Consider the following 57,671-nt stretch of genomic DNA (forward strand, 5'->3'; position numbering starts at 1 on the left):
CTCGGAACGGGTAAAATTCAAGAGCTGAAGGCGCTGCTCGCAGGACACGAGACAGATATGGCGATTTTCAACGACGAGCTCTCCCCTTCCCAGATCCGCAACCTGGAGGCTGAACTGGAATGCGTCGTCATGGATCGCACGATGCTGATTTTGGATATTTTCGCAGAGCGCGCCAAGACGCGCGAGGCTCAGCTTCAAGTAGAAGTGGCCCGTCTGCAATATTCCCTGCCACGACTGGTTGGCCTTCGCGCCTCGCTGGGCAGACAGGGCGGCGGCGGCGGTGCTGGCCTGAGGAACAGAGGCGCCGGCGAGACGAAGCTGGAGCTTGACCGCCGCCGGATTGAAGAGCGCATCACCGCATTGCAGGATGAGCTGGAGAAGCTCGTCGCTACTCGCCAGCAGCAGCGGAAGAAGCGGAAGAAGAATGATATGCCGGTCGTCTGTCTTGTCGGCTATACGAATACGGGCAAATCCAGCTTAATGAACGCATTGCTGGAGACGTACGATCCCGAGACAACAAAGCAGGTTTTTGCCAAGGATATGCTGTTCGCCACCCTCGAGACTTCCGTTCGGAACATCGAGCTGCCGGACAACAAGTCCTTCCTGCTGACCGACACGGTCGGGTTCGTGAGCCAGCTCCCCCATCATTTGATCAAAGCATTCCGCTCCACGCTTGAAGAAGTGACCGAGGCAGACTTGCTCGTGCATGTGGTGGACTACTCCCATGAGGACTTTGAGCAGCTCGTCAATGTGACGAACGAGACGCTGGATGCGCTGGGAGCGGGAGAAATTCCGACGGTCTACGCTTACAACAAGTGCGATCTGACCGACCATGCTTACCCGGTTGCATACGAACGCAACGTGTATATGTCCGTGAAGGAGCGCGCAGGCATCGCCGAGCTTGTAGAAGTTGTGAAGGGACATATCTTCGGAGATTACGTGAAGAAGGAAATTTTGATTCCGTACGAACAAGGCCGTCTGGTCTCGTACTTTAACGAGCGTGCCAACGTCCTCGAGACCAGCTATGAGGAAAATGGCACCCGTATGAAGCTCGAATGCAGCTTGGCCGACTACGACCGCCACCGCTCGGACTTCACCGAGCTGGAATAGTAAGAGCAGGCTGCTCGCGACGCGGCGGCGCACGCTCTTAGCCGAGTTTCTCGGATTGCAGCTGCTCGCGACGCGGCGGCGTATGCTTTAAGCCGAGCTTCTCGGCTTGCAGCTGCTCGCAGCGCGGCGGCGCACGCTCTAAGCCGAGTTTCTCGGATTGCAGCTGCTCGCAGCACGGCGGCGCACGCTCTAAGCCGAGTTTCTCGGATTGCAGCTGCTCGCGACGCGGCGGCGCACGCTCTTAGCCGAGTTTCTCGGATTGCAGCTGCTCCCGGCGCGACGGCGCACGCTCTTAGCCGAGTTTCTCGGATTGCAGCTGCTCGCGACGCGGCGGCGCACGCTCTAAGCCGAGTTTCTCGGATTGCAGCTGCTCGCAGCACGGCGGCGCACGCTCTAAGCCGACATTCTCGGCTTACAGAGCGCCGCAACGACGCACAAACAGCGCACTACCCAAAAAGCCCCTCCATGCAAACTTCACATGGAGGGGCTTTTCTTATATATGCGCGGTCGAGCAACGCTAATGCTTCCGCTTATAGTAAGTAATCGCTAGCGCTAGCGCGAGAACGGAGCCTTTGACGATATCCATCGAGTAGTATGGCACCGACATCATGATGAGGCCGTTCGAGAGGATTCCGATTAATACGGCGCCGACGAAGGTGCCGAATGCATTCGGCTTGCCTGCGCCCAGCACGGAGTAGCCGATGAAGGCGGCCGCTACCGCATCCATAAGATACGGTCCGCCGGCGTTCACTTCCGCCGTCATGACACGCGCTGCCAAAATAATGCCGCCAATGCTCGCAAAAAACGCGGATATGAGGTAAGCCAGAAGCCGATACTTGCTAACCGCAATACCGGACAGCTTGGCCGCCTCCACGTTGCCGCCGATCATATACATATACCGGCCGTGCTTCGTATATGTCAGGAAGATATGAACCACCAGAACAACAACGATCATAATAATAATGATCCACGGCACTTTGCCGAGGTCTCCGAACGCCTTCGGGATAACGCCTGTTGCAAAATCGCCGCTTGGCATAATCATATTTTGCGAGATGGTCGCGCCCCTGGTATACGTTAGCGCCACCCCTTGGAAAATAAACATCGTCGCCAGCGTCATAAGCATATCCTGTATCTTGAAATTAATGACCAGGAACGCATTCACCAAGCCTACGACCAGACAGAAAAAGATCGTAATAGCCAGACTCACGCCGACGCTCTGTCCATGCCAGACAAACAACGACATGACAAGCGCGTTCGCCACGGAGGCGGTAGAGCCGACCGATAAGTCAAAGCCCCCGACCGCCAGCGATACCGTTAAGCCGATCGCAATAATTGTTACAATCGAAATAGAACGAAGGATGCTGATAATATTCGTGTAGTTCAAAAAACTGTCCGTCATCGCGCCGAAAAATACAATCAGCAGCAATATCGTAATCAGCGTCCCGTATTTGTAGAGGAACTGGAATGCCCCGCCGCCTCGGCTGGACCGGATTGCATTAGCCTTATTCATGTGTGATTAAGCCCCCCGTGCTGTACAGCATAATTTCTTCCTCATTCGTGCGAGCCGTATCCAGCTCCTTTAGAATCGCCCCGTCATACATCACATAGATGCGGTCGGTAATGCCCATAATCTCCGCGATTTCGCTGGACGCATACAGGATGCTCTTCCCCTTGCCCGCAAGCTCCGCGATAAGATTATATATATCCCGCTTCGCGCCCACGTCAACGCCCTTGGTAGGCTCGTCGAATATATAAACATCCGCGTCCGTAAGCAGCCACTTGCCGATCGCAATCTTCTGCTGGTTGCCGCCGGACAAGTTGCGGACCTTGGCCTGCTGGCTCGGTGTCTTCACGCCGAGGCTATGAATAATCCCTTGCGCCGCGATCCGCTCCTTCCGGCTGCTCACCCAGGATGCGCCGCTCGTATATTTGGAGAGACTGGCAGCCGTCACGTTCAGAACGACTGATTCCTCAACGAAGATGCCCTCGCGCCGTCGCTCCTCCGGCACCAAAGCCAGTCCGCTGCGGACTGCCTCATGCGGACTGCGCACGTTCAGCTTCTTCCCGTTCAGGAACATATCCCCCTTAGCCGTCTCCGATGCGCCGAACAACGCACGGCACAGCTCCGTCTTGCCGGCTCCAACCAAACCCGCAAGACCTACAATCTCGCCCTTCCGGACGCCGAGCGATACCCCGTTCACTTTGCCGCTGTCATAGATCTCTTTCGCTTCAAAAGCAACCTCGCCAATCCGGCTTTCCCGCACAGGGAACTGGCCGTCCAGCTTGGCTCCCAGCATATGCTCCACGATCTCCTGCTGCTCCAGCTTTGCGATCTCATCGCGCGTCACCAAGCGGCCGTCCCGCATAATTGTAATATCATCGCAAATCTCGTATAGCTCAGGAAGCCGGTGCGAGATAAAGATAATGCCGACACCCTCCGACTTCAGCAGCCTGACAAGAGAGAAAAGCGCCTCTGTCTCACTGATGCTAAGCGGCGCAGTAGGCTCGTCCAGCACTAGAAACTTGCACTCCAGCGAGACAGAGCGGGCAATAAGCACCATCTGCTTCTCCGCGAGCGTCAATTCCTGAACCAGCTTCCGCGTCGGCACCCTCACCTTCAGCCGGTCCAACACCGCCTGCGCCGACCGGTGCAGCTGCTTCCAATTGACCATATGCTTGCCGCGCATACCATGCACCGTATGCTCCATCATAATATTTTCGCCGACGGACAGATTCGGGATCAGCGCGGTGTCCACTTCCTGGTATACAATCTGAATGCCGCAGCTCTTCGCATCCTTCGGGCTTCGAATATTCGCATGCTGACCGTTCAGCAGAATCTCGCCTGTGTAATGGCTGTAAGCGCCAGACAGCACCTTCATCAGCGTCGACTTGCCCGCTCCATTGGCGCCGATCAGCGCATGGGATCTTCCGCTCTCCGTATGGAAATCCACTTCGGTCAGTGCCTGTACTCCGGGGAAGGCAATCGAGATGCCTTTCATCTCCAGTCGCGTTCTATTGTGATCCGCCAAGAGGCGCACCTCCCTCTCCAAACAGGATTGAGCGCCCCCATCCATCGGATAAGGGCGCCTGTATGTTGGTCCTATTATTGCATCAAGCGGCTTACTTGGCGTTAGCTTCCTTGAGTGCTTTCATCCAATCCGTCTCAAAAGCGTCCGTCGTGCCCCAGCCCGGAATAATGTCCGCGAGTGTTGCTACGTTAACCGCTTCGCTCGACTTCTTCAGATTCTCTTGCGTGATCAATGCCGCATCCAGGTCGAAGGTCGCAGGCGTCTCTTCGCCAGCCAGCTTCTTCGCTGCGATGCGCACGTTCACCGCGCCGATCATCTTCGCGTCTACAGCAGCCGTAGCTACCCACGGGCTGTTCTCTTCTTGCATCGCTTGCAGGTCGGCATTGGATACGTCGATGCCGTAGATTTTGATCTCGGTGCGTCCCGCTTCTACCAGAGCGCGGGTAGCGCCGATTGCGAATGCGTCCCAAGTTGCGAAGATCGCGTCGATTTCGCCTTTTGGATATTGAGTTAGCATAGCAGCAACCGCGTTTTGCGTTTCTACCGTTGTGTTGTCGTTGGCAACGCCGAAACGGGCTACTTCCTTAATGCCGGAGTGCTTCGCCAATACATCCTGATACACATGGTTGCGGCGAACCATTGGCGGGAAGCCGTCTACCCACAGGTATACGATCTTCGCTTCTTCGCCGTGCTGCTTCACTAGCTCGTCCAATGCGTATTGCGCCAAAGCTTCATCCTTCTGGGATGTCAGCGTTACGCCTTCCACCGTGCTCAGGTCGCCGATGGAGTCGAAGGCTACTACTTCAATGCCCTTGTCTCTTAGCTTCTGCGCCAGCTCAACAACCGCAGCATCCTCCGCGTGGGACAGGACTACCGCATCCACATCGCTGTTAGCCGCTTGTTCGATCGCGTCCAGATACTTCGCCGTGTCGCCGTTCGCCGAGAACGTGTCGACCTTGAAGCCAAGCGCCTCGCCCTCTTGCTTCGCGCCCGCCAGGAATTGCGCTGTATGATCGTCTCCGCCGATTTTGCGGATAACTTTAATTTTAATATCGCCCTTTTCTTTCAATGCTGCAGGCAGGTTCTCAACTTCTTTCACGGAACCTCCGGAAGACTTGCCGTTATCCGCTCCGCAACCCGTTGCTGCGATTACAATCGCCAGCATCAGCACCAGAACGACGCTTAATTTATTTCTCTTAAACATGCTGAACTCTCTCCTTCTGACTGATTAATTCACCACTTTAATACAAGTAATCCTATCGGATATACCCAGGTACGTCAATAGGTTATCCCGATTTTTTTGAAAAAATTTTCATAGATTTACTCTTCTTCCATAGAACCTCTTTATCCAGAGTCCTTCTATCCCATCGTCACCGGCTTATGCCGCGGAAAAGCAAGCGTAAATCTCGTTCCTTTGCCAACCTCGCTTCTCACATCGATCTTGCCGTTCATTTTTTTGATAATGCTGAAGGAAATCATCATGCCAAGCCCCGTCCCTTTCTCTTTGGTCGAATAATAAGGCGTCCCCAGACGCTTCAGCTGATCGCCTGTCATGCCGCTGCCCGTATCGCGGATCGTGACCGTCGCGATATCGTTGCGGCATTCCGTCGCAAGCTCCAGCATACCGCCGTTCGGCATAGCTTCAATCGCGTGCTTCCCAATATTGATCAGCGCTTGCCGGAATTTATACCGGTCGCCCATCGTCAGCGGAGCGTCCCCCTTCGCCAGCTGCACCGACAGGTTAACATTATTGAAATTTGCGTAGGTGAGCAAAATGTTAGACAAATATTCGACCTCGACATTCACATTTATCGCTTCCATCAGCTCGGGGTCGGTTCTGGCGAGCGACAAATAATCTGCAATAATATGCTCGGCCCGGTCGAGCTCTGAGAAGCAGATATTTTTATAGAATTCTTTTTTGTCCGCTTGAATGCCGGGAGAGCCTAACAAATGAATAAAGCCCCGAACAGCTGTGAGCGGATTGCGGATTTCATGGGCTACAGATGCCGCCATGTCGCTGACAAGGCGCATTTTCTCGCTTTTCACCACTTCTTCCTGCATATGATAGTGCCTGTTCAAAAACTCAATCGCATAGACCGTCACACCAACGATTAGAGCTTGCATGGCATAAGTGGTCAACAATTGCAGCGGCTGATTCAGCAAATATGAATACTGATTGGTTATAGTGAGAAACAGAATGAGAGTAATTAGCTTAATGAGGATGCTGAGGATGACCGCCCACGCAAGCTTCCAGACGAGCGAGGCTTGCTGGAATTTCCGAATGGCGATGTAGACGATCAGGTAGGTGGGCAATATGGAGAGGGCGTAGAGCAAGTTATCGGGGCTGTCCAGCAAATAACGGGTCATAATTAGCGTGCCATAGAGCAACAGTGCGATGGCGCCCCCTCCGTACAAGGAGCCGATCGTTAGCGGTATGGATCGGAAGTCGTAGTTGAAGCCAATGATTTTGACAGGGAAACACATCGTTACAATCAGAGCCAGCGCAAAAATAAAGAACATCAGAGAGCGGTAATAGATCAGTCGGTGTCTCAGCCTGTACAGGAAAGGGTATAGCGCGAGCGGGGATGAAATAATTAGCACATTCAATAGAAAGTCTTTGAGAAAGTGTTCCATAGGGGCCCCCTTGACGACTATTCTGCAAAACATTCGTTATAACGGTACGACAACCCAAATATAGCATAATTTCTCGGCCGCTACTGTAAAAAAAATATCGAAAAGGGACCGGTGCAAAAAGACGCCTATCGCTAGGCGCCTTCCCTAAGAAGCATGTTCGGTTATGGCAAAAGTCAGCTTGTTTTTTCCTTTGCTTTTGGAAGCGTACAACGCTTGGTCGGCCAGCTTCAGCAGCTGCAGCGGATCCGTCCCGTTATGCGGCCACATCGCCCCTCCGATGCTGCAGCTCACCTTGGCCATGCCGGCCTCCAACTCGAACGGCTCGCGCAGGCTTTCCAGGATGCCGGTCGCAACCTCGCTTGCCTCCAGCAGCGCTCCTTGCAAGGGAAGCGCCAGCACCACTACAAATTCGTCTCCTCCCATGCGGAACACATGGCCCTGCACAGTAATGCTATCTTTGATGCGCGCTGCAGCCTGGCGAAGAAGCTCATCCCCCGCATCGTGCCCGAGGGAATCGTTGACTCCCTTGAACCCGTCCAGGTCCAAATAGAGAAAAGCAAGTGCGCCCAGCCTTTCTTCCGCCTGCCTGATCGCGCCCCCGACAATGGCCTCCAGCGAGGAGCGGTTCAGCAAGCCGGTCAGCTTGTCCCGATGAGCCTGATCCTCCATCTTGACCAGCTCAGACTCCGTAGCCGTCAGCTCTGCAATAAGCCCGCGCAGCGAGCTGGACAGCACCTCGATATCCTTAATTCCCCGCGCATGCGGAATTTCCGTCTTTTCCCCCCAGCGCAAACGATCCGCAGCTTCGGCGATGCGGGATAACGGCTTCGAGATTTTTCCCGCGAATACCCAGGCTAATACGGTAAACAACGCGATCAGCACAATCCCGAGCACGACAACATCCCAGATTAAAGCGTGTATCGGAGCAAAAGCAACGTCGGCAGGCTGGCGCACAACGATTTTCCAGCCCAGTCCGGGATAGTTATTGTAGCCGGATCCTTGCGCAAAGCCCGTCAAATACTCGCGTCCGTCCGGCCATTGCAGAACCGCCCATTCGTTGGCCCCGTTATACTCATCGAAGTCCTCAAGCGATAGCTTCTTGCCCGGCCAGGATTCCGGACCGAGCAGCACCGTATCGTCTATAGCGCTTAAAATAAATACGTCGATCTCCTTCTTGCTGTCGCCTTGCAGCGACTTCAGCACGGAGCTTTTAATTTCTTTTGACCATTCCCAGCTCAGATGGGCTGCCAATACGCCAGTCAGCTTCCCGTTATCATCGAACAACGGCGTACTGATATCGACGAACTTTAACGGCTCGCCTGTAGGATTAGGCAGCAGCTCCGATAGAAGCACAGCATCGTGCACATCGCCAATGAACGGCTTCTCCAGCGCCTTCTTGTAGACCGGACGCTCGGCAATGCTGCTTCCTACCAGAATGCCCCCTGTAGAGGAAAGGATATTTCCGTCAGGATCGGACAAGCCAACCCATGAAAATGAAGGTATATTATGATTCAGCTCATGCAGCAGCCCGCTCACCTCTTCCAGATCGGAAGGAAATCGCAGCGCTTTCAAATGGCTTAACAGCAATACCTCGTTATAACGCGACCACATATAATAATCCAGCTTGTCGGACATTTGATAGGCAAGAGCGGCAAGCGAACCGCCTATCTCCTCCCTGACCTCGCGGCTGGTTCTCTGGCTGATGACTACACTCATGGAGACAATGACTACGATGATTAGAAAAGCAAACGATAACGAGAAGTACGTCCTCAGCCTCATCGTCGCGACCCCCTCCCGCGTTCTGTGTCGATACGTGTCGGATTCAGCAAGTATTATAGTCTATTTATTGAGTTAAAGGAAGGTATAAAAAAAGCCGTTCTCCTTCCCATCACCCTTGTCATTCATATGACTTCATTCCCCCATTTGCAGTCTCGTCCATTCGGTTGCCCACAACGGTTGGATCGTTTCAGAAATCAAAAAAACGCCTTCGCCGCCACATGAACTATGGCATTGAAGACGTCTTAACCTTATTGCCTGCTATGTCGTTCGAGCCGGGCGGCAGGGCTGCCGCTGCAACCCTAATCCCATTGCTTACTTTCCAGCAGCGTCCTGCGGATGAGGCTCCGTCAGCAGCTCCGCCGCCCGCGCATTGGATTCAACCTGAGCGGGATCCTTGCAGCCCGGTATTACCGTTGTGACTGCAGGGTGCTTCAAGCACCATGCCAGCGCCCAGCTTGCCATATCGACGCCTGCCGGCACCTCCTCGCGGGCGATGCGCTCCACTTCCTCCAGCTTCTGCCGCGTTGCTTCGGCATCATGACGATGGCGCACATCATTGTTCGCAAAAACAGCCCCCGGCTTGTATTTGCCGCTCAGATAGCCGCTTGCCAGCGGTACGCGGGCGAGCACGCCCAGATCCTGGCGCTCGCAGGACGGGAAGACTTGCTCTTCCGGCTTGCGGTCCAAGCGGTTATATACGACCTGAATCGTGCGGGAATTCACGCTTGTCGATGCATCCGTCTGATGCAGATTGTCATTTTTGCCGATCGATGTGCCAAGGAAGCGGATCTTGCCCGCTTGCACCTGCTTGTCCAGCGTTGTCCACAGCTCATCGTTGTCGAACGCGGAATCCGGTCCGGAATGGAATTGATACAGATCAATGTAATCCAGCTTCAGCGCCTTCAGCGACGCGTCGAGCTGAGCGGTCACGCCTGCGGCATCATATACATCCGTACGCGTGAACAGGTTATGGAAGTGATGGCCGAACTTTGTCGCGACGATCCAGTCCTCGCGGTTTCTCCGGCTCAAATAATCGCCAATCAAGCTCTCCGACAGGTGGTCGCCGTAGCATTCAGCCGTATCGATCAGATTGATGCCTAGCTCATGCCCTTTATCCAGAATCGCGTCCGCTTCCGCTTGCGTATATTCGCGGCCCCACTCTCCGCCGAACTGCCATGTCCCGATGCCGATCACCGACACATTCAGGTTCGTACTGCCCAAACGTCTATACTTCATAACGATTCTCCTCCCAGCTATACGATTTCTACACCATTATACCTTTTGAAGAGCGCGAATAAAAACAGCTCTAATTATGAAGTCTATGAAAATCCATTCAAGCCTCGGATACAGGAAACAGGATGCTCCATCTTTTGAAGAATACGCTGCTGTATGAACCGCTTATATGAACGTTCGTGCTCGTAAGGGCGGAGAAATTCGCGGTCAGCTTCGTTAATGATGCCGTCATCCTTGCCAATCAACAGCTATTCACCTCAACCTAGCGGATCTATCGACATGCGCTAACCGCTTTGCAGCTCAAAAAAATGATGTGCCGGCGCATGCAGTCCGGCGCATTATTTTCTTGTCTCATGACATGCTCTGCGTCATTCGTCGCTGTCATGACTTTCCTTGCGGGCAAGCCATTGCCTTAGCTTCGTTTCTGTAGAGGAGCCCGGCGCCGGGGTGTAGATGCTGCATCGCAGCTCTGATCCTCCCTGTGCCTGCATCGAAGTCAGGCGGAACAGCATCTTGCCAGCCTGGGCATGGCGGAATTCGAGCGATACCTCCGGCGCGTAGCTCACCCCGCCCTGCTCCCATAGACGGGTGAAGTCGGGATAGCTCTCCTTCATCTCGTTAATGAATTGCTCATACCATTCGTCCTTCACATACTGGCCGTAATATGCCCGGAACATCGCAAGGAAACCGCCAGCGAAATGCTCCCAGTTGGCAGCAAGCCGGCGAAGCTCTTTTCTTGCGAACAGCAGCTTCACCATGTTGCGCTCCAACGCCGGAATCTCGGCAAAATCAAGAAATACATATGCGGCTGCGTCATTCCACCCAACGATGCCGCACCGTCGGTCAGACACAATAACAGGGCAATGTCTAAGCTCATCGATAATATACTTGAGCGAAGCCGGGACAGCGGGCGAAGCATGATCCGACTCTCCCTGCTCGGCATCGGGATCCATGGCCAGCGTCAGCATATATTTGCGTTCGTCCTCATTAAGCTGAAGCGCTTTGGCTACACTGTTCAAGACAGAGGGCGATACCCGAATATCTCGTCCCTGCTCCAGCCACGTATACCAGGTCAAGCTGACGCCCGCGAGCTGGGCAACCTCTTCTCGCCGCAGCCCCGGCGTTCTTCTCCGGGAGCCCGACGGCATGCCGACTGACTCCGGCCTTAGCATGGACCGCTTTGTTTTCAAAAACTCGGATAAAGCATGCAACCTGCCCTCTGAATTCATCTTGTATTCCTCCAAGCTATTATCCTGGTGCTGCTTATACTAGTATAAACGAAAACTGGTAACAGGATAAATTCTATGACAAACTAGGTTCAATTCAGCAACAAGCCAAGGAGGATGAGATAGATGGAAAGAGTCGTCATTACAGGAATGGGCGTGCTGTCGCCGCTCGGCAACGACACAGCGACCTTTTGGCAGCGGATGGTTCGGGGCGAGTCGGGCATTGGCGTTATTGATGCTTTTGATACGTCCAGACATAAAACGAAAATTGCCGGAGTGGTAAAAGATTTCGACGCGGAAGGGAGATTCGGCCGCAAGGAAGCCCGGCGTATGGATCGCTTTACGCAATTCGCGCTTGCCGCTGCGGAGGATGCGCTGCTGGATTCAGGCCTTGATCTTCAGGCCGCCGACAAGGAACGGATCGGCGTCTATGTGGGCTCCGGCATCGGCGGCATCGGTACTCTGCTTGAGCAGGCCAAGCTGCTGGCGGAGCGTGGGCCTGAGCGGGTCAGCCCCACGCTGGTGCCCATGATGATCTCCAATATGGCCGCGGCTTCGATCAGCATTCACTACGGCTTTACTGGACCTACGCTGTCGCCCGTCACCGCTTGCTCGATCGGGAACACGGCCATTGGCGAAGCATGGCGACTCATTCGCTCCGGCGAAGCCGATGTAGTGGTAGCGGGAGGAGCCGAAGCCGCCATCACCGATATTTCCCTCGCCAGCTTCGGCAATGCGACATCGCTATCGACGCGGAATGATGATCCGACGCGGGCGAGCAGGCCATTCGACGCCGGACGCGATGGCTTCGTCATCGGAGAAGGAGCCGGAATCGTCGTGCTGGAGTCGCTCTCCCACGCCCAGCGCAGAGGCGCTCGCATCCAAGCAGAAGTCATAGGATACGGAGCAAGCTCCGACGCTTATCATATCGTCGCCACCCATCCGGAGGGAGCGGGCGCTTATCTTGCGATGAAGCAGGCGATCCGCAGCGCCGGACTGCAGCCGGAGGACATCGACGTCATCAGCGCGCACGCGACTAGCACCGAGCTTGGCGACCGCTCCGAGACAGCCGCGATCAAGCGGTTGTTCGGGGAACATGCGCGCAGCATCCCTGTGACGGCCAACAAATCCATGATTGGCCACATGTTCGGAGCGGCTGGCGGCGCAGAAGCGATCGCGCTGGTGAAGAGCCTCCAGGAAGGCATCATTCCGCCGACGATCAACCAAGAGACGCCCGATCCGGATTGCGATCTGGACTACGTGCCGAACGCAGCTCGCCAAGCTTCGTTGACAGTCGGCTTGTCCAATTCCTTCGGCTTCGGCGGACACAACGCAGTCATCGTGCTCCGGCGATACGAGGAATAAAATGCCGGCCACTTGCCTGGCTGCACATTAGATGCTTGGCAGCGTCCAGCAAATCGTAATTCGCAACGCATATCAAAAGCGGCGCCGCCCCTGCCCCTGCCTAGGGCAAGCGTATAGCGGTGCCGCTTGCGCTTTTTTCTTTTATCACACTAGTTCCGTCTCTGTAACGGTGCCACACGGCGCTTTTTCACTCATTTCGAGGTATCCAAGCCTGCAACGCCGCCACACGGTGCTAATTCCTCTAATTACCCACTAACTTAACTTCTAACGGTGCCACACGGCGCTATTTCACTCATTTCGAGGTATTCAAGCCTGCAACGCCGCCACACGGTGCTAATTCCTCTAATTACCCACTAACTTAACTTCTAACGGTGCCACACGGCGCTATTCCACTCATTTCGGAGCTTTTCCGCCTGCAACGCCGCCACACGGCGCTATTTCACTCATTTCGAGGTTTTCAAACCTGCAACGCCGCCACGCGGCGCTAATTCCCCTAATTACCCTCTATCTGAACTTCTAACGCCGCCACACGGCGCTATTCCACTCATTTCGGAGCTTTTCCGCCTGCAACGCCGCCACGCAGCGCTAATTCCTCTAATTACCCTCTAACTGAACTTCTAATGGTGCTACACGGCGCTATTCCACTCATTTCTAGGTTTTCAAACCTGCAACACCGCCACACGGCGCTAATTCCTCTAATTACCCTCTAACTTAACTTCTAACGGTGCCACACGGCGCTATTTCACTCATTTCGAGGTATTCAAGCCTGCAACGCCGCCACACGGTGCTAATTCCTCTAATTACCCACTAACTTAACTTCTAACGGTGCCACACGGCGCTATTCCACTCATTTCGGAGCTTTTCCGCCTGCAACGCCGCCACACGGCGCTATTTCACTCATTTCGAGGTTTTCAAACCTGCAACGCCGCCACGCGGCGCTAATTCCCCTAATTACCCTCTATCTGAACTTCTAACGCCGCCACACGGCGCTTATTCCTCTAATTACCCTCAAACTGAACTTCTAACGCCGCCACACGGCGCTATTCCACTCATTTCTAGGTTTTCAAACCTGCAACACCGCCACACGGCGCTAATTCCTCTAATTACCCTCTAACTGAACTCCTAACGGTGCCACACGGCGCTATTCCACTCAGTTCGAGGTTTTCAAGCCTGCAACGTCGCCACACGGCGCTATTCCACTCATTTCGAGGTATTCAAGCCTGCAACGCCTCCACACATCCCTATTCCACCCCTTTCGAAGTTTTTCCACCTGCAACGCCGCCTCACACCCCTAATTCCTCTCACCACAGACCCAACCGTCCTTGCAAAATAAAAATGCGCCCCTCGCCGGATAACCGACAGAAGGACGCCTTTCCACACGAAACTATTTCTTCGCCATATATTTGCGAATATCAAATGCGACAGCCGATACGATGATTAGGCCTTTGATGATGAGCTGCCAGTACGGGCTGACGCCGATGAACGTCAAGCCGTAGTTGATGACGCCGAAGATGAGCACCCCCGCCATAACGCCCGGCACGGTGCCGATGCCGCCTGCCGTAGAGACGCCCCCGACGACGCAGGCCGCGATCGCATCAAGCTCGTACATATTACCGTAGTTGTTCGTAGCGCCGCCGGTGCGGGCAGCTTCGAGCACCCCCGCCAGGCCGTACAAAGCGCCAGAAATGGCATAGATCATTATCAGATTGCGCGCTACGTTAATGCCGGATACATGAGCGGCTTGCACATTGCCGCCGATCGCGTACATGTTTTTGCCCAAGCGGGTTTTGTTGAAAATAACCCAGCAGATTAAAGCGACCGCAATGGCGATCAGCACGATATACGGAATGGAATAACCCCCGCCAAGATCGATGTAGCCCGATCCGAACTGGGTAAAATCTTTGCGCAGACCGCCGATCGGCTGGGATTGGTTCGGCTCCATATCGAAGTAGATCGAGTTTACGCCATAGATGCCGACCATCGTCCCCAGCGTCGCGATGAACGGCGGCACATGCAGCTTGGCAATAATAATGCCGTTAATTAATCCGACCAGAAGCCCCGCGACGATGCCGATTACGATCGGAATGCCGACCCATAGCTGCGGCAGGTCCGGGAAGAAACGGTTCGCATACGTATCGATCTGCAGCATGGAAGCCGAGATAACTGCGGTCAGGCCCACGACGCGTCCTGCCGACAAGTCTACGCCGCCTGTAATGAGGATGAATGCTGCGCCCAGCGCAATAATTAACCTTGTTGATGATTGCTGCAATATATCCCGGAGCGTCGAAAACGCCAAAAAGTTGGGGTCGGCAATCGCAATGCCGACGACAAGCGCAATCAGCACCATGAAGATAGCGCGCTGCGCCATATATTCTCTCACCTTAAAATTGGATTGTAAGTTCATGGCTATTCCCCTTTGCTTCCGTCGTGCGCTGCTGCGCGGCGAGCCGCATAATCTCCGCCTCAGTGGCTCCCTTGCCCTCTACAATGCCCGTTACCCGGCCTTCGCTCATGACCATTATCCGGTCGGACATGCCGAGCAGCTCCGGCATCTCGGACGAAATCATAATGATGCTTTTGCCTTCCTTCGCGAGCCCTGCAATGATGGTATAAATCTCGAACTTGGCCCCAACATCGATGCCTCTGGTCGGTTCGTCCAGCAGCAGAATATCCGGCTCCGTGAGCAGCCATCTGGCGAGCAGCACCTTCTGCTGGTTCCCGCCGGACAAATTGCGGATTAACGTATTGACGGAAGGCGTCTTCGTCCGCAGCAGTTCCACATTGCGCTCCGCTTCTTCTCTGCCCTTGCGTTCATCGAGCAGTCCAAGCCGGTTCCGGTACCTGGACAGATTGGCGATAATCGTATTCTCATATACCGACAGCACGGGGAAAATGCCCGTCACGCGCCGCTCCTCAGTCAATAGCGCAATGTTGTGCCGCTTCGCATCCGACGGAGATTTGATCCGCACCGGCTTCCCGTCGATGCTGAGCTTGCCGGAGGCGATGCCCCTCAGACCAAACAGCGCTTCGACCAGCTCCGTCCGCTGTGCGCCGACCAGTCCGCCAAGCCCCAATATTTCACCCCGTCGCAGCTCGAAGGAGACGTCCTGGAACGACTTCGGATTCACGGAGCTCAGCCCTTCTGCCTTAAGCAGCGGTGCGCCGGGGATATGGGTCCGCTGCGGGAATCGCTCCTTCAGGTCCCGGCCCACCATACGGGTAATGATCAAGTCGGTCGTCAGCGCAGGCGAAGGCCAGGTGCCGATCAGGCAGCCGTCCCTCATAATCGTCACTTCATCGGAAATCCGCAGAATTTCCTCCATCTTGTGCGAGATATAGATGATCGAGACGCCGCGCCTCCGCAATTGGTTAATAATCGAGAAGAGCTGCTCCACCTCATTGCCGGTCAGCGACGAAGTCGGCTCATCCATGACGATCACCTTGGAATTAAACGATACGGCCTTCGCGATTTCCAGCGACTGAATTTTGGAGACGGACAGCGAGCCCGTCCGAGCCTTAGGGTCGATGTCCAGATCCAGATCGCGGAACAAGTTCAGCGTATCCTGATACATCCGCTTCTCGTTCACCAGCCGGAACGGACCCGCCCAGAACATCGGGAACCGGCCGAGCCATATATTCTCCATCACGCTGCGATGCTGCACGGGATGCAGCTCCTGATGGATCATGGAGATGCCGTGCGCGATCGCATCCTTGGAGCTGCTGATAGCCGCCCTCTGCCCATCCAGCATGATCTCTCCTTCATCCGGCTTGTAGATGCCGAACAGGCATTTCATCAGCGTCGACTTCCCGGCGCCGTTCTCGCCCATCAGCGCGTGCACAGTCCCCGGCTTTACCTTCAGCGTCACACCGCTCAGCGCCTGCACGCCGGGAAAAGCTTTGGATATGCCGCGCATCTCCAGTACATAAGGGGGTGTCACTGTTAATGTCTCTGTCATTGCCTTCCCTCCACATCAGTCATACTTATGCCGTCTTCGTGATGCGAAAGGGGCAACGCCATGGAATGCCGTTGCCCCTTCCCTACTGCCGTTTATTTTGCGTCGGCTACATTGTCCTTCGTAATTTTCTTGTACGCGATCCAGACATATTTGCCGTCCGTAATGTCATAGCCCGTATTGTCTTTGGTCGGTGTCTCGCCCTTAGCCAGCACATCCGCCAGCGCAACGGATGCCGCGCCTTGGTTCTTCGCATCGTTCAGCACCGTGCCGAGCAGCGTGCCGTCCTCAAGCGCCTGAATCGCCGGAGCCGTAGCGTCTACGCCGATAACCGGCATATACTTGTCGCCTGTGAAGTAACCCGCCGCCTTAAGCGCTTCGATTGCACCTAGCGCCATGTCGTCGTTGTTCGCGATTACCGCTTCAATCTTGTCGCCGTGGGAAGCAAGGAATGCCTGCATCTTCTCTTGGCCCTTCACGCGGTCCCACATCGCCGTATCTTCGGCAAGCGCTTCGACCTCAATGCCTGCATCCTGAATCGCCTGCACGGAGAACTTCGTCCGCAGCTCCGCATCCTGATGGCCCGGCTCTCCTTGCAGCATGACGTACTGCAGCTTGCCGTCGCCGTTCTTGTCCGCCCCCGGATTCGCTTTCCAATAGTCAACGAGCAGCTGCCCGGAGATTGTGCCGGATTCCTCGGCCTTGGCTCCAACGTAGAACACCTTATCCCACTTGTTCATATCCTCCGCGATCGGCTCGCGGTTCAGGAATACAACCGGAATGTCCGCGCCCTTCGCCTTATCGATGATGACGCCTGCCGCCGTGCGGTCAACCGGGTTAATGATCATGGCTTTATATTTTTTGGAGATAAACAGGTCGACCTTCTCGTTCTGCGTCGGCTGCGCGTTCTGGCTGTCGACAATGTCCAGCGTAACCTTGCCCTCGGCTGCCGCCGACATTGCATTCCGTACGCCCGTCATGAACGTATCGTCAAACTTGTAGATCGCTACCCCCATTTTCGCCCCGCCGGACGACTCCTTACCGCCTCCGCTGCAAGCCGTCATCGCAAGCATCGTAGCCATCGCAAGCATCGCCCATCCTGTTTTTTTCATCCCATAGCCCCCATTCCATTTCATTCTGCGGATCCGCCGGGAATTTGCTGCCCTTGCATCCGCCGCTAAGGTCATTATGCCTGATCCCTCTGTGCAAGCGAATTCAATATTCTCATGTCTTCTAGCAAAATTCTCATCACTTCACACTGTCGCCTCATCACTGGACGAACGGAAAAAGCAGCTTCTGATTGTTCATCCAAAACATATTGTCCGCGTTGACCACTTTCGTCTCCAGCATCGTCGGACTTCCCGGCGTCTCCTTGCCCGAGAGAACCGATACCGCCTGCTCCAGGCCGATATAGCCGAAGCTGAAGTCATTCTGCACAACCAGCTGATGGATGACGCCGTCCTGCAGCAGGGACAGCTGCTCGACCTGGCTGCCGAATGCCACGATCTTGAGTCTGCCCGCCTCGCTCCGACGCTTGGCTTCATCCGCAAGCCCAAGCGATGCGCCGGACTCCAGCGCGATAGCTCCGTCGATATGGGATGCGTCGAGCATGCCTTTCGCCGCATTCCAGCAAGCGTCCCGCAGATTGCCGCAGCTGGCGCTCTCGACAATGCGGATGGAGGGGTGCCGGGCGAGCGCTTCGCGGATGCCCGCCTCCCGAAGCTCCAGATCGGGGTCCGTGCGATCGGAGCGCATGATGGCGACCGAACCCGCATCGCCAATCAGCTTCGCCAACGCCTCCCCGGCTTGCCGCCCGGCTTCCACATGATCCACTGTAATGGCGCCTTGCACGCCCTTGACCAGCCGCTCGTCATTAAGCGCGACAAGCGGCACGTTGCGAGCCGATGCTGCCGCCGCCAGCTCCTCCAGCACTCCTTCATTCGCCGGATCGATCAGAATGGCGGATGCTCCCCCCTCCACCATGCGCAGCGCGGCAGCAAGCTGCTCGCCCGCGTCCTCATTCGGCTTGAAAGAGGCGTATTGCAGCTGGTAGCCGTACTCTTTGGCCGCAGCTTCCGCCCCCAGCCGCATCGCATCCCCCTGCTCCTCCGCATGAACAGGGGCAATTAACGCGATCGTACGCGGCTCAAGTCTGGCAGAATCAATCTCGGAGGAAGAGCACCCGGCCATTCCCATGATCCATAGCGCGGAGATAAGCAAAAGAACCGTCAGTCGACGCCACAGGACGCGACATTCTTGCTGGCGATTGCTACTCCTCATGGCTGCCATCTCCTTCCGCATTGCGCACGGCAGGCATTCGTATCTGAACCACCGTGCCTTCCTCGCGTTCGCTCCTATAGGACAATCCGTACCGCATCCCGTAATAGAGCCGGATGCGGTCATGCACATTGCGTACCGCTACTCCCGATCCGCCGCCAGCCGAGCCTTCCTCGACCGGGGACGGCCCCGGCTCCAGCAATCCGTCGACCTGCTCCTGCGACATGCCGACTCCGTTATCCGCTACCTCCAGCACAAGCGTCTCTCCTTCCAGCCTCGCCCGGATCGTAATGGATCCTTCATCAACCAAATATTCAATGCCGTGAACAATCGCATTTTCGATCAGCGGCTGCAGCACCAGCTTCAGCGTGTAGCAATCCAGGGCCGCTTCCTCCGCTTCAAGCTCGAACTTGAACTTGCGCTTGAATCTCATCTGCTGAATCGTCAGGTAATGCCTCGCATGCTCCAGCTCCTCGCTAACCTGGATCACGGTGCGTCCTTTGCTAAGGCTAATGCGGAACAGCTTCGACAGCGACGTAATCATCGTAATGATATCTTCGTTTTTGCTCATGCCGACCATCCGCACGACCGAATTCAGGGTGTTGTACAGGAAATGCGGATTAATCTGCGCTTGCAGCGCCTCCAGCTCGTACTTCCGCTTCGATTCCTGCTCCACGATAATTTGCCGCATCAGTCCGCGGATCTTATCCAGCATCAGATTGAAGCGGCTGGACAGCTGCACGACCTCCAGCGGTCCGCGCAGCGGCAGCTCAACGCCGAAGTCCCCGCGTTCCACAGCCTTCATCGTAGCGCCCATTCGCCGGATCGGACGGGCAAGCATGGAAGCTAGCAGCATGGAGATCAAGATCGACAATACGAGAACGATCGCCGCCACCTGGATCAAGTAACGATTCATCTCTTCCCTCGTCGTCATCATTTCGTCCAGATAAGCGACGCCGACGACCTTCCAGCCGATATTATAGACCGACCTGACAGTATTAAGCCGCTTGACGCCATCCGCCTTGTCGATGTAGCTGCCAGTTGACGTGAGCGCCTTCTCGACGCTTTCATTGCGCAGGCCCATATAGATCAGCTGCTGCTGCGGATGATAGACGATATTGCCCGCGCCTTCGTCGATGATGTAGACATACCCGCGCTTGCCCAGGCTGATCCGGCTGCTGAGCTCGTCGATTTTTTTGAAATTGATATCTACGAGCAGAACGACATTCATTGGCTGGCCGTCCCTCTGAATCGTCAGCCCCTTGCTCATGGAGACGACCCACTTGTACGTGCCGTCGTACAGATTCTGCACATGGGGCAGCGAGAAGCTGAGATGATTCGATACCCGCATCGCGGAATGGAACCAGCTTTGCGCCGATACGCGGGCGCTTGGGCGGACAGGGACCGCAGGATGGTTGCGCAGCAGCTCCCCTTGAGCATCGAACAACGCAATCGACACGATGTCATCCCGGCTGCTCATCAGAATATCAAGCTGCTGGGCGACCTGTTCATCATCCCAGGATGCATCGACGAGCATATGCTGCTCAATCGTCCGGTACAGCTGCGACATGCCGTCCACATAATCCTCCAGATTGTAGCCGACCTGGTCCACGATCTGGCTTGTACCGAGCAGCACATTCTCCTCTGCCGAACGCGAAAACTTGTTATAGAGCAAAAAAGCGGCCAGCATGACGATAAACAGCAGACACAGCGAGAACGACCACATTATGATCGACTGTATGCTGCTGGTCCGGAAGCGGTCCCGCCAATGCTGCAGCCCCAGTCCGCGCATGATCCGCATCCACGCGCTTTTCATGAGAGAAGCTCTCCGCTGCCCGTCTCAAGGCGGCTACGGTATTCCTTCGGCGATATGCCAAGCCGCTTCTTGAAGCAGAAGCTGAAGTAATTGGGATCAGCGAACCCGACCCGCTCCGCAATCTCGAATGCCTTCAGCTCCGTCTCTCGAAGCAGCGCCATAGCCGCCTCCATGCGAATATGCATCAGATATTGCACGAATGTCATGCGCGTCTCCTTCTTGAACACCCCGCTGAAATAGCCTGCGCTAATATGCAGCATGGCGCATACTTGCTGAATGGACAGGCTCGGATCGCCGTAGTTCTCCTTTGTATAATGAATGGCCTTCTCGACCATATCCTTGTAGGTGTATTGACGCTTGCTCGCGATCGCTTGCATGATGCGCAGGCATACGTCATGGAACCATTGCTCCATCTCCAGCAGTCCCGCCAGCCGGAATAACTCCATATGAAGCTGGAAGCCTTGTCCGAACAATTCGTCCAGCGCTATTCCCGCATCCTGGGCGGTACGCCATACCGCCGTGCAGACCTCCAGCAGATAGACCTGTATATCCCCATAGGCACAGGCATACCCGGCCGGCTCCGCAAAGACCGCCGCCACAGCTTCACGCAGCTCCTCCGGCGTGCCGACCTTCAGGCTGCGGACAAGCGCCCCAACCTTCAACTCGTCAAGGCGCAGCTTCTGGGCCCCGCGATGCTCCATATCGCCTATGTAGATTACTTTACCGGTGCCGACCACAAGCCGATAGTCCAGCGCAAGCAGAGCATCCGAATACGAATCCTTCAAATGAGATAAATCCGCCGCGACAGAACCGACGCCGATCGTTGTCGACAGCTTCAGATAGAGGCGGATGCTTCGCACAATATTGTCCAGCGTCTCGCCCATTCGCCTTGTCCATGCGCTCCCCTCGCCATCGGTGTCGATGCCGATCAGCGCCACGCTCTCCTGGTGAATGAACGCGCTGCCGAGCTGTGCCGCGCTCCACCATTCCCTGGCGATATTCAGCATCGCTTGCAGCATCAGCTCGATATCGCCGGAGCTCCGCAGCGAATCCGGCTCGGCGGCATATTCGCCATCCTCGCCTTGATGAAGCGCCAGCACCGCCGCAGCATATCCTGTCCCCTTCAGCTGCAGGCCGTAGCTCTGCGCTTTCTCCTCAATGACCGATCTGGACAGCTTGCGCGTAAGGAGCGATGCCAAGAAGCCTTCGCCAAGCAAGGGCAAGCTGGTGCGGTAATGCTCCTTCAGCCGCTGCATATCCTCGCGCTCCGCCGCCTCATCCTCAATCCGGCGCCTGATTTTATCCAGCAATTCGGCGAACGTATCCGAAGAAAAGGGCTTAAGCAAATATTCGTCTACGCTTAATCGCACCGCCTGCCTCGCGTAATCGAATTCATCATAGCCGGTCAATATAACGATCTTCACCAGCGGCTGGTGCTGGCGCAGCCAATGGGACAGCTCCAGCCCGTTCATGAAAGGCATGCTGATGTCCGTAATCACGACGTCCGGCGCAAGCCGCTCGCATAACTCCAGCGCTTCCTGCCCATTTTCCGCCGTACCCGCAATCATGAAGCCGTGCCTCTGCCAATCGATCTCTCCCAGCAGCCCCTCCCTCACATCCGCCTCATCATCGACGAGCAGCACCTTGTACATTCCGTTTTCCCCTTTCCCACACTTTGAATCGATTTAATTATTTGGAACCGCTTACACTTTGATGTAGAACATTATTATTCATTCCATGCAAAAAATCCACCACCTCTTTTGCAGAGATGATGGATTGGAGTCCGCTATTTGATATATACGCTTCCGAACGGAAGCACTTCCCGCAGCAGCCGCTTGAACCAGCCGTCGCCCGTCAGCTTGTCCTGCAAGCCGGTGTCGCGCGAGCCGGTCTGGATGAGCACAGGGCCATTCCCCCTCAGCTCCCATTGCACGTTCATATGCTGGCTGGCAAGCGAGTTGCCGTAGACGGACAGCTTGATCTCCGCATCCTCGGGATAAGCGACCAGCGCGCTCTTGTCGACAAAGAGAGGACGTTCGGGATGAAGCTGGATGGAAGCCAGGTCGCCTGCGGTCAGCACGCCGAGCGTGCCCGGGCCGCTGAATTTAATCCGGATCAGCTCTCTCGTAATCCAGGCGGTCTTCCATTTCAGAATCTTGCTCCTGAACGTCATTCCGTCGGAGAACAATGCCACATGACGGAAGTCGAACAGCAGGCTGCTATCCGCCGGTATATCGATGGTCTCCAGCGAGCAGCCGGGAGGAAGGCCAAGCAGAAATTCGCTTGTCCCTTGCAGGCGCGATCGAATCCACTTCTTCTTCCGGTAAGCGCCTCCGATATCCATAAAGCGGTCCTCGCGGCTGCGCGGATCGCCTTGATACGCCACGATAGACTTGGGATGAAGCACATGCAGTGCATCTCCTTCATCCAGCTGCACCCGCACATAGCCGATCGGCGAAGGCGTGGCGATCTTCATGGCAGCATAGCCTCATGGCCGTGGCCGCCGCGTCTTTGCTTGCGCCAGACGGCAAAGCGCCAGATTCTGACCGACAAGGCATAAGCCGCGATTAGGGCAATCAACAGTACAGCTGCGAATATAGCCTTATTGTACAACGATTGCTTCTTGGCCTCCGCGGCCTCCATCTGGGCGATAAGCGCCTGATTCTCCGATTTCAGCGTCTCGTTAGATTTCATTAGTTGTTCCTGCTCGGCGAGCAGGCCCTCTTGCTGGGCAAGCAGCGCTTCCTGCTGAGCCAGCAAGTCCGATGCTTGCTGACGGGTCAGCTCCAGCTGCTCGCGCTGGGCTTCAAGCTGTCCCTCCAGCATCTGCTTGGTGGACTCGTATTGGCCTTTCAGCTCGGCCAGCTTATCCGGCACCTCGTATATGTCCTTCAGCCGATCGAACATGCCCGCATGCGCTTGGGCTGATGCGAGGGGGAACGTTATGATTAATAGCAATAATGCGATAATGATAGCTTTGGTCTGTCTCACGGGAATCACCTGCCTCTTAGAAGAGATGGCACGAAGGATGTTCGCACAGTATATTCCCTTATTCTATCATATTTTTGTCGATTGCTGTCATTTGAAAGATTCCAATAAGAGAGAAATTTCGCCCTTATTCCGGCATTGGCACGATTGCCGCTTCCAAGGCGCGATCCAGCTCCCTCTTATACGAATCGCACTCGTAATCACTCCAGCCAAGCTCGGCTTTCATCGCATGCAATAGGGCAGATCTCCACTGCCTCACGATGCCAATCTGAAAATAGAGCAATCCGGTCCGGCGGATGAAGAAATCGACAGGCTTCGCGGCCATCTCTTCTCTTATGCCATACAGCAGCTGAAGTCCCAGCTCCACAGGCAAGCCATGCTGCTCGCGCAGCTGCACTGCGTCCGGATACATCGCCCATACCGCATCCGCATTCGAGCCATACCGGCGTGCAAGCCGCACTGCCGCCTCCGGCTTCAGCCCAAGCGCTGCCCCCGCGGCTGCCTTGCCTGCAGCGTATGCCTCGAAGCCGCTAGAGCCTCCCGTATCTCCTCCGGAGATCGGCAGCTCTCTGGTCCGGCTGGGCCCGAAGCCTTCCCCGCCTGCCGCCTGGACCTGCTGCACCGCCCGGTCCACGACCGCCTCCGCCATCTTGCGGTAGCCGGTGAGCTTGCCGCCCGCAATCGATACTAGGCCTGACGGCGAGACGAAAATCTCGTCCCGCCGCGAAATTTCCGACGGCGACTTCCCTTCCTGATGAACAAGCGGACGCAAGCCTGCCCAGCTGGATTCCACATCGCCCGCCGTCAGCCTGAGCGTCGGGAACATCGAATTGGCGGCTTTCAGCAAATAGGCGCGATCCTCATTCGTCATGGCCGGATTGGCCGTATCTCCGGCATAGTCCGTATCGGTCGTGCCCAGATAGGTTTTGCCCTCTCTCGGAATGGCAAATACCATGCGGCCGTCCGGCGTATCGAAGTAGACGGCTTGCCGTAGCGGGAAGCGGGCGCCGTCGAATACCAGATGCACGCCCTTGGTCAGATGGAGCGTCTTGCCCTGCCTGGAGCCGTCTGATTCCCGAATCTCGTCCACCCATGGCCCGGTTGCGTTAATCACGACGTCCGCCTCTATCCGGTATGACTCTCCGCTGATGCTATCTCGAACAAGCGCGCCAGCGACTTTGCCGTTCTCACCTCTCAGCAGCTCCTCCGCCTTCGCGTAATTGACGGCTAGAGCGCCCATGGCGACGGCTTGCTTCAGCACCTCAATCGTCAGCCTGGCATCATCTGTCCGGTATTCCACATACAGCCCTCCGCCTTTCAGGCCGATCCGCTTAAGGAGCGGCTCCCGCTGCAAGGTCATCGTGCTGCTCAGCATCCTGCGCCGCTCATCCTTCTTCACGCCCGCCAGGAAATCATAGAACCGGAGCGCGAGCGAGGTCGTCAGCTTGCCGAAGCTGCCCCCTTCATACAGCGGCAGCAGCATCCGCTCCGGCGTCGTCACGTGCGGGCCGTTCTCATAGACGATTGCCCGCTCCTTGCCCACCTCCGCAACGACTCCGATCTCCAGCTGCTTCAAGTAGCGAAGCCCGCCATGGATCAGCTTGGTCGAGCGGCTGGATGTGCCTGCCGCAAAGTCCTGCATCTCCACCAGAGCCGCCTTCATGCCCCGGCTTGCGGCATCCAGCGCAATTCCCGCTCCGGTAATGCCTCCCCCGATAACGAGCACATCAAGCCTCTCCTCCGCCATGCTCTCCAGCATTCTCTTCCGGCGGCCCGCATGAAAAGCCGGCCCGTTCTTCCTCTCTTCCTTCATGCTTCTCCCTCCTGTCTTCTATTAGCATATGGCTATTCTTCTTCTTTGCCGCCATGGCGTATTCCCAAACATAAAAACCGCAAGCTGCCGGCAATTCCTTGCGGAACATCGGCCAACCTGCGGTTCTCATCCCCAGCTATTATTTTTCCGAAAAAGCCAACGCCGCACGTACAGCCCGCTTCCAGCCGTCATACAGCTCTTCTCTCCGCCCATCCGCCATATTCGGCTGGAACAGCCGGTCGACTTGGCGCATGGACGCCAGCTCCTCGCGGTCCTTCCAGAAGCCCGCCGCAAGACCCGCAAGGAATGCGGCGCCCAGCGCAGTCGACTCCCCGATCACCGGCCGCTCGACAGGCACGCCCAGCAGGTCGCTCTGGAACTGCATCAGCAGATCGTTGGCGACCGCCCCGCCGTCCACAGCCAAAGATTGCAGCTCAAGACCGGATTCCTCCGTCATGACAGACAGCACATCCTTCGTCTGGTAAGCGAGCGATTCCAGCACCGCGCGGACAAAATGCGCCTTCGTCGTCCCGCGCGTCAAGCCGAACACCGATCCACGCACGTCGCTGTTCCAGTAAGGCGTACCTAGCCCGACAAAAGCGGGCACCACATAGACGCCGTCCGTCGATTCCACCTCGGCGGCCAGCTCCTCCGATTCTGCCGCAGATCCGATCAGCTCCAGCCCGTCGCGCAGCCACTGAATCGCCGCGCCCGCAACAAAGACGCTGCCCTCCAGCGCGTACTCCAGCTTGCCGTCCAGCTCCCAGGCGATCGTCGTAAGCAATCCTTTCTGGGACATGATCGCTTTCTCTCCGGTATTCATCAGCATGAAGCAGCCAGTGCCGTACGTATTTTTGGTCGAGCCGCGCGAGAAGGCATTCTGCCCGAACAGCGCCGACTGCTGGTCGCCCGCAGCTCCGGCAATCGGTATCTCCTTGCCGATCAGCGACATTTCCAGCTTGCCGTATATCTCCGAAGAAGACTTCACCTCCGGCAGCATAGCGGCAGGAACGCCTAGCATGGCCAGCAGCTCCTCATCCCACTTGCGCTCATGAATATTGAACATGAGCGTGCGAGAAGCGTTGGAGACATCGGTCACATGGACCTTGCCCCCGGTCAGGTTCCATATGAGCCAGGTCTCGATCGTGCCGAACAGCAGCTCCCCGCTCTCCGCACGCTCCCGCGCGCCGTCTACCTGCTCCAGCAGCCAAGTCACTTTGGTGCCCGAGAAGTAAGGATCGATCAGCAGGCCGGTACGAGCCCGAATCTCATCCTCATACCCTTCGGCGCGAAGGCGCTCGCAAATATCCGAGGATTGCCGGGATTGCCATACAATAGCGGGATGAATCGGCTTTCCCGTATCCTTATCCCATACGACGGTCGTCTCCCGCTGATTCGTAATGCCGATTGCCGCGATCTCTTCCGCCGTTACGCCGTTTTTGGCCAGCACATCCTCCAGCACCCGCTTCGTAGACGCCCAAATGAAAGCAGCATCCGCCTCCACAGCACCGGGCGAAGGATAGCTTAGCGGCAGCTCCTCCTGCGCGATAGACGCGATGCCCCCGTCCCGGTCTACGAGCAGCGCCCGCGTGCTAGTCGTTCCCTGATCGATCGCCAGCATATATGTACCCATATTCGAATCTCCCCCATCTATAAGTGCGTGTTCAAAAAGCCGGGTTTTCACGATTCGTGTGTCGAATACGCTTCTTGGCTGGCTTCGAGATCAACAGACGACTTTTTGAACAACAGCTATAAGAACGCTTACAATGATGTTATAAAAGGTATACCTTATTTTACAAAACTTCAAACGGAATTTCATTACATTCAGCCATTCTAGCTGCTAACGGGCATTGCATGAACGAGCTGCGACAGGGAATCCGGCCCATGACCGGCGGAGGGATGAAAACAACGGCCCGCTGTGCTACAATACGTAAGTTATGATGAGAAATATAGTCCTCAGGAGGCTTCAACACGCTCATGCTTATTATAGGAATTGCAGGCGGCACGGGATCGGGCAAGACGACCGTCGCCCGCTCTGTCATCGACAATCACGGATCGGATAAAGTAACCTTTATCTCGCAAGACAACTATTACAAGGAGCACTCGCAGCTCAGCATGGAGGAGCGGGAGATCGTCAATTACGATCATCCTCTGGCGTTCGACAACGAGCTTCTGATCGAGCATCTGCTGCTTCTGAAGCAAGGACAGCCCGCATACGCGCCTGTCTACGACTTCACGCAGCATACCCGGTTCACCGGCCGGCAGATTGAGCTCCTTCCCAATCGGATCGTTATTCTGGAGGGTCTGCATGTGCTGTCCGACGAGCGCCTGCGCGAGCACCTTGATATAAAGGTATTCGTCGATACCGATCCCGATGTGCGCATTCTGCGCCGGGTATTGCGCGATATCGAGGAGCGCGGACGCACGATCCAGTCGATTCACGACCAATACCTCAGTACGGTGAAGCCGATGCACGAAGCGTTCATTGAGCCGTCCAAAAAATACGCGGATGTCATACTACCTGAAGGCGGGCATAATCAGGTCGGCATTCAGCTGCTGTCGATCCTGACGGAGAAATACTTGAACGGCGACCGCATCTGGAGCCAATAATCCACGGCCATTATGGATATGTGGATGAAAATGTTGATGAGCGGCACAAATGAGTTATTCACATGTTGATAATTATTTTGGACGCCAAACAGGTCCGAGCTGTTGATAACTTTTCAGAATCGTCAGACTTGCAGCATAAAAAAAGAAGCCCCTTGCACCGTCGATCGGTGCAGGGGCTTCTTCCGTATCCGGATTAAATAAAAAGATTCACTTTAGCTTCCGTCGCATCGCCCAGATATGCCGCTACTCCGGCATATTCCATGCCATCTATCAGCTCTTCCTTCTGGAGGCCCAGCAAATCCATGGTCATCGTGCAAGCGACCAGCTTCACGCCTTGCTCCTGAGCCAGCTCAATCAACTGCGGAAGCGTCAGCGCATTGTGCTTTTTCATCACATGCTTGATCATCTTCGGGCCCATGCCCGCCATGTTCATCTTCGACAGGCCCAGCTTCCTCGGACCGCGCGGCATCATCCAGCCGAACATCTTCTCCAGCATTCCTTTGTCGGTCTTGACGACCTCATCCTTGCGCATCGTATTCAGCCCCCAGAAGGTGAAAAATATCGTCACCTCATGGTCATACGCGGCCGCACCGTTCGCGATGATGAATGCGGCTATCGCTTTGTCCAAGTCCCCGCTGAACAATACAATCGTCGTTCTTTCCTTTTCCACAGTCAATGCTGTCATTGTACCGCTCCTTTATGATTTATACTTATACCCGTAATGGTATTAATGAGTTTAAAAAAAGAGGAATGTGTTCTTGGGACATCATTGTCCCCATCCATTCCGCCCTCCGGAGGAAAGCGCCGCTAGCAGCAATCCTTCCGGCCCTCCATATCGCAGGCCGCCTTAGCGGCTCTTCACAAGCAGTTCTACGGCTTCCTTCACCAGCTTTCCGGTGTCGCCGCCCCGTTCCTTCTCTTCCGTAATACATTGCTCCAAATTTTGCGCGACGATGTAAGCCATCGCTTTGTCGGCTGCGCTGCGCACGGCTGACAATTGAGCAACCACTTCCTTGCAGTCCTTGCCTTCCTCCATCATTCGCATCACACCGCGAATCTGGCCTTCCATTCTCTTCAATCTCCGGATGACGCTCTCGTCGTACACCATGTCACACCCTCCAGCCTATTTTGGAATAATTATATCGGGAATCATACCCCTAGAGGTAATATAGCTCCTCAAGGACGGAATAGCAACTGCTAATCGCTCCAGGCCATTACTGCTTCTTCACGTAAAACGTAAATACGCCGTCCTTCTCCTCATGCTGCACCAGCTCATGCTTTGTTCCCCTCACCCATGCCTGGAAGTCGTTAAGAGAGCCTTTGTCCGTCGATAATACCTTCATTATTTGCCCAGTCTCCATGCTATCCAGCGCTTTCTTCGCCTTCACGATCGGCATCGGACATGCCAGTCCCTTCGTATCTACAACAACTACATCTGCTTTCATCTTGATCTTCCTCCCATATTAAATTGATTTATTTTTATTGGTCATGAATGGCGCAGCGGTTCGGCCCAATCTCCATCTCCCGCTGCTCCTCTTCAGTCGGATGAATGCGGCCCATATTGGTCTGGCGGATCTGCTGATAGGCGTTAGGATGCTGCGGCAGGTTTTCCGTCACCGCCCTGCGGAACTCCGACTCATCCTCCAGATGAAGGCCAGGGTTATCGCGGAACAAGTCGCCTAGCTTGGCCGCAACCCGGCCGTTCTCATCCAGCTCGTCTATTTGGCCAAAGTGCGCCGGAAGCACGATCAGCTCCTCCGACAGTCCACGGTATCCTTCATACAGCGTACGGCGCAGATCGCCGGCCCAATCCTCCGCCTGCCCGGCCAAGTCCGGCCGGCCGATCGACGCTACGAACAGAATGTCGCCGGTGAGCAAATATTGGCCGTTCACGATGAAAGACGTGCTGCCGATAGTGTGGCCCGGCGAATAGAGTGCGCCAATGCCGATTTCCGTAGCGCCGATCGCGATCCGCTCGCCATCCTCCAGCTTCGCATAAGAAAACGTTACTTCTCCGGCATCCTTTGGCGGCAGCCAATATGCCGCGCCTGTAAGCTCAGCCAGCTTGCGCCCTCCCGAGATATGGTCGGCATGCAGATGCGTATCCAGCGTGTGCTTGATGGTCACGCCGAGCTTCTCCGCGAATGCTTCATATACGCCGGTCGTCCGCATCGCATCGATGACTGCAGCTTCGCCGCCCGATACCACCATGTAGGACAGACAGCCTTTGCCCAGCCTTACGAATTGATACAGCGCGCCGTCCGGAAGGTCGCCTGCTTTCACCGGCTCCAGATGCTCGCTCCATTCCTTCATGCCGCCTTGCAAATAATACACCTCCCGCAAGCCAGCCTCCGCCAGCTGCTCTGCCACGAATACGGATGAGCCTTCCTTGGCGCAGACGACAAGAATCGGGCCGTCTGACGGGAGCTGCTTCACAGCCTCCTCCACGCCATCAAGCAAGTCGAAGTACGGAATGTTGATGCTCTCTATGCTTTGCCCTTCGATTCTCCAATCCCCATAGACGTCTTCATTGCGCACATCCAAAATGTACAGCGGCTTGCGGTCGATCAAGTAACGCGCCAGCTCCCCGCTTGTCATCGCTTTAACCGTAGTCATCATCGTCAATTCCCCTCCACTTCAGATTGTGTCTCGCCCGTCCAAGCCGTCATACCGGGCAATACGTTCTTCACGCGGCTGAAGCCATGTTCGGCCAGCCACTGGCACGCCATATCGCTTCGCGTACCTGTTCGGCAGATCACATACAGCTCTGAATCCGGGCTTAACGCATCATACCCGCTCGCAAGCTGACCCAGCGGAATCGAGATCGCCCCCTTCACATGGCGGAATGCATACTCAGCCGCTTCCCTGACATCCAGAACCTTGACGTCATCGCCGCTCGCCAGCCGCTGCGCCAATTCCTCATTGCTGGCCGTATGCGGATAACGGATTTCCGGCTTGGCTTCTGCCGTTGATGCTTTACGGACGTAATGCTTCAGCACCTCACCTTCTGTAATCGTACCCACGTACTGGTGCCCAGCCTTTCGCGCCCACGCCTGAAGGTCGGCAAGCGAGCCTTTGTCGGTCGCCTGAACCTCCAGTACCGCTCCGTCCGCCAGCTGATCAATCGTCTTCCTGGTCTTCACAATCGGCATCGGGCAAGCCAGACCAATGCAATCCAGTGTCATATCCGCTTGAATTTTCCCATTCATTCGTTATTCCTCCATTCATTTTATACCCTATGGGGTATTATTTTCTGCAAAAAAAATTTACGCGAGAATATCCCACCAAATCTTCACAACGGTTGCCGTAATCAATAGCGACAGCAGCCACTGCAACGCCTTTACATTCATCCGTTGTCCTAGCTTTGCCCCTATTGGAGAGCCGATAATGCTTGCGATTATCATAATGACTGATGGAATCAGCAGCATATGTCCGCCCATCAGCTTGCCGCCAACCGAACCGATGGATGACAGGAAAGTAATCGCCAGCGATGATGCGATAGCTACGCGCGTCGGAATTCGAAGCAGCACCAGCATAATTGGCACCGTGATGAATGCGCCTGCCGCCCCGACAATACCGGACAAGATGCCCACCGCTGCTGCGGATCCTGCTGCAAGAGGTTTGTTGAACAACAGCTTATCAGAGCTTCCTTCCTCTCCTCGCTTGGGCATAAACATCATGACTGCGGCGACAAGAGCCAGTATGGCGTACGTCACGTTAATGACGGAATCGGACAGAAACTTGGACCCGAATCCGCCGAGAAAGCTGCCAAGCACAATAGGAACGCCCATATACAGGACTAGCTCCTTGTTAATCCAGCCGCCCTTCCGGTAAGCCAGCAGACCCGCCAATGATGCAAAAAACACTTGCGCCGCGCTAACCGCGGAGACCTCCTGCGCCGTGAACGCTGCAAACCCCAATGCCGGCGGTATATATAGCAACATCGGGTACTTAATGATCGAACCTCCGATGCCGACCATGCCGGATATGAATGAACCGATAAAGCCGATAGCGAATAGCGTAACAAGCCAGCCTATCTCCACATTCATGAGCACCTCGCTTTGTTTTGGATTGGCATACGCATAATGACGATTTCTCATTATACATATACCCGTATGGGTATTATAATAAGCGGTCGCTATATGAATGTCAACCCTGATCGGGCAAGGTTACATGACTTTCCAGCAGAATGATTTGTATCGATCCATATCGAAAATAAGTCTCTTTACTGAATGGCTGTGAAATGCTACTTGGCCAGGAATTGAGCAGTTTCAAATAGGGAAATCTATAACGAGTATGGGGCGATCCAGGGACACGGGTAATCTTTCAGTCCATCTTCGAAGATCGGCAAGCGCATTAAACCGGCCGCTTCGCTCTAGCGATGCAGCCGGTTCTTACCCGCAGGGTCCGCTGTTTGGCAGCTTGCCTATATCAGCCGGACGGCGATTCCAGCAGAAGCGGGAGCGAAATGGCAATTGTCGTGCCTCTTCCAGCCTCGGATGCGGCTTCAATCGTGCCATTATGCGCCAGGACAATGGACTTTGCAATGCTCATGCCAAGTCCCGCTCCACTCTTCTCCTCCGTATTGGTGCCGCGATAATAGCGCTCGAACAAATTCATTAGCGTCTCCTCGTCCATCCCCATGCCGTCATCGCGAACAGACAGGATGGCATGGCCGCCGGACACCCCGACGCTCACCGTAATCTCGGTGCCTTCCGGATTATGCTTAACGGCATTTATAATCACATTGTCCAGCATTCGTGCGAACCACTTGGCATTCGCCAGCACGCGAATCGGTGTCGACTCGTCTTCATTCTCATATTGGAAGGCCGTGCCCTCCATCGTCATATCATTCACATAGTTAAGCACAATTCGCCTGACGAATTCCTGCAGTTCTACCGGCTTCACTTCAAATGGCACCTGCTTGTTTTTAAGCTGGAAGGCTAGCGAGAAATCCTGAATCAAATCAATCATATAATCGCTTTTGTCCCGAATGGTGCCGCCCATCTCCTTCAGCTCCTCCTCTGTGAAGTTGTATTGCCCGCTCTCCAGAAGGTGGCCGTAGCCCTGAATCGAGCTCAGCGGAGTGCGCAAATCATGGGAGATGCCCGTCATCCATTCCTCGCGCGTCTTCTCCAGCCGGATCCGGTCCTGCTCCGCAGTGTGCAGCCTTAATGTCATCTCACGGAATCCGTCGATGACTTCCTTGTAGAGCTTATACTTTCGGCGCAGCTTGCCGTTCTTGCGATAGACCCGTCTCTGATCCTTTGCGGACAAGGTCTCTTCATATTGTCCCCTGCCAAGCCGTGCGAACCAATCAATGAACAGCAGCAGCGGCCTGCCATAGCGGTAGCCATGATATATGGAAAAGGCTAGTGTTGCGATTAGTATGGCCCCTCCAATGAATGAAGCCAAGATGATTACTTCTTTCATGAAAGGCTGCTTGACATAACCTCCCCGTTTGCTTTGGTGCAATACCCAGAATGTATTCGTTTCACGATCCGCATGGACGGATACGACAGTTGGAAAGTTGCCCTTCATCTTCTCCATTGTAATGAGCTCAAGCGGAGCGTACCGTTCCCGTTCCATAGGCATGCCTACCGATTGCTGTACTTGACCGTTACTATCTATAATTTGCAGCGTATGCCGGGATTTCGCCAGTTCTTCGTTAAGCTGCTCTGCTGCTTCTTCCCTCAAAACACCGTCTCTCGCATATTTGGCATAAATGGACTGCACCTCAACCGAGCGATCATTGACATAACCAAGCATGAATAGAGCCATGTTAGGCACCGAATCGTCCAGCGACATCATCACTTCATAAGGACCATACCGCTTCGTCTGCTGGATAACGAGCAGTTCACCCGTAGTATAAACTTGCGGCACATCCTCTGGAGTATTCGCTTCGTAGATCACATTGCCTTGGCTATTCACTACTTGCAGCCAGTAATGTTGTTCCGCCAGCTGATCCACCCAACGCTTCGGCACCACAGCTTTCTGCTCAGTCACATCCGTCTCCATAATAATGACATCCAACGAACCGAACGGAAATCTTTGTTTCATATCCTCATTGACTAATAATTGGATGAAGACAAGCACTATCGTAAATATCATGAGCAGAACAAAGACAAACAGCAATAACATCTGATAGGTAAAATGAAGGGTCAGCCTTCGCTTTACATTGCGAGTCTTCATGACTGCTTTCCCTTTGCTAGCTTATAGCCTAGTCCGCGAATGGTCAGAAGATGACACGGCTCGCTTGGATTGCGTTCGATTCTCTCACGGATTTTGCGGATATGAACCATAACGGTATTGTCATCGCCGTCGCCATCAAGGCCCCATACAGCCTCATACAGCTGAGATTTGGAAAAAACAATGCCAGGATTTTTGCACAGGAAATGAAGCAGTTGATACGCCATCGCGGGACAAGCAACCTCCTTGCCTTCCACCAGCAGTTCACCCGCCGCATCGTCCAGCACGAACCGTCCGAAGTCATAACGCTGCCTCTTCTCCTCCATTACCGAGACAGGAGTCAAGCCGCCGCGGCGCAGCCGCGCTTTTATTCGGGCTGCAATCTCAAGCGGATTGAACGGCTTTGTAACATAGTCGTCTCCGCCTGTCGCAAAGCCGGTCAACACATCAAGGTCAGACGCCCTTGCGGTCAAATAGATGATATGGGCATCGGACAGCTCTCTAATCTTGGGACAGAGATCAAAGCCGGTCTGATCCGGCAGCATCACGTCCAGCAGCACAATATCAGCGCCATGCTTCCCGATCAACTTGAGAGCATCGACGGCATTATGGGCGGTGTACAGATAACGGAACCCTTCCTTGCGAAGCGTCATGTCCAACATCTTCGTAATGGCGCGTTCATCGTCTATCATTACAATTCTTGCATTCGATACATCCAATCTCTATCCCCTCCATCCTTATTTTACTATAGAAACCTTAATTTCCGTTTAACGGATGCCCATCTCTTCAGCCAAAAATAAGACCGGCATTAACAGCAGGTAAATTACTGTTTCTATAATGGGGAGCGAGGTGATGGAAAATGATACAAAAAATAGGAAGACAAAGCATCGTAGACGAAATTCGCGGCTTGAGCTTGCTCGGCATTCTGCTATCCAATTTGCTCATCTTTCAGTATGGCATGTGGGGCAAGGATGAGATCGGTCTGTTCGGACTCTCCGGTGCTGATAGCATGGCGCACACTCTTGTAAAAATCGTAATTGAAGGGAGCTTCATGCCCATCTTCGCATTTCTATTCGGCTTCGGAATGCTTAAGCTAATGGAGGGACTCGAAGCGAAGGGAACCGGGTTCAAGATGGTCATCGTGCGCCGGTCGATCATGCTTATCGGGCTTGGATTCTTGCATTCCTATTTTCTCTGGGAAGGCGACATCTTATTATTGTACGGCGGAATGAGCCTCTTCCTCCTCCTGTTCTTAAGACGCAAGGCCAAAACAGTCTTGATCTGGGGCATCGCGCTTCTGCCGATTATCGGTCTGGCCGGTATGGACTCAACAGGCCCGCTGATTGAAGAAACGAAAATGATCCAGGAAAAAACAGAGTCTTATGTCATAAAATCTATCGATGTATATCAGAACGGAAGCTACTCGGAAATATTCGACTTCCGCCATGATGAGCCGAGACCGCTCGAAGCCGACGGCCTGATTCTAATTGCCGCTTATCTGCTCGTCCCGTTCATGACAGCCCCCATGTTTTTATTCGGCATGTATGCGGCCAGAAAAGACTGGTTCTATCAGCCTGAGACCAAACGTGCCTTTTACTTCAAATGGTCTTCCGTCTTTCTAATATCAGGTTTGATCATGAAATCGATGAAGCAGATTTGGCCTGATACGATTTTTGGCGGAGTGAGTGGCGCGCTTGGAATGTTGATCTTGTCACTCGGTTATATTATGGGGTTCGCTTTGCTGCTCTCGCTTGGGAAAGCAACGGCCCTGCGGAACGGCTTCAAGTCCGTCGGCAAGCTGTCGCTCACCAATTACTTACTGCAGACCGTCATCTGCACAACGCTCTTCTATGGCTATGGCTTTGGATGGTACGGCAAGCTTGGCATTATCGCTGGTATCGGTATTGGCATTGCCATCTATACGCTCCAGCTGCTAGGCAGTGCGCTTTACCTGAAGCGGTTCCGTATCGGCCCCGTCGAATGGCTGCTTCGGATTTGGACGTATTGGAGCTGGAACGGAAAGCCGAGACAACAAGTGACGAACGACATAGATGTAAAAGCCTGATCGTAAAAAGGCGTTCCCGACCCGGTCCAGGACCGAGCAGCGGGAACGCCTTTTCGCTTCTACATATTCATGATTTCGTTCCCTGTATTTCCTCTATACATGTGTGAATGCGGATATCTTCCGTTCATGGTTGTCTGACCTTCAAAATAATGATAGCGTCCCCCATTCAGCAAGGCGATTGAAGGACCCGTAGTTCCCCTAATGTAATGAATATGCTCATCATCAAATGAAGTTTTTGCATAATAATGATGAACGTGCTGCCCTCCGCTAGGCGCCGGCTGCGAGTGTACAGATTCCTTATCTTTCGAGACAATAAACCCGTAATTGGAATTCCATATACACAGCCTCCATTAGGAAATTTGACTATGTATAATATAGGTATATGCTTTGGTTTGAGCCGGCTTTCGTCTAGCTTAAACAAGAACGCCAGAAAACAATTCCGTTCTTCCGGTACATGGGACAGCAGAAGGCAATATAATGCATGAGTCCAATTAATAAGGAGAACATCGATGAAACGCACACTATTCTATGATTACATTATCGTAGGGACAGGACCCGCCGGTGCTGTCATTGCCAAACTTCTCTCCGACCAGAAAAATACTTCCGTGCTGCTCTTGGAGGCTGGAGAAAATAATGATAAAGATATACCGATTAGCCATTCGACATTTGCTCCTGAATTGGAGGAACAGTTTTTCGCACAATACTTTTGGCAAGGAGAAGGCACCCCTCAAGCAGACGTAGACGATCGCACGTTTGAATGGACCACCGGGAGACTTTTCGGCGGCGGCTCCTCAATTAACGGGGAACAGTATGTGCGGTATACAAGCGCTGTATTTAAAGAATGGGAAAAGCTGCTGGGTCCGCTTTGGTCGCCGGCAAAGGTGATACGACGGTTCAAACAACTGGAGAACTACAACGGAAAAACAACCAACGCGAATGCACGCGGCTATAACGGGAGAATCGACATCCGGCAAGCCCCTGCCCGTCCGACAGTGATGGCTAAGAAGCTGGTTTCCGCTATAGAACGAGCTACAGGCTTTCGGGAGATCGTGGATTACAATAACCCAAGAACCCCTCTCGGCCCCTTTACCCGTTGGCAGCTGTATCAAAAACCGAACGGCCGAAGGGTAAGCTCGTCCACTGCGTTTCTCTCCTCGGACATCGTAGGCACAGGCGGCCGGGGAGCAGGCGGGCGAAGGCTGCGACTGATGTCCAACTCAACGGTTCTTCGTGTGCTGTTCTCCGGCAAAGAAGCTAAAGGAGTGGAGTTTCTACGAAAAGGGAAATGCGAAAAAGCATATGCCCGGAAGAACGTTATTATTTCCGCAGGCATTAATAGCGCTCAAATTTTGATGCTATCGGGTATTGGCCCCTATAATATTCTTAAACAAGCAGGAATATCCCCCATATTTAATAACCCCAACGTAGGAAAGAGCTTAAGAAACCATACGTTAAACTTCGCTGTTTTTGCGACCAATCCTAATGACCGGGCGTTACCGGCCTCGGACCCTGACTCCCTTTATACCGGGGGAGCCTTCTTGCCGGAGCCTTCAGGCACGAATCCCAGACGCCGCGCAGTACAATTGATCGGTATCGGTTCGGAAGAAAACCGGTTGTCGTTAGCGCTTATTTACCTTCGGCCCTTGAGCCGGGGGTCGATTAAAATCCAAAACAACGATCCTCTAAAAATTGTGCTGGCGGATGAAGGCTTTCTTGATAATCCTTCTGATATGGAGGCAGTCAAAAACATCTATAAGGTATATGTGCGAAAGATAGCGTCCGAGTTGGCGGCCATCGATTCGTCCTATCAGCTTATATCCCCCACGATCGATATCATTGACGATGACTCCAAGCTTGAAGCGTTTATTAAAGGCAACTTCGACCACAACCATCATCAGCAAAGCTCGCTCCGCATGGCTCCACTCAATAAAGGCGGGGTTGTCGACAGCCGCGGATACGTTCACGGAGTGAAAAAGTTATTGGTTGCCGATGCTTCCATCATCCCGTTCACGGTGGACGGGAATACCTCGGCCGCATCATTCCTTATTGGTTACACCATTGCCCGGCAATTAATCATGCATAATCGAAGATTGCAAAGACATCGCGAATTCAAAAAAAATGGATATCTGTTCGAAAACGACGAGGAGTGAAAATCGCAGGCACTTGGAAGGGCTGATGCGAGTTGAATGCCAAAGGCGATCCCGGCCCGGTCCATGACCGAGCGGCGGGATCGCCTTTTTGTTAATGCCCATTCATTTGACTTTAAAAAATTGCGGCAAGTACGCCCTGTTCCGCTCCAGCATCTCTTCCAGCAGCGCCTCGGCCACATTGGCGGAATCCGTGAGCGGATGGCTCGCCAGCGCCAGAAGCGCCTTCTCTTTGCTGCCGGTGACGGCTGCTTCGATGGCCAGGCTTTCATACGTCTTAACGGCATGGATGAGGCCTTTCGTTCCTTCCGGCACGCGCTTCACCGGAACCGGAGCCGCGCCATCGCCCGTTACCACGCAATTGACTTCTATGGCCGCATCATCCGGCAAAAAGTCCAAAATGCCGTCATTGCGCACGTTCAGCGTCTGGATATCGCCCGTATTATTATAGATGGAGTGCATCAGCTTGACTGCAGCCTCGGAATAATAAGCGCCGCCGCGCTGCTCCAGCTGCTTCGGCTTCTCCGCCAGCTCCGGCTGCTTGTAGATCTCGAACAGCTCCTCTTCCAGACGCTTGACCGTCTCCGCCCGGTTATCGCCTCTCGCCGCGGCAGCCTTGCCCTCCTCCACCATCTCCCGGTGCAGATAAAAGTATTTCAAGTAATAGGACGGAATTGCCCCGAGCTCCCGCACCAGCCTGTCGTTCCAGGCCAGCTGCGGCACATTGGAGGCGGAGTAAGAACTTTGGCGGTCCAGCAGCTCCTCCAGCTTCGACTCGCCGTCAATCTCGATCCGGCTGATCCAGTGCAGATGGTTAAGTCCCGCAAACTCGCAATAGATGCGGTCAATCGGAACATGGTACAAGGACGAGAGCCACTTGTATGCCGCGATCGGGGAATTGCACAGTCCGATGGAGCGGACGCTGGAATGCTTCAGAATCGCTTCCGTGACCATGCCCGCCGGGTTCGTGAAGTTCAGCAGCCAGGCATCCGGGCACAGCTCCTCCATGTCCTTGCATATATCGAGCAGAACAGGAATCGTGCGCAGCGCCTTCATCATGCCGCCGGCGCCTGTCGTCTCCTGTCCGAGCATTCCGTATTTGACCGGGATGGACTCATCCCATCCTCTCGCCTCCAGCAGTCCCACGCGCATCTGTGTGGAGACAAAATCCGCGCCTGCAAGCGCAGCTCTGCGGTCAAGCGTCAGCTCGACGCTGATCGGCAAGCCGCTTTTCTCTACCATCCGCTGCGCAAGCGCGCCTACAATCGCCAGCTTGTGGCGCCCCTCCGGGATGTCTGCCAGCACGATCTTGCTGACCGGAAACGATTCATGCCTCGCGATAAAGCCTTCTATCAGCTCCGGCGTGTACGAAGAGCCTCCCCCGATGACAGCTACCTTTAGTCCATTACCCATTCGACATTCCTCTCCTTCACCGATAAATCCCTCTCCAGGTTTTCATATACTGCCCCTTCAATCTGGATCCCGACTCTGTCCATCGCAAGCAGCAAGGCGCCCGCTGCCGGTTCAAGCTCCAGAATACGCAGACGGCAGTCTGGCGCTGAAGCCTTCACTTGTTGCTCAATAAACGGCACGACATATTGTCCCTCTCCGCGAGTCAGAATGCTGCCTGCAAGCACTACGTCAAACGCATCCGCTTCCATTCTCAGCTTATGAATGACGGCACTCGCCGTACAGCCAAGCTCCCGGCCTTGCCTCTCCAGAATGGCCCGCGCCGTCTCATCACGTTCAGCAGCCTGAAATAACAGCTTGGCGAACGAATGAGGCGCACGCTTCCCTTCATCCAAGTATCCATGGTACATGTCATACACATTGTCATAGCCAGCAGCCTCAAGCACCAGCGCCGTGAGCACAGTGGGCTTCTCCCGGCCCTCCCATGCGCGGATGACCGCGCGGAAGGCTTCCACCGCCAATTCGGAGCCTCCGCCAAAATCGCCGAATTCATACCCGAACCCGCCTACTTGCAGTTCTTCTCCAGCCGCATTCATCCCGTAGCAATTCGTGCCGCTTCCGCAGATGAGCACGACGCCGTCCGGCTGCCTTGTTCCCGCGCGCAGGCCGATAACTGTGTCGCATACGATGCCATGCCTTTCATACCCCATCGCAGCAACCATCGGCCTCAGGATTTGAAAATCCGCTTCGCGGTCAGCACCGGCAAGTCCGAACATCGCATACGCGATATCTTCCCGCCTCAGGCCGGCATCCGCCAAAGCCTTCTCCGTTGCTTCCCGAATATTGCCGTCAGCAAGCGATACTCCTAGCTGATGATTGCCGCAGCCGCTCATCCCTCTTCCCAGAATGCGGCCCGTTCGATCCGTAACGACAGCAAGCGTCTTGCTTCCGCCGCCGTCTACGCCCAAGTAATACGTCAAGTATGATCTCTCCCATACCGCCTGACTGTTAAGGCCGGCTCCATCAGCTCGCATGCAGGAGTGCCGCATGGTCCGTCCAATGTACGCCGGCCTTAGCCAGGGTCATTATTTCGCTGCGTTAAGCTTGCTTACGTTCTCTTGCCATCTCTCTGTTTTGTACTTCAGCAGCTTGTCATAGCCTGCCTTCATCGCATCGGCATCCGCCTTATCCAGAATGGCGAGCACTTCTGCATCCGAGGAAGCGGTGCTGATCGCCTTCGCTCTCGCTTGCTCATAGATTTCCAATACGCGTTGCGCGATGATGCCTTCGTCCGTATCTCCAGCCGGATCAAGGTTGACGTACGCCGTCGTATTAAATTGAGTTTTCCATGTAATTTCCGACTGCCAATGCGTCTCCCAGTTGCGCTTCTCAGCCGGAAGCGTCGATTCGAACTTCATCTTGGAGTTGTCGACATAGACCGTATTGCCGTTCCACTGGAAGTTGACCGTGGAGTTCATCAGCTCATCGCGTCCCTTCGGATCGCTGGTGAATTTCTCCGTGAATATCGGCGCGTCTTCACCGTCTACACCTTCCCAGTAGAGGCCTTCAGGTCCCCACATAATCGTACGCTGGCCTTCCGGTCCCGTCAGCCAATCCAGGAAAGCGAAGATGGCTTCCGGATTATCTGCGGACTTCGTAATGACGCTAACGTTCCAGCCCAGCTGCTTGTAATCGCCAGGGAAAATTTTGTTGCGGTCAAGCCCTTCCTTATGAACCGGCCATACCATGATGTAACCTGCCTCCGGATCATGAGAGGACAGCTCATTGTTGCCCTTGGAACCAAATTCTGTCGGGCTGGATGCCACATATACCGCAATCTTGCCCGTAACGATTTTCTGCTCGACCTGCTCCAGCTTCTGCGTGAACGCATCCTGCGTCATCAGCTTCTCGCGGTACAGGCGGCTGGCATACTGGATCAGCTCACGGTACACAGGGTCTGCGAACAGCGATACCAGCTCATTGCCTTGCGGCACAGCGATCATCGAGTTGAAGGTGTACGGTCTGTTCTCCGCGAAAGCCGATACCATGATGTCCACGCCCGATGCAGTCTGGCCGACTTCTAGTGGAATCACATCCGGGTACTTCTCTTTCACCAGCTTCAGATAGTTGTACAGATCGTCTGTCGTCTCCAGGCTTGGCGCGCCAAGCTCGTTATAGATCTTCTTGTTGACCAGGTAGCCTGCATTCCCGTTCGGCTGCGTCGTATACCAGTTCGGGAACTGATACAGCTTGCCGTCCGGCGAGCGGAGCATATCCAGCGTGGATTCGCCCGCCCACTTCTTCAGATTCGGATACTTGTCCAGATAGTCGTCGAAAGGCACCAGCATGCCCTCCGCACGAAGCTTCTCAACATCGGCTCCGCGCTCCATCCACATCACGTCCGGCAGCTCGCCGGATACGATCATGGTGCTCAGCTTGTTTTTGGCTGCGCCGCCGGAGCTGACCGGCACGACGTTGACCTTTTTGTTCTCTTTGATCCATTGCGTCGCAAGATCGGCTCCCCACTCCGGCATCGTGTACCAGTCATAGTGGCCGTAGAAGGAAAATTCCAATGGCTCAGCACCCAGCTCGAATACGCCGGAAGCATTTTCTGTCGGCTCGGAAGGCTTGTTGGACGGCCCCTCCGTGTTGTTTTTCTCTTTAGAACCTGAACACCCCGCTAAAGCTGTGACAATGACAAGCGTGACTGACAATGATGCGAGAAGCTTACGTTTCCATCCTTTCATTGCATGCGCTCCCTTCACAAGTTCATCTATGGTCAAAGCCGGTGGCTTTACACCCGTTCCTTACTCTTTCAGAGACCCAATCAATACGCCTTTTACAAAATACTTCTGCACGAACGGATACACGCATAGAATCGGCACCGTCGCGACCATCATCGTCGCCATAGACAGCGACTTGGTCGTAACTGCCCGCATTGCGCCCATACGGCCTTGAGAAGCGGAGTCCAGATTCTGCATCTGCTCTAGCATGATGTTGGAGTTCAGAATTTGCTGCAACTTCGTCTGGATCGGCAGCAGATCGACATTGGAGATATAGATGCTTGGCGCAAACCAGTCATTCCAATGGTAGACCGCCGTGAACAGCGACAGCGTCGCAATGACCGGACCCGATAGCGGAAGCACAATCCGGAAAAAAATGCCCCAGTTCGAAGCGCCGTCGATTGCCGCAGACTCCTCCAGTCCTGCCGGAATGCCCTTGAAGAAGGTCCGGAAAATGATCATATTCCACACGCTGATAATGCCGGGGATGATCATAACCCAGAAGGAATTCATCAGCCCGAGCTCGCGAATCAGCAGATAGCTCGGAATAAGGCCGCCGCTGAAATACATTGTGATAATGCACATGACCATATAGAACTTGCGTCCCATCATCTCGCGCTTGGTCATGCCGTAAGCGAAGATCGCCGTTGCGATGATGGACAGCAGCGTCCCGGCCCCCGTGCGGAGCACCGAGATGATGAATCCGTCGATCAATCGTTTGTCTTTGAACACAACCTCATAGTTGGATAATGTAAACTCGCGAGGCCAGAATGTAATCCCGCCCAGCATCGTGTCACTGCCGGAGTTGAATGAAATAACAGCAGCGTTCCAGAATGGGTAGAACGCGACAAACCCCAGCAAGAACAGCAGCGTATAGTTCACGCCGACAAATATCCGGTCTCCATAAGACAGTCTCATTGCCACTCGCCCCTTCCTGCTACCATAAGCTGTTCCCCGATCTTCTCGCCAAGTAATTGGCGCCTGCCAGCAGCGCTACGCTTATGAGCGCCTTGAACAATCCGGCAGCCGTGGCGTAGGAGAACCTGCTGTTCTGGATCCCGATCCGGTACACATACGTGTCCAGCACATCGCTGACATCCCGCAGCACGGGATTGCCCGCCAGCAGCAAGATATCCTCGAAGCCCGCATTCAGGAAGTTGCCGATAGCCAATATGGAGAAGACGATCACAACCGGCATAATGGACGGAATCGTGATGGAGACAATTTGTCTGATCCTGCTCGCTCCGTCGATAGAAGCCGCCTCGTAGAGATGCGGATTAATTCCTGCAATCGCTGCCAAATATACGATGGAGGAAAAGCCGATTTCCTTCCACACATTCGTGGCAACCAGAATGCTCCAGAAGTAGCTTGGCTCGGACAGGAAGTTGATCGGATCGTCAATCAGGCTCAGCTTCTGCAGCAGCAGATTGAGGCTTCCGTTGTCCGTAGACAGAATCGATGTGACAAAGCCGGAGACGATAACCCACGACAAGAAGTGAGGCAAGTAGCTGATCGTCTGAACGAGCCGCTTGAAGAACCGCCTGCCGATCTCATTAAGCATGAGCGCCAGCAGGATAGGAGCCGGGAAGCCAATGCACAGCTTAAGCATGCTGATGACCAGCGTATTGCGCATGACCGTCCAAAACTCCGGCGCGTTGAAAAACATCTCAAAATGCTTGAACCCGACCCACGGGCTCTGAAGGAAACCTTTGAACAAGCTGTAGTCCTGGAATGCCATCAGGACGCCGTACATGGGAATGTAGCTGAATACAAAAATAAATAGCAGAGCCGGCAGTGCCATGAGTTGAATGTCCCACTGCTTCAGAAAACGAATGAAAGGACTTTTTTTGCGATGCGTCTGCCTCTCGACAACCAGCTTGGCTTGTGGCATCGGCTTCCCCCTCCCTAATTAACAAGTGAGATTGGTGTCAGCATTCATAACACAATCTCGTGATGTCTGTATATTTATTGTAAAGGAGGCGCATCCCCGATTCTCTGCCTAAACAATTAAAAACCAGCACTATTTCACTGGTTTTTAACATTGATGCTTTCGCGAAGCTTTCGGCGTGACGCCGACATGCTTTTTGAAAAGCCTATTGAAATTGGTAAGGGTGCGGAAGCCGCATTCCAGCGCGATATCCGTCACTTTCATGCTCCCGTTCTCAAGCAGCGTAACGGCTCGCTCCAGCCGAATTTGGATCAGATAAAGGAGAGGCGGCATGCCGACTGACCGCTTGAAGAGATCGCTAAAGCGCGACGGACTGAGGTAGACAAGCGATGCCAGCTCCTCCAGCGTCCAAGGGTGGGCGTAATGCTGCTCCATCACCATGATGACCTGTCTCATCTTCTCCAGCTGCTGCTCGCTGATGCCGCTATCGTGGCGATGAATGCCGTCGCTGCGGAAGCCGCGGTTCACAATGGCAAGGAAACGCAGCATAATGGAATGGACCATTGTCGCGTAGGAGCGCTGTTCTTGGATATGTTCTTGATGAAGCTCAAGCAGAAGCTCTTGCAGCTCGTTCATTTGCGGATGGTCTCGATCGAGACGATTCGTGAAATGCCTTCCCATCTCGCGGAACGGACTCAGCAGTTCCGGGTCGATGCGCAGGCCGTGGATAAACCAGGAGGGATCGAAGGTAATGACGAGGATCACAAGATCGCTCGATTCGATTGCGCAGTGCAGATCATTGGAGTTGATAAGAAAAATATCGCCTTGCTGAAATTGATAGCTTTGACCGTTAATGATGTAATGGCCTGTTCCGGATTTGATCAGATTGATCTCCAGCACGTCATGCCAATGCAGCCTCTGATAGGGGCTTGTGACACCGACCGTTTCTGCGACAATAAGGGGATATTTTTGAGCTAATTTTACTTTTTCCTTCGGAATTGCCCCTTCACGCAGACTAGACTCCATCCCATATCGCCTCCGCTACGCCTGTTTTTTTGAAACCGCTTAACGTATACACCAATATGTCATAATTTCTGTCACAAGGCAACAGGATATATTTGTAATTTTCAGATATATTCTACGCATACATTTCTTTCTAAAAAAAGTCGACTCCCTGATTCAGATGGGTGTCGACCATTACAATCTATGAATTAATTTCATTCAAATAGAAAGTGTATCTGCTTACTCTAACCGCACTCGTTAGCATATTGGAACTCGGCAGTCTTCCTAACCCGCGCTCCTCAACAAAAGAAACTACAAGGCTCATTCCTTCTAAAGCACCGTCTAATTTACTTAATACTTCTGCAAGGCTGACTTGTTCTGTTGATTGTTTAATTAAATACACCAACTCACGAGACAATTGGGGATATCCCAGTGTTAAGGAAAGCATGAATAACGTCGCATCCTGACTAAAATCATTAAAATATCTTGATCGCATTAATCGGTAAATGTTCACAAATCTTTTCATCGTTCTTGGTGATGAACCTATTAGTACGGCATAGGCAGAAGCCTTAATGATCTCTTCTTCACTAAGATGTAAACGATTATAGTCATCCAACGCTTTGCCAGTCTCTTGATCTGAAGGATCGGAATGAATAATATCGTCATCAAACTCATAGGTTTCATATTCTTCAGCTTCCATCTCGATATTATCAGTTTCTTCCTCTTCTACATCTTCATCTTTGATCGACTGATGATGATCAGATTCGAATAACCCATGTAAATATGTACGGCCGTCTTCCTCGGTTAACGGTTTGATTTGGAACGTAATTTGAAAAATTTTCTCCAAATAGTCGAACGCAGTAGCGATGTGCGTGTTCTCATGATTCTCCAAAGATACGTTGAACTCTTCTTTCAGACATTTTGTGACCCAACGAATATCTACGGCTACAATAACCATAAACAGATTTGAGGAGAGCATCAAATGAACGGCCTGCAGTACCTCGATAACTTTTTGTGGAGTACACCGGTCCAGATCATCAATATACAAAACGATACGGTCAATGCTGTTTCTTTTCCCTTGCGTGGTTTGCATGAATTGGCTCAGCTTCTCAAAATCATTTCGAAGAACATGAATAATGCCCAGTTCTTTTTTATAGGCTTGGGAGGCTAGGCGTTCTTCCAAGTAATATTTAATAATGTTGCCTGACTTAATTTCATCCAGCTCTGCCACTACTCTTTGCTGATCTTCCTCTATCTGACCAATTTCGGTATGAAGTTTCTCACGTTCCCTCGCTTGTGCCGCAAGCGAATCGAATACGTATCCCCAGCTATTCCGAATGACTCTTACATGTTTGTTATTCCAAAAGTTGACGAGAACCGTAATTGTTGCAGCTATCGGAGAGAACCAAAGTACGGTCTGATGCCATGCGTTCGCCACTATATCTTCCCAAAGAGGACGCGTCAAATAGATAATAGGGAATAGCAAACACAGAATCAGAATTGTGATCCAGACACCTTTTGGGATAAACCTGTAAATCAATTTAGCTTTCAAGAAGCTCTCTTTAACGTCGGAAGACCACAGCCTTCCATCTTCCCTTAGCTCGATCACTTTTTGCACTTGGTCTTTAAGCCGAATCTCTGGATCTATTGCTTCCAACTCATTAATAAATTGAGGGCTGCTGGCGGCCAGTCTGCCCCATACTGATTCTTTGGATTTCGTTTTCAACTTTAATTCTTGTTTTTGTTTTTCCTGCTCAAGCTCCTTCAATTCCTGCTTTAATTTATGAACTACCGGTAAACTATCAAACAGCTTATCTTCAGATTCATTAACGTCAGAATACGATTGGTGAACGCTTTTAAATATGTGATCGGCTAAGCTTGCATAAAGATTGGTATCCATATAGTGCCAGGCGTTAAACTCAATTTGAACGACCTTTTTATGAAACAGATTATCTTCTCTATGCGACAGCTCCTCTACTTGCTGCTGCATCTGCTTCATGAAGAAGCTTTTTCCCGAACCCCAAGCCCCAAACAAACCAACTGCCATATTATCTACATCCCGCATCGATACCAACCGGGCGAGCGATCCAACATCTTCACCGATATTAAGAAGATCTTGGCGGAAATCCTGATCGCTTAAATATGGAGTTAGTTGAATGCCTGTAAAAAAAACCTCTTTCTCTACAACAGTAATACTTGAGGCTAAATTATTATCAACTTCATTCTGTTCAGATGTTTCAGTAATATTATTAACCCATACGTTTAGAGGGGTATCACTATCTTGATTATTATGAAATTTCAACATTTTATATATAATTGGCGAGAAATCATCAACCATTTCTCCAATGCTATTAGTTAATAATTGAGGTGAATCTATTAATTGTTTTTTATCAATACGAGAGACAAATCCTACAATCTCCGTTTTATTTAATTCGCTATTCAATAAATTATTTATATAGCTTTTTAAATCTACTTCCTTTTTGGACCTTAGGCCCTCTGTTCGATATCCTTTTTCAAGTAATTTTTCCAAGTATTTTTCTTCGGATTTTAGAGTTTCTTGAAATATATTAGTCCAAAAATAATCTTCTTGGGTAATTTTTTTTGAAGCAACAGAAAAACTTTGCAAGTGTCCAAATCTAAGAGTTGCTCCATCTTTGTCAATTCTCCATGAGAAGCGAATGGTGAAGTTCCCATTAAATGAGAATGTTATTCCAAAATTAAATGAATCATTAACAACCTGTCCCATTCCTTGTATTCTCCGAAAGGGAGGAGGATTGTATACTTTGGCATAAACTCCAAATCGATCTAAATATGATTTAGCTACCTGAGCCAACATAGCAGTTTCTTTCCTATGAGTCTGCGAATAAGCATTATTTAAATCTTCTAATTGTAGTGGTATTTGATTTTCTTCAATAGAGTTTCTTCTCAGTTTCGTTAGTTCAACATTAATCTTGCTGAATTTATCAAATAAGTATTCATTAATCCAATCTAAGCTCATGTCCAACCTACTTACCCCCTGCATCAAAACTTTCTAATATTACCCACCTAAAAAAACAATACATATGTCCTAAGACCATAGTAACAAAAAGTTCTGGGAAGTACAGGAAAATAATAAAACAGCCCCACGGGGCTGCTTCTTAGTCCTTATAAGGATCAAATTCATCCGCGCCCGCCATGCAGACGCCGATCGGCTTCAGCACATGGAGCACGTTGATCGTCTCGGCATGGGCGTCCAGCACCTCTTGCAGCTTGCGGTAGACAAATGGACTCTCATCCGTGCCGGCGCCTCTAAGCATAACGCCGTATTGCTGTACAGCCTCGCGCATCTGCTCCGGCGAGATCGCTCCGCCTGAGCGGCTGCGCGTCTTCCAATTCATCTTCCCCGCCGCCTGGGTCCGGCTCATGATGCGCCCGGCGCCATGAACCGTACTATAGTAGGAATCCTTATTCTCCTCTGTATCCTTCCCTCTTACGATGACGGAGATATCGCCCATGCTGCCCCCGATAAACCCAAGCTGCCCCGGCGCGGAAGGCGTAGCGCCCTTGCGGACAACAATGCGCTCTGCCCCGTCATGGGTTTCCTTCCAAGCATAGTTGTGATGGTTGTGCACCTCGAAATCCGCTTCCGCCCCCAATATGGAGAGCACCTGGCGAATGACGTAATCCCTTCCCGCATAGGCATATCGGCCCGCCAGCCGCATCGCCCGGTAATACATATCGCCAAGCTCGCTGTCCAGATCGAACAATACGGGAGCTTGGTCCATGCTCTCTCCTGGCGCCTTGCCCAGAAATTCGCGGCCCGCTGCTAGATTCAGAAAGCCGCTTGCCGTCTTGTGGCCGAAGCCCCGGCTGCCGAAGTGGTTCCCCACCCACAGCCTGCCGCTGTCCGCTTCCACAAACAAATCGACATAATGATTCCCGCTGCCTACCGTTCCCAGCTGGTTCTGGGCCAGCGCCTTCAGCTTGTCATGCTCTTGTCTGCCCGCCTGCTTATAGACGCTCCAATCGGGATCATCGAACAGCTCATGGTCTACCCGCTCGCTATTCACGCGTCCGACGCCGAAGGAGATGGCGCGGGCCAGCTCATTCATGATGCCATCCAGCTTCGGCATAACGTCGGCCGCCATCAGATTCGTGCGGACGGCCTTATTCCCGCAGCCGATATCGTAGCCGACACCAGAAGGCGAGATTTGCCCGTCGTATACGACGACCCCGCCGATCGGCTGGCTGTAGCCTTTATGATGATCGGCCATCAGCAGCGCCTGCACGACTTGGCCGTGCCCGGCGCAGGTTTTCGCTTGCGACAGTGCGCCGGACTCGGGATTGCCCCATACGCGCACGCCGTCTATCGTTTGATAAGCCACTATACTTCTCTCCTTATACGCTTGCTTCCTATAATCTAGGGTCAATCTCCTTCTCCTTGGCAACCTCGAACAGGATGTTCGCCGCCGCTTTCCGGTATCCTTCATGGTCCGGCGAAATATCCTCCAGCTTAATCGCCAGCAATTGCTTGCCAAGACGGTATTCATTCGCCGATGTTTTCAGCTTCGGCAAAATGTTCTTCTGCTTCATCAGCTTATTGTACTTGTGCGGGAACCGATAGTCATATCCATATATGATCGACAAATAGCCCGGGTTTCTTACCTTCATATACGGTACAGTATCCTGCGCTTCATGCTCTGGCTTGATCACGACGCCTTCCATACCCTGCTCGATCGTTAATTGATTAAAGAACTGCTGCGCAAGCCCATAAGCTCCCTCATCGTTCAAATCAAGCTCCAGACACTGATCGTCCGTCAGCAGACGATACATCTCAGATGTAGGGACAGCCGGTATCCGTTCTTCGCCGCTCGCCAGTATTTCTTTCAGTATCGCAAAAGGCTTGAAGGCAAGCTCCTCGTCTCTCGCATATAATTCCATCTGCCGGACATACGTCTCATAAGCCTTCTCATGCATGCTTAACGGCATGAAGGAATCTCTGATCTCCCGCACATATTTATAGTTCTGATAGACATGCGGTCCGAATTTCTCGGACAGGACTGCCTTGGACAGCGTATGCTGATCCTTCTCGAAGCCGCTTGCTTCGTATTGCCCAATCAGACCTTGCAGCGCATCTTCAAAACGGAAAGCCTTCAAAAATTGAATCTCCGTCTCCAGCGCCTTCTCGATCGGCTTGAATTGACGGTCAATTAGCCCTTCGCCGAGGGCCTTCCACGGCATCAGCTCACCGTCCAGTATCATTCCTTCGATTCCATTCGTGTCCATATAATCATTCAAACGCTCAAGCATGCGCTCATATACATTAGTCATATCGACCGACTTCATCTTGTATCCATTGCGGCTGACCGCATAACAACGATCCAGCTCGCGGAACAGATAGATATTGCATCTGGAGCCCATATATTTGGGCTGCAGAACGACTTGATGAGCCCCGCGGTCACGGAAGTAATCCAGACCCTTAGCAAGCGACTCCAGCTCCCCCGTCTCCATATCCTTGTCAGCAGGAGACATCGTGCCGGAAACAAAGTTGATTTTATGCCTGGAGCTGTAACGCAGCCTCCGCAGCGACTCCTCATCCAGCTCCCGCACATCTACCTTTTTCTCTGACTGGAACAAAACCGGCAGCGTCTCTGCCATCGCGGCATGCTGAGAGCGGAAGCTCTTGAAGAATGGCTTGAAGCTGATCGTAACGGAGGCCAGAGCGTTGCCATGCACGCATCCCGCATCAATATGAAGCTTGTTCTTGATTCGGAAGGCTTGCTTTGCGGCAATATGTCCAAAGATGTGATACGGATGATTGCCGACCGCTTCATCAGCCAGGAAGGCGATTTGCTCCTCCGTCGATTGACCGCGGTCCAGCCGGAAGCTGCGCTGATGGCGTACAGAGTTGGCATCGAGCTTGCCGATATATTTGTTCCGGCATGGCGCATGCGTGACATAATAGGACGGTCCCTCGGTACCGTTGCGTCGATAGAAAGGCTTCGATAGCCCGACGAGACAATCAAACTTCCGGCGCAGCTCCGCATCCTCGGCGAGAACAGATACCGAATCGAAATAATCCTTCAAGAGCTCGGGGTCCGCCCCTTTTACGTCGCCATTCAAGTATTTCGATACAAAATTCTCGTGATTGCCCAATACGAATAAGAAATGCTCCTGGTTCTCATATAGAAATTCTACGGTTTCACGCGTCTGCTTCCCTTTATCGATCCAGTCTCCAGCCAAGATAACTTTCCCAGCTTTAACCTTATCCGTACGTTGAAGCTTGCCGCCTTCCACCTGAAAGCCATAGCCCTTCAACAACCCTTGGAGCTCAGAGACACATTCGTGAACGTCGCCTACGACGATATGCTCTTGATCCTTAGGCAGATGGACACTCATGTAATCATTCCAGTCCTGAATATCCACCTTATATTCGCTATTCGCGCCACCGCTTGCAGGATCTAAGAAATCCTTTGCTCTGACTTTATGAATATTCCCGTAGCCCTCTCTCGACAGCACCGGCAGGACTTCCCGCTTCAGCCGCGTCAAATGGCCGCTGATCAGCTTTCTTGAGCGCTCGGAAGCATAGTAGTCTTCCCGCTTGCGGTAATCGAACAAAACAACCTCTACGTTATAATTGTTGTCCTGAGCAACCTCTCGAACTTTGCTGCGGAAATCCTCCGCAAGCCCCAATGTATCCAGCACGACAAACTCAGCGTTAATCGGAAAGGACGTTACGAGCTTCAATCTGTCAAATAACAGCGCGAATGCATGCGAGCTGCTCTCCAGCATCACCTGGTCATATTTGTCGTACGGATGGCCCAGCAGCTCTTGCCGGATGGCGTCGGAGGACAAATATTGCACATTGGTCCGCGCATTCACGGACGATTCAACTTTCATCAATTGAGGGATAAGCACTTCTCTTGCAAAGGTCGACTTGCCGCATTCTGTCGGCCCGACCAGCATAAATATCGTATGAACCTTAACGGCTATATTCACAGCTGAACCTCCCTTCCGTGGACGATAACGCCTTGCGTCGTATGTACGCCGTTGACGCGATCGCCAATATCTACAAATTCATAAGCCAATCCCGTATGGGCAACCGCGTCGCCGAACCATTGCCGGAACGGCGCTTGCCCCATCTCCCACTTGTGATCGTCATGCCGGAACCCTTCAATTTCGTAGAACTTATTGAAATCGGCATTGGGCGTTGTCACGATAAGCTGGCGGAAAGAGACCTCCGCACATAGCTGCCTGATGAGCGCCGACGCTTCATCCTCCGTCATATGCTCGATCACTTCGGTCAATATAATATCAACTTGTTCGCCATTGTACGTCTCCAAGTAATGATCGATAGACAGGTACAAAGCGATATTATCGATTTCCTTCGCAGCCGCTTTGCGATCTACCACTTGATGCAATTCCTCGTTGGTATCGATCGCATAATACATGCTTTCGAGCTTGCTGGCGAACGGAATCGCATAGAAGCCTTCGCCGCAGCCTACATCCAGGATAGGCAGGTCAAATTTGAGCAGGCTTTTAATATAGCTTCTCCGCTGATGCGCCGTGCTTCCATGCTGCAGCTCAATCCGGTAGCGGTTCGTCCGCTCAATCTCGGATTTATACCGGCCGAATCTCTCGCGGGTAACGAGGAAATTGCGGGCGAACAAGCTGCGGATATAGAATGGCGCGTCGATCACATTCAAGCTGCGGATATACTTATCCAGAATTTCATCAGAAATATCAATGTACTCTTCGCCGAACATCGACAGGAACAAGCACAGCACGCTGACCGTATGAAGCAAGTGATAAAGGCTTTTCTCTGTACTGACCGCAAGTGAATAGCTCTTGTAGGATTGATGCTGCAGGCTGAACTCATACTCCGGCATATGCTTTTGGAAAAAATCGATATAATGCGACCGTTGCACGTGGATCATATTGATAAAGAATGTGTGCTTGAAGCCTTCCGAATCCCGCTCATCATGTGCCTTGAACGGAGAGGAGAAATATTCGTTAATCGCATTAAGCGGAAACATAGGCGTGTTGTAACGAGACACATTCAAATATTCAAAGTTGTCCTGCTCATGCTTCTTATAGGAAATGCCATTGTCCGCATCCTTGAAATAAACATTGAAGGCCGAATGATCGGAATACCAGCCATATGACATGCCCTGGCGGATTGGCCGCAGCAGCATGCCGCTGCCGGGATTTTTCCGAATAAGAAACGTAAACTGCGGATTGGTCGATGTTAATTGTACGATTGCCATGGTCCATACCCTCTTTTCATCAAAAACGATCTATTTATTCCAAGCTTCCATCAACAACTCGCGGAACAACGCATCCAGCTCCATGTCAATATCTGACTTCGCGCCTGGCAGCCGGGCTGCCGCTTGCTCCAGCGAGGCGAGCCGCTCCTCGATATAGGCGTTAATCGCCGGAAGCCTTGGTTCATCGTCCAACTCGTCGCCTGCCTTCTTGCGGGCAAGCAGCTCTCCGATCAGCCGGTCAAGCTCGCCTCCTCTCGGTAGCAGCTCATTCACCAGACTCTCGAATGCCATTGGCGGCATCGCGCCCTTGCGCAATATCCATTCGCAAGCGAGGATGGGCCGCAGAACGTAGAAGTATTTCTTAATGCGAACAACATCGCCTTGCAGGTAAGTCCTGTAGTTGCCCCGCGCCATGTGCAAGTAATGATAGATGCTTGCCTTCGGGGAATACGCCTTTTCGCTAAGCCCGCGCAACCGCTCCGCCGTCCCGCATGCTTCGCCATAGATAACGGGTGAGTCCAGCCATTCCATAAGCGGCGGATTGGACTTGCGGAACAGGTTCAGCGTCTTCCTTAGGTCCCATCCGCTTATATCGAGCATATCGCTGATCGGGCGCTCGATCACATCCCGCTTCTCAAAGATCGAGAGATACCAATCGACAGGACGCACATAGATGAAGCGCACATCATAATCGCTGTCCTGCGACGGAAAGCCCCATGCCCTGCTGCCCGATTCACACGCATAGAGGATGCGAATCCCCTCCTCGCGTTCCAGCAGCTTCAGCTCTTGCTTGATTTTCGTAGTCATCTCTGTCATCTGAACCTCTCCCTAATCCATACGCCGTCTTCTTGTTGACCCTATTGTCCTTCATCTGCGCGTGCGCGAACAGGGCGAAAGTATGGCGACCCGAAGAAAAAACCTCCATTTCCACCACACTATCCTTTTGATAGAATAAAGCGTAAACGATTCAACGAATCCAATCAGCGAGGTGATGCGGCTATGGCAAGAGAGAGCTTCGACAAGGAAATCCAGTTTCTTCGGCTGCTTGCGCTGACCGGGGATGCCTATAACCGGCAGCAATTCGCCGCGCGTCTCGGCATCTCTGTACATACCTATGACAAAACGCTGCGCTACTTGAAAGAAATGATGAACGCCAATCAGCAAGGCCTCTCAGGCGAGCAAGGCATGGAGCTGACAGAGGCGATCCGATACAATCACTATGAGTCAGCCGACCCGCTGCTGCTGTTCCTCTACCGGGCCAAATCGATTAAAGCGTCCGAGAGCATGCGTCTGTCTCTGCTGCTCTCGGCTATGCGCGAGCAAGCATTAACCGCTATGGAGCTGATGGATAGATGCAGCGAGAGCATGCCCGCCGACTATCCGGTGCCTGACGAAAAAACGATTCGCGGGGATCTGAAATATTTGGAGGAAATCGGAGTTATCTTTCGTATGGACGGCAAAAGGCCCTATCGATACCGCGCATCCACCGATCTGGTCGATATGTTGACAGACGATGAGCTCATTGATCTCTATGACTATGTAGATATATTAGCCAATACGCAGATTCCGTCCGTGCAGGGCTATTTGCTGCGAGATACTTTGAAGAAGGCACTGCGGCTAAGAGGTCTTGAGGCGGACATTACCGATTCTCATGTGTACAAATACCACTATCACTCCCGCATTCTGGACGAAGCGCATCTCAATACGATCTATCAGGCGATCGAGGCAAGACGCAAGCTGGCTTTCCTCTACCTGTCGCCGAAGAAGGAGAAGCGTTACGCCGCCAGGAATACCAATCCGCTCTTCGAGCGGGAATCGGAAGGCATCGATCTTACCGTGCTGCCGCTGAAGGTTATCTATGACCATCAATATGGCAGATGGTACTTGATCGCGCATGGCAAGCAAGGCGTCATGAAATTCCGTATGGAGGGATTAACGGGGGTGGAATTAAGCGATGCTGTAACGGAGGATGAGTTCGGCATGCGTCTTGCCCACGCCGAGAGACAGCTGCAGCAAAGCTGGGTGATCGATTCCATGAGACCGCTGACTGTCAAAGTGCGCTTCTTCCGGCCAGAGGGCTCGGCTCATGATTTCGTCCGGGAGCGTGTGGAATCGCAAGGACAGTGGGGGACGATTACGGAGGAGTCGGAGACGACGTTCATCTACGAAATCGTCGTGAACGGCATAACGGAGATCAAGCCATGGCTGCGGAGCTTCGGCTCCAGCTGCGAGGTGCTCGCCCCGCCGTGGCTGCGCAAGGAATTTATCGCGGAATGGAAGGAGATTCAGTCCTACTATGAACCCGTTCGAGAAGATCTTTAATTATCAAATCTTATCGCGGATGGAGGAGACCGGCGCTTTCGCCCTTACCTCGCAGGAGCGGATATGGCTGAAATCGATGCTGGAGCTGGAGGCAGCCCGTCACGCCTTTGCGCCTGAGACGCTGGATAAGCTGAATATGCTGCTTCAGGGCGAAGAGCCCTTCCATCTGCAGCGCATCATTGTCGAGAAAGGCAGGAACAAGGAGCGGCATGTGTACCATCCGCTGCTGCGTCAGCTTCGGCGGTTCATTATTAAGGAGCAAGGCATCCGATTAACGACCGCACTGAAGCACGGAGGACAAAAAGCCAACCAGACCGGCATTCCTTACAAGCTGGAATATTCCATGGTGAAGCGGGAGTGGTATCTGCTATGGTACGGCACGCGCCAGCACAGCCTGATGTCGACCAAGCTTCGCAATATTGTGGAGCTTCATGCGTGGGATCTGCCCATGGAACGCGCAGCCTCCGCCAAAGCAAGGCTCCTCCAGTTGCTAGAGCAGCGCAAGCGGACAGCGCTTGTCGAGGTCATCCCGCAGTATAACGCAGAGCTGTCCCGCATACTGTCAGCCTTCTCCTGCTTTGACAAAAAGGTATCCTATGAAGAAGCCTCTGATACGTACCGCATCCATATTCAGCATCTGGCTGATGAAAGCGAGTTTCTTCTATCCAAAATCCGCTTCCTGGGACTTCGCGTCAAAGTCATTGACGAAGGCTATATGCGAAGACGAATGATCGAAGCCTCTACGAAGGCTCTTATGAGATACGAAGAATGAGAGCCTCTCCCTTGACGGGCAGAGGCTCTCGTTCTTCGTACGGTTTATATAATTCCTTTCGACCAGTCCCACTCCAGCATGATCCGAAGCTCCTCAAAGCTCCATCTTGTCACATTCAAAGGAAACTGCTCGGCCTCAGAGCAAGCTGCCAGCTTATGGTTCTCATCCAGCTCATATGTCCTGAAATAAAATGGCTCGCCTTCCGGCTCCAGCGTAATGCTGCGATCCTCATTCACTGTAATGGAGAAGGAGTGAAGAGGAATCGAGAGCCCTTCTCCCCTGCACTTGATATAGCTCTCCTTAAGCGTCCACAGCTCATAGAAGTGCGGCAGGCGCTCCCCGTGAGGATACGACATCAGCCCCTGATACTCCCGTTCGGACAGGAATGATTCCGCTATGTTCATATCAATCGGCTTAATCTCCTCCACATCCACGCCTACCAGAGCCTGGCTTACGAATACGGCAACCCATTCTCCCGAATGGGAAACATTGAAATGGAAGGAGCTATGGCCGATTAACGATGGCTTGCCATATTCATTCTTGTCAAATCGAATTTGCTCCTTGCAGAGCCCCAGCCGACTCATAATGGCAGCGCGCACGAGCGCTTCACCTAGCAGCGTCCGGTACGCGTCCTTCAAAAACCGCAGCTTCTTGACTTTCCCCCGCTTCTCATCGGATACCTGATTCAGCAGCCAGTTATAATCATCCATCCCCATAACGGACGGTATGTGCAAGACAATGATTTCAACGTTCAACTTGTGAAACACCCCCGCTCGATGTCGGTCTTAGGACGCATATGGATCATACATGTCCCACCCCTATCGTAGTGAATGACTCCAACTTTTGTAAGGGAGATTTTTGTGAGAATTGGGGGAAATTTCAATGATTTTGCATGAATTAGTCATTTTAGCGGTTGAAAACGGCATTGTATAGGAGGTATGCTAATTACGTTTTTTTATAACTGTTTTTTGCAGAGGAGGGAACGCATTCGCGTATTCGGATTGCAATGTCCAT

45 protein-coding genes (1 of these 45 running past the window's edge) are annotated in these 57,671 nt (G+C 53.2%); 7 read left to right on the plus strand and 38 right to left on the minus strand.

Annotated elements, in window-relative coordinates; genetic code table 11:
- Positions 1–1,110: the 3' portion of a GTPase HflX gene (hflX, locus tag D3P09_RS12225; RefSeq protein WP_120110121.1), read on the plus strand. It extends 177 nt beyond the left edge of the window; the window shows 1,110 of its 1,287 coding nt (coding positions 178–1,287); its start codon lies off the left edge, out of view; its stop codon occupies positions 1,108–1,110.
- 517 nt (positions 1,111–1,627) lie between these two features.
- On the opposite strand, the gene D3P09_RS12230 is transcribed toward hflX, so the two are convergent.
- From D3P09_RS12230 to D3P09_RS12260, 7 genes are all read right to left on the minus strand, one after another.
- Positions 1,628–2,620 (minus strand): ABC transporter permease, encoded by a 993-nt coding sequence (locus D3P09_RS12230; RefSeq protein WP_120110123.1) that lies wholly within the window; start codon positions 2,618–2,620, stop codon positions 1,628–1,630.
- Entirely contained in the window at positions 2,613–4,109 is a 1,497-nt protein-coding gene (locus D3P09_RS12235; RefSeq protein ID WP_120110804.1) for a sugar ABC transporter ATP-binding protein, read from the minus strand. The genes D3P09_RS12230 and D3P09_RS12235 overlap by 8 nt, the downstream gene beginning before the upstream one ends.
- 121 nt (positions 4,110–4,230) lie before the next feature.
- Positions 4,231–5,343 carry a sugar ABC transporter substrate-binding protein gene (locus D3P09_RS12240; protein ID WP_120110125.1) on the minus strand — a complete coding sequence of 371 codons (1,113 nt, stop codon included), beginning with the start codon at positions 5,341–5,343 and terminating at the stop codon, positions 4,231–4,233.
- 155 nt (positions 5,344–5,498) lie between these two features.
- Complete coding sequence (locus D3P09_RS12245) at positions 5,499–6,773, minus strand: ATP-binding protein (RefSeq protein WP_165867413.1); 1,275 nt, start codon at positions 6,771–6,773, stop codon at positions 5,499–5,501.
- A 144-nt stretch (positions 6,774–6,917) separates the two neighbouring features.
- Positions 6,918–8,552 carry a sensor domain-containing diguanylate cyclase gene (locus D3P09_RS12250; RefSeq protein WP_120110128.1) on the minus strand — a complete coding sequence of 545 codons (1,635 nt, stop codon included), beginning with the start codon at positions 8,550–8,552 and terminating at the stop codon, positions 6,918–6,920.
- A 312-nt stretch (positions 8,553–8,864) separates the two neighbouring features.
- Positions 8,865–9,788, minus strand: a complete 924-nt coding sequence (locus D3P09_RS12255; RefSeq protein ID WP_120110130.1) for an aldo/keto reductase — start codon at positions 9,786–9,788, stop codon at positions 8,865–8,867.
- Positions 9,789–10,153: 365 nt separating this feature from the next.
- A complete protein-coding gene (locus tag D3P09_RS12260) occupies positions 10,154–11,014 on the minus strand; it encodes a helix-turn-helix transcriptional regulator (RefSeq protein ID WP_120110132.1) in 861 nt (286 codons plus the stop codon).
- Positions 11,015–11,137: 123 nt separating this feature from the next.
- On the opposite strand from D3P09_RS12260, the gene fabF reads away from it, so the two are divergent.
- Entirely contained in the window at positions 11,138–12,376 is a 1,239-nt protein-coding gene (fabF, locus tag D3P09_RS12265; RefSeq protein ID WP_120110134.1) for a beta-ketoacyl-ACP synthase II, read from the plus strand.
- Positions 12,377–13,760: 1,384 nt separating this feature from the next.
- On the opposite strand, the gene mglC is transcribed toward fabF, so the two are convergent.
- From mglC to glpK, 10 genes are all read right to left on the minus strand, one after another.
- A complete protein-coding gene (gene mglC, locus D3P09_RS12270; RefSeq protein WP_120110136.1) occupies positions 13,761–14,780 on the minus strand; it encodes a galactose/methyl galactoside ABC transporter permease MglC in 1,020 nt (339 codons plus the stop codon).
- Positions 14,758–16,332, minus strand: a complete 1,575-nt coding sequence (locus tag D3P09_RS12275; protein ID WP_120110138.1) for a sugar ABC transporter ATP-binding protein — start codon at positions 16,330–16,332, stop codon at positions 14,758–14,760. Before D3P09_RS12275 ends, mglC begins: the two co-directional genes overlap by 23 nt.
- A 92-nt stretch (positions 16,333–16,424) precedes the next feature.
- Positions 16,425–17,441, minus strand: coding sequence for a galactose ABC transporter substrate-binding protein (locus tag D3P09_RS12280; protein WP_120110806.1), 1,017 nt, complete (start codon positions 17,439–17,441; stop codon positions 16,425–16,427).
- A gap of 157 nt (positions 17,442–17,598) precedes the next feature.
- Positions 17,599–18,609, minus strand: a complete 1,011-nt coding sequence (locus tag D3P09_RS12285) for a substrate-binding domain-containing protein (RefSeq protein ID WP_120110139.1) — start codon at positions 18,607–18,609, stop codon at positions 17,599–17,601.
- Positions 18,599–20,422, minus strand: coding sequence for a cache domain-containing sensor histidine kinase (locus D3P09_RS12290; protein ID WP_120110141.1), 1,824 nt, complete (start codon positions 20,420–20,422; stop codon positions 18,599–18,601). The genes D3P09_RS12285 and D3P09_RS12290 overlap by 11 nt, the downstream gene beginning before the upstream one ends.
- Positions 20,419–22,074 carry a response regulator gene (locus tag D3P09_RS12295; protein WP_120110142.1) on the minus strand — a complete coding sequence of 552 codons (1,656 nt, stop codon included), beginning with the start codon at positions 22,072–22,074 and terminating at the stop codon, positions 20,419–20,421. Before D3P09_RS12295 ends, D3P09_RS12290 begins: the two co-directional genes overlap by 4 nt.
- A 134-nt stretch (positions 22,075–22,208) precedes the next feature.
- Positions 22,209–22,898, minus strand: a complete 690-nt coding sequence (locus tag D3P09_RS12300) for an AIM24 family protein (RefSeq protein ID WP_120110144.1) — start codon at positions 22,896–22,898, stop codon at positions 22,209–22,211.
- The gene (locus D3P09_RS12305; protein WP_120110145.1) at positions 22,895–23,413 is read right to left on the minus strand and encodes a hypothetical protein; all 519 of its coding nucleotides are present in this window, start codon (positions 23,411–23,413) and stop codon (positions 22,895–22,897) included. The genes D3P09_RS12300 and D3P09_RS12305 overlap by 4 nt, the downstream gene beginning before the upstream one ends.
- 124 nt (positions 23,414–23,537) lie before the next feature.
- The gene (locus tag D3P09_RS12310; protein WP_207892477.1) at positions 23,538–25,223 is read right to left on the minus strand and encodes a glycerol-3-phosphate dehydrogenase/oxidase; all 1,686 of its coding nucleotides are present in this window, start codon (positions 25,221–25,223) and stop codon (positions 23,538–23,540) included.
- A gap of 139 nt (positions 25,224–25,362) precedes the next feature.
- Positions 25,363–26,856 carry a glycerol kinase GlpK gene (gene glpK / locus D3P09_RS12315; RefSeq protein WP_120110147.1) on the minus strand — a complete coding sequence of 498 codons (1,494 nt, stop codon included), beginning with the start codon at positions 26,854–26,856 and terminating at the stop codon, positions 25,363–25,365.
- Between the two features lie 344 nt (positions 26,857–27,200).
- On the opposite strand from glpK, the gene udk reads away from it, so the two are divergent.
- On the plus strand, positions 27,201–27,833 hold the full coding sequence (udk, locus tag D3P09_RS12320) for a uridine kinase (protein WP_120110148.1): 633 nt from the start codon (positions 27,201–27,203) through the stop codon (positions 27,831–27,833).
- Between the two features lie 193 nt (positions 27,834–28,026).
- On the opposite strand, the gene D3P09_RS12325 is transcribed toward udk, so the two are convergent.
- The 8 genes from D3P09_RS12325 to D3P09_RS12360 all read right to left on the minus strand — a co-directional run bounded on the left by D3P09_RS12325 (position 28,027) and on the right by D3P09_RS12360 (position 34,714).
- The gene (locus tag D3P09_RS12325) at positions 28,027–28,518 is read right to left on the minus strand and encodes a DsrE/DsrF/DrsH-like family protein (protein ID WP_207892478.1); all 492 of its coding nucleotides are present in this window, start codon (positions 28,516–28,518) and stop codon (positions 28,027–28,029) included.
- Positions 28,519–28,680: 162 nt separating this feature from the next.
- On the minus strand, positions 28,681–28,941 hold the full coding sequence (locus tag D3P09_RS12330; RefSeq protein ID WP_120110150.1) for a metal-sensitive transcriptional regulator: 261 nt from the start codon (positions 28,939–28,941) through the stop codon (positions 28,681–28,683).
- A gap of 106 nt (positions 28,942–29,047) precedes the next feature.
- The gene (locus D3P09_RS12335; protein WP_120110151.1) at positions 29,048–29,278 is read right to left on the minus strand and encodes a sulfurtransferase TusA family protein; all 231 of its coding nucleotides are present in this window, start codon (positions 29,276–29,278) and stop codon (positions 29,048–29,050) included.
- 34 nt (positions 29,279–29,312) lie between these two features.
- Positions 29,313–30,449 carry an MBL fold metallo-hydrolase gene (locus D3P09_RS12340; protein ID WP_424452400.1) on the minus strand — a complete coding sequence of 379 codons (1,137 nt, stop codon included), beginning with the start codon at positions 30,447–30,449 and terminating at the stop codon, positions 29,313–29,315.
- A gap of 5 nt (positions 30,450–30,454) precedes the next feature.
- On the minus strand, positions 30,455–31,042 hold the full coding sequence (locus tag D3P09_RS12345) for a sulfurtransferase TusA family protein (protein WP_120110155.1): 588 nt from the start codon (positions 31,040–31,042) through the stop codon (positions 30,455–30,457).
- Between the two features lie 57 nt (positions 31,043–31,099).
- Positions 31,100–31,882, minus strand: coding sequence for a sulfite exporter TauE/SafE family protein (locus D3P09_RS12350; protein ID WP_120110156.1), 783 nt, complete (start codon positions 31,880–31,882; stop codon positions 31,100–31,102).
- Between the two features lie 382 nt (positions 31,883–32,264).
- A complete protein-coding gene (locus tag D3P09_RS12355; RefSeq protein ID WP_120110158.1) occupies positions 32,265–34,025 on the minus strand; it encodes a sensor histidine kinase in 1,761 nt (586 codons plus the stop codon).
- Positions 34,022–34,714, minus strand: a complete 693-nt coding sequence (locus tag D3P09_RS12360; protein ID WP_120110814.1) for a response regulator transcription factor — start codon at positions 34,712–34,714, stop codon at positions 34,022–34,024. The genes D3P09_RS12355 and D3P09_RS12360 overlap by 4 nt, the downstream gene beginning before the upstream one ends.
- Before the next feature lie 167 nt (positions 34,715–34,881).
- On the opposite strand from D3P09_RS12360, the gene D3P09_RS12365 reads away from it, so the two are divergent.
- A complete protein-coding gene (locus D3P09_RS12365) occupies positions 34,882–36,087 on the plus strand; it encodes a DUF418 domain-containing protein (RefSeq protein ID WP_120110159.1) in 1,206 nt (401 codons plus the stop codon).
- Positions 36,088–36,146: 59 nt separating this feature from the next.
- On the opposite strand, the gene D3P09_RS12370 is transcribed toward D3P09_RS12365, so the two are convergent.
- Complete coding sequence (locus tag D3P09_RS12370; RefSeq protein WP_120110161.1) at positions 36,147–36,431, minus strand: YmaF family protein; 285 nt, start codon at positions 36,429–36,431, stop codon at positions 36,147–36,149.
- Positions 36,432–36,596: 165 nt separating this feature from the next.
- Between D3P09_RS12370 and D3P09_RS12375 the strand changes: the two genes are divergently transcribed.
- Positions 36,597–38,237: a GMC family oxidoreductase gene (locus tag D3P09_RS12375; protein ID WP_120110162.1), complete on the plus strand. Its 1,641-nt coding sequence runs from the start codon at positions 36,597–36,599 to the stop codon at positions 38,235–38,237.
- A 102-nt stretch (positions 38,238–38,339) separates the two neighbouring features.
- Here the strand turns inward: D3P09_RS12375 and D3P09_RS12380 are convergent, their stop codons facing one another.
- The 11 genes from D3P09_RS12380 to D3P09_RS12430 all read right to left on the minus strand — a co-directional run bounded on the left by D3P09_RS12380 (position 38,340) and on the right by D3P09_RS12430 (position 54,379).
- Complete coding sequence (locus D3P09_RS12380; RefSeq protein WP_120110164.1) at positions 38,340–39,647, minus strand: 6-phospho-beta-glucosidase; 1,308 nt, start codon at positions 39,645–39,647, stop codon at positions 38,340–38,342.
- Positions 39,632–40,624, minus strand: coding sequence for an N-acetylglucosamine kinase (locus D3P09_RS12385; protein WP_120110165.1), 993 nt, complete (start codon positions 40,622–40,624; stop codon positions 39,632–39,634). Before D3P09_RS12385 ends, D3P09_RS12380 begins: the two co-directional genes overlap by 16 nt.
- 105 nt (positions 40,625–40,729) lie before the next feature.
- Positions 40,730–42,391, minus strand: a complete 1,662-nt coding sequence (locus D3P09_RS12390) for an extracellular solute-binding protein (RefSeq protein WP_120110167.1) — start codon at positions 42,389–42,391, stop codon at positions 40,730–40,732.
- A gap of 60 nt (positions 42,392–42,451) precedes the next feature.
- Positions 42,452–43,345 (minus strand): carbohydrate ABC transporter permease, encoded by an 894-nt coding sequence (locus tag D3P09_RS12395; RefSeq protein ID WP_120110168.1) that lies wholly within the window; start codon positions 43,343–43,345, stop codon positions 42,452–42,454.
- 19 nt (positions 43,346–43,364) lie between these two features.
- Complete coding sequence (locus D3P09_RS12400; RefSeq protein WP_120110170.1) at positions 43,365–44,318, minus strand: ABC transporter permease; 954 nt, start codon at positions 44,316–44,318, stop codon at positions 43,365–43,367.
- A gap of 144 nt (positions 44,319–44,462) precedes the next feature.
- Positions 44,463–45,341, minus strand: coding sequence for an AraC family transcriptional regulator (locus D3P09_RS12405; protein ID WP_120110171.1), 879 nt, complete (start codon positions 45,339–45,341; stop codon positions 44,463–44,465).
- Between the two features lie 178 nt (positions 45,342–45,519).
- The gene (locus D3P09_RS12410) at positions 45,520–48,315 is read right to left on the minus strand and encodes a P-loop NTPase fold protein (protein ID WP_243644143.1); all 2,796 of its coding nucleotides are present in this window, start codon (positions 48,313–48,315) and stop codon (positions 45,520–45,522) included.
- A gap of 139 nt (positions 48,316–48,454) precedes the next feature.
- Positions 48,455–49,681: an RtcB family protein gene (locus D3P09_RS12415; RefSeq protein WP_120110175.1), complete on the minus strand. Its 1,227-nt coding sequence runs from the start codon at positions 49,679–49,681 to the stop codon at positions 48,455–48,457.
- Positions 49,682–49,709: 28 nt separating this feature from the next.
- Positions 49,710–52,295: a metallophosphoesterase gene (locus D3P09_RS12420; protein WP_120110177.1), complete on the minus strand. Its 2,586-nt coding sequence runs from the start codon at positions 52,293–52,295 to the stop codon at positions 49,710–49,712.
- Positions 52,292–53,563 carry a methyltransferase domain-containing protein gene (locus D3P09_RS12425; RefSeq protein ID WP_120110179.1) on the minus strand — a complete coding sequence of 424 codons (1,272 nt, stop codon included), beginning with the start codon at positions 53,561–53,563 and terminating at the stop codon, positions 52,292–52,294. Before D3P09_RS12425 ends, D3P09_RS12420 begins: the two co-directional genes overlap by 4 nt.
- A 30-nt stretch (positions 53,564–53,593) precedes the next feature.
- On the minus strand, positions 53,594–54,379 hold the full coding sequence (locus D3P09_RS12430; RefSeq protein WP_120110180.1) for a nucleotidyltransferase domain-containing protein: 786 nt from the start codon (positions 54,377–54,379) through the stop codon (positions 53,594–53,596).
- A 183-nt stretch (positions 54,380–54,562) separates the two neighbouring features.
- Here D3P09_RS12430 and D3P09_RS12435 point away from each other — a divergent pair, with 183 nt between their 5' ends.
- On the plus strand, positions 54,563–55,885 hold the full coding sequence (locus tag D3P09_RS12435) for a helix-turn-helix transcriptional regulator (RefSeq protein ID WP_120110182.1): 1,323 nt from the start codon (positions 54,563–54,565) through the stop codon (positions 55,883–55,885).
- Positions 55,860–56,657: a WYL domain-containing protein gene (locus D3P09_RS12440; protein WP_120110183.1), complete on the plus strand. Its 798-nt coding sequence runs from the start codon at positions 55,860–55,862 to the stop codon at positions 56,655–56,657. The genes D3P09_RS12435 and D3P09_RS12440 overlap by 26 nt, the downstream gene beginning before the upstream one ends.
- Positions 56,658–56,701: 44 nt before the next feature.
- Here D3P09_RS12440 and D3P09_RS12445 read toward each other — a convergent pair whose 3' ends face one another.
- A complete protein-coding gene (locus tag D3P09_RS12445) occupies positions 56,702–57,412 on the minus strand; it encodes a 4'-phosphopantetheinyl transferase family protein (RefSeq protein ID WP_120110185.1) in 711 nt (236 codons plus the stop codon).
- Positions 57,413–57,671: the final 259 nt, after the last annotated feature.

This window comes from Paenibacillus pinisoli, from assembly GCF_003605435.1.
Lineage (GTDB): Bacteria > Bacillota > Bacilli > Paenibacillales > Paenibacillaceae > Pristimantibacillus > Pristimantibacillus pinisoli.

Bases quoted from the DNA above. Each gene is read 5' to 3' on its own strand.
- D3P09_RS12230 (WP_120110123.1), bottom strand. From the start codon at position 2,620: ATGAATAAGGCTAATGCAATCCGGTCCAGCCGAGGCGGCGGGGCATTC.
- D3P09_RS12235 (WP_120110804.1), bottom strand. From the start codon at position 4,109: ATGAAAGGCATCTCGATTGCCTTCCCCGGAGTACAGGCACTGACCGAA.
- D3P09_RS12240 (WP_120110125.1), bottom strand. From the start codon at position 5,343: ATGTTTAAGAGAAATAAATTAAGCGTCGTTCTGGTGCTGATGCTGGCG.
- D3P09_RS12245 (WP_165867413.1), bottom strand. From the start codon at position 6,773: ATGGAACACTTTCTCAAAGACTTTCTATTGAATGTGCTAATTATTTCA.
- D3P09_RS12250 (WP_120110128.1), bottom strand. From the start codon at position 8,552: ATGAGGCTGAGGACGTACTTCTCGTTATCGTTTGCTTTTCTAATCATC.
- D3P09_RS12255 (WP_120110130.1), bottom strand. From the start codon at position 9,788: ATGAAGTATAGACGTTTGGGCAGTACGAACCTGAATGTGTCGGTGATC.
- D3P09_RS12260 (WP_120110132.1), bottom strand. From the start codon at position 11,014: ATGAATTCAGAGGGCAGGTTGCATGCTTTATCCGAGTTTTTGAAAACA.
- fabF (WP_120110134.1), top strand. From the start codon at position 11,138: ATGGAAAGAGTCGTCATTACAGGAATGGGCGTGCTGTCGCCGCTCGGC.
- mglC (WP_120110136.1), bottom strand. From the start codon at position 14,780: ATGAACTTACAATCCAATTTTAAGGTGAGAGAATATATGGCGCAGCGC.
- D3P09_RS12275 (WP_120110138.1), bottom strand. From the start codon at position 16,332: ATGACAGAGACATTAACAGTGACACCCCCTTATGTACTGGAGATGCGC.
- D3P09_RS12280 (WP_120110806.1), bottom strand. From the start codon at position 17,441: ATGAAAAAAACAGGATGGGCGATGCTTGCGATGGCTACGATGCTTGCG.
- D3P09_RS12285 (WP_120110139.1), bottom strand. From the start codon at position 18,609: ATGAGGAGTAGCAATCGCCAGCAAGAATGTCGCGTCCTGTGGCGTCGA.
- D3P09_RS12290 (WP_120110141.1), bottom strand. From the start codon at position 20,422: ATGAAAAGCGCGTGGATGCGGATCATGCGCGGACTGGGGCTGCAGCAT.
- D3P09_RS12295 (WP_120110142.1), bottom strand. From the start codon at position 22,074: ATGTACAAGGTGCTGCTCGTCGATGATGAGGCGGATGTGAGGGAGGGG.
- D3P09_RS12300 (WP_120110144.1), bottom strand. From the start codon at position 22,898: ATGAAGATCGCCACGCCTTCGCCGATCGGCTATGTGCGGGTGCAGCTG.
- D3P09_RS12310 (WP_207892477.1), bottom strand. From the start codon at position 25,223: ATGAAGGAAGAGAGGAAGAACGGGCCGGCTTTTCATGCGGGCCGCCGG.
- glpK (WP_120110147.1), bottom strand. From the start codon at position 26,856: ATGGGTACATATATGCTGGCGATCGATCAGGGAACGACTAGCACGCGG.
- udk (WP_120110148.1), top strand. From the start codon at position 27,201: ATGCTTATTATAGGAATTGCAGGCGGCACGGGATCGGGCAAGACGACC.
- D3P09_RS12325 (WP_207892478.1), bottom strand. From the start codon at position 28,518: ATGACAGCATTGACTGTGGAAAAGGAAAGAACGACGATTGTATTGTTC.
- D3P09_RS12330 (WP_120110150.1), bottom strand. From the start codon at position 28,941: ATGGTGTACGACGAGAGCGTCATCCGGAGATTGAAGAGAATGGAAGGC.
- D3P09_RS12335 (WP_120110151.1), bottom strand. From the start codon at position 29,278: ATGAAAGCAGATGTAGTTGTTGTAGATACGAAGGGACTGGCATGTCCG.
- D3P09_RS12340 (WP_424452400.1), bottom strand. From the start codon at position 30,449: ATGACTACGGTTAAAGCGATGACAAGCGGGGAGCTGGCGCGTTACTTG.
- D3P09_RS12345 (WP_120110155.1), bottom strand. From the start codon at position 31,042: ATGAATGGGAAAATTCAAGCGGATATGACACTGGATTGCATTGGTCTG.
- D3P09_RS12350 (WP_120110156.1), bottom strand. From the start codon at position 31,882: ATGAATGTGGAGATAGGCTGGCTTGTTACGCTATTCGCTATCGGCTTT.
- D3P09_RS12355 (WP_120110158.1), bottom strand. From the start codon at position 34,025: ATGAAGACTCGCAATGTAAAGCGAAGGCTGACCCTTCATTTTACCTAT.
- D3P09_RS12360 (WP_120110814.1), bottom strand. From the start codon at position 34,714: ATGATAGACGATGAACGCGCCATTACGAAGATGTTGGACATGACGCTT.
- D3P09_RS12365 (WP_120110159.1), top strand. From the start codon at position 34,882: ATGATACAAAAAATAGGAAGACAAAGCATCGTAGACGAAATTCGCGGC.
- D3P09_RS12375 (WP_120110162.1), top strand. From the start codon at position 36,597: ATGAAACGCACACTATTCTATGATTACATTATCGTAGGGACAGGACCC.
- D3P09_RS12380 (WP_120110164.1), bottom strand. From the start codon at position 39,647: ATGGGTAATGGACTAAAGGTAGCTGTCATCGGGGGAGGCTCTTCGTAC.
- D3P09_RS12390 (WP_120110167.1), bottom strand. From the start codon at position 42,391: ATGAAAGGATGGAAACGTAAGCTTCTCGCATCATTGTCAGTCACGCTT.
- D3P09_RS12395 (WP_120110168.1), bottom strand. From the start codon at position 43,345: ATGAGACTGTCTTATGGAGACCGGATATTTGTCGGCGTGAACTATACG.
- D3P09_RS12400 (WP_120110170.1), bottom strand. From the start codon at position 44,318: ATGCCACAAGCCAAGCTGGTTGTCGAGAGGCAGACGCATCGCAAAAAA.
- D3P09_RS12405 (WP_120110171.1), bottom strand. From the start codon at position 45,341: ATGGAGTCTAGTCTGCGTGAAGGGGCAATTCCGAAGGAAAAAGTAAAA.
- D3P09_RS12410 (WP_243644143.1), bottom strand. From the start codon at position 48,315: ATGAGCTTAGATTGGATTAATGAATACTTATTTGATAAATTCAGCAAG.
- D3P09_RS12425 (WP_120110179.1), bottom strand. From the start codon at position 53,563: ATGGCAATCGTACAATTAACATCGACCAATCCGCAGTTTACGTTTCTT.
- D3P09_RS12430 (WP_120110180.1), bottom strand. From the start codon at position 54,379: ATGACAGAGATGACTACGAAAATCAAGCAAGAGCTGAAGCTGCTGGAA.
- D3P09_RS12435 (WP_120110182.1), top strand. From the start codon at position 54,563: ATGGCAAGAGAGAGCTTCGACAAGGAAATCCAGTTTCTTCGGCTGCTT.
- D3P09_RS12440 (WP_120110183.1), top strand. From the start codon at position 55,860: ATGAACCCGTTCGAGAAGATCTTTAATTATCAAATCTTATCGCGGATG.